The sequence below is a fragment of the uncultured Sphingomonas sp. genome, from assembly GCF_964237335.1.
GTDB lineage: Bacteria > Pseudomonadota > Alphaproteobacteria > Sphingomonadales > Sphingomonadaceae > Sphingomonas.
Map to the genome: position 1 here is coordinate 1 of NZ_CAXSHM010000002.1, position 53,743 is coordinate 53,743.

At 71.0% G+C, this 53,743-nt stretch carries 59 protein-coding genes, 2 tRNA genes, 1 pseudogene and 1 riboswitch (1 of these 63 cut by a window edge); of the genes and pseudogenes, 22 read left to right on the forward strand and 40 right to left on the reverse strand.

Annotation, left to right across the window (positions count from 1 at the left end; genetic code table 11):
* Nucleotides 1-53: 53 nt before the first annotated feature.
* From ACFE65_RS01390 to hisG, 6 genes and pseudogenes are all read right to left on the reverse strand, one after another.
* Nucleotides 54-458 (reverse strand): annotated as a pseudogene (locus tag ACFE65_RS01390) (TSUP family transporter); the annotation flags it as partial.
* Nucleotides 459-576: 118 nt separating this feature from the next.
* Nucleotides 577-819 carry a hypothetical protein gene (locus ACFE65_RS01395; RefSeq protein ID WP_375380543.1) on the reverse strand — a complete coding sequence of 81 codons (243 nt, stop codon included), beginning with the start codon at nt 817-819 and terminating at the stop codon, nt 577-579.
* An 84-nt stretch (nt 820-903) separates the two neighbouring features.
* Nucleotides 904-1,881: a tricarballylate/proton symporter TcuC gene (gene tcuC, locus ACFE65_RS01400; protein WP_375380544.1), complete on the reverse strand. Its 978-nt coding sequence runs from the start codon at nt 1,879-1,881 to the stop codon at nt 904-906.
* Entirely contained in the window at nt 1,878-3,185 is a 1,308-nt protein-coding gene (guaD, locus tag ACFE65_RS01405) for a guanine deaminase (RefSeq protein ID WP_375380545.1), read from the reverse strand. Before guaD ends, tcuC begins: the two co-directional genes overlap by 4 nt.
* A gap of 57 nt (nt 3,186-3,242) precedes the next feature.
* Complete coding sequence (gene hisD / locus ACFE65_RS01410; protein ID WP_375380546.1) at nt 3,243-4,544, reverse strand: histidinol dehydrogenase; 1,302 nt, start codon at nt 4,542-4,544, stop codon at nt 3,243-3,245.
* Nucleotides 4,541-5,203, reverse strand: a complete 663-nt coding sequence (hisG, locus tag ACFE65_RS01415) for an ATP phosphoribosyltransferase (RefSeq protein WP_375380547.1) — start codon at nt 5,201-5,203, stop codon at nt 4,541-4,543. The genes hisD and hisG overlap by 4 nt, the downstream gene beginning before the upstream one ends.
* 96 nt (nt 5,204-5,299) lie before the next feature.
* Here hisG and ACFE65_RS01420 point away from each other — a divergent pair, with 96 nt between their 5' ends.
* Nucleotides 5,300-6,046: an energy transducer TonB gene (locus ACFE65_RS01420; RefSeq protein WP_375380548.1), complete on the forward strand. Its 747-nt coding sequence runs from the start codon at nt 5,300-5,302 to the stop codon at nt 6,044-6,046.
* 44 nt (nt 6,047-6,090) lie between these two features.
* On the opposite strand, the gene ACFE65_RS01425 is transcribed toward ACFE65_RS01420, so the two are convergent.
* The gene (locus ACFE65_RS01425; RefSeq protein ID WP_375380549.1) at nt 6,091-6,399 is read right to left on the reverse strand and encodes a glycine zipper 2TM domain-containing protein; all 309 of its coding nucleotides are present in this window, start codon (nt 6,397-6,399) and stop codon (nt 6,091-6,093) included.
* Between the two features lie 148 nt (nt 6,400-6,547).
* Nucleotides 6,548-8,908, reverse strand: a complete 2,361-nt coding sequence (locus ACFE65_RS01430; RefSeq protein WP_375380550.1) for a DNA translocase FtsK 4TM domain-containing protein — start codon at nt 8,906-8,908, stop codon at nt 6,548-6,550.
* Between the two features lie 185 nt (nt 8,909-9,093).
* Between ACFE65_RS01430 and ACFE65_RS01435 the strand changes: the two genes are divergently transcribed.
* The gene (locus ACFE65_RS01435) at nt 9,094-9,435 is read left to right on the forward strand and encodes a glycine zipper 2TM domain-containing protein (RefSeq protein WP_375380551.1); all 342 of its coding nucleotides are present in this window, start codon (nt 9,094-9,096) and stop codon (nt 9,433-9,435) included.
* Between the two features lie 121 nt (nt 9,436-9,556).
* Nucleotides 9,557-10,774, forward strand: a complete 1,218-nt coding sequence (locus ACFE65_RS01440; protein WP_375380552.1) for an FAD-dependent monooxygenase — start codon at nt 9,557-9,559, stop codon at nt 10,772-10,774.
* A 95-nt stretch (nt 10,775-10,869) separates the two neighbouring features.
* Here the strand turns inward: ACFE65_RS01440 and pyk are convergent, their stop codons facing one another.
* Nucleotides 10,870-12,369: a pyruvate kinase gene (pyk, locus tag ACFE65_RS01445; RefSeq protein ID WP_375380553.1), complete on the reverse strand. Its 1,500-nt coding sequence runs from the start codon at nt 12,367-12,369 to the stop codon at nt 10,870-10,872.
* Nucleotides 12,370-12,443: 74 nt separating this feature from the next.
* Between pyk and ACFE65_RS01450 the strand changes: the two genes are divergently transcribed.
* From ACFE65_RS01450 to ruvC, 5 genes are all read left to right on the forward strand, one after another.
* Nucleotides 12,444-12,734 (forward strand): DUF1244 domain-containing protein, encoded by a 291-nt coding sequence (locus ACFE65_RS01450; protein WP_375380554.1) that lies wholly within the window; start codon nt 12,444-12,446, stop codon nt 12,732-12,734.
* A 67-nt stretch (nt 12,735-12,801) separates the two neighbouring features.
* Nucleotides 12,802-13,041: a DUF2312 domain-containing protein gene (locus ACFE65_RS01455; protein ID WP_375380555.1), complete on the forward strand. Its 240-nt coding sequence runs from the start codon at nt 12,802-12,804 to the stop codon at nt 13,039-13,041.
* Nucleotides 13,041-13,586, forward strand: coding sequence for a DUF1003 domain-containing protein (locus ACFE65_RS01460; protein WP_375380556.1), 546 nt, complete (start codon nt 13,041-13,043; stop codon nt 13,584-13,586). The genes ACFE65_RS01455 and ACFE65_RS01460 overlap by 1 nt, the downstream gene beginning before the upstream one ends.
* Nucleotides 13,587-13,668: 82 nt before the next feature.
* On the forward strand, nt 13,669-14,412 hold the full coding sequence (locus tag ACFE65_RS01465) for a YebC/PmpR family DNA-binding transcriptional regulator (RefSeq protein WP_375380557.1): 744 nt from the start codon (nt 13,669-13,671) through the stop codon (nt 14,410-14,412).
* A gap of 7 nt (nt 14,413-14,419) precedes the next feature.
* A complete protein-coding gene (gene ruvC / locus ACFE65_RS01470; RefSeq protein WP_375380558.1) occupies nt 14,420-14,911 on the forward strand; it encodes a crossover junction endodeoxyribonuclease RuvC in 492 nt (163 codons plus the stop codon).
* A 147-nt stretch (nt 14,912-15,058) separates the two neighbouring features.
* Here the strand turns inward: ruvC and ACFE65_RS01475 are convergent, their stop codons facing one another.
* Complete coding sequence (locus ACFE65_RS01475) at nt 15,059-15,982, reverse strand: ABC transporter ATP-binding protein (protein ID WP_375380559.1); 924 nt, start codon at nt 15,980-15,982, stop codon at nt 15,059-15,061.
* A 104-nt stretch (nt 15,983-16,086) separates the two neighbouring features.
* Between ACFE65_RS01475 and ACFE65_RS01480 the strand changes: the two genes are divergently transcribed.
* The 4 genes from ACFE65_RS01480 to ACFE65_RS01495 all read left to right on the forward strand — a co-directional run bounded on the left by ACFE65_RS01480 (nt 16,087) and on the right by ACFE65_RS01495 (nt 17,847).
* The gene (locus ACFE65_RS01480; protein WP_375380560.1) at nt 16,087-16,320 is read left to right on the forward strand and encodes a zinc-finger domain-containing protein; all 234 of its coding nucleotides are present in this window, start codon (nt 16,087-16,089) and stop codon (nt 16,318-16,320) included.
* A gap of 62 nt (nt 16,321-16,382) precedes the next feature.
* A complete protein-coding gene (locus tag ACFE65_RS01485; RefSeq protein ID WP_375380561.1) occupies nt 16,383-16,793 on the forward strand; it encodes a DUF3224 domain-containing protein in 411 nt (136 codons plus the stop codon).
* 21 nt (nt 16,794-16,814) lie between these two features.
* Entirely contained in the window at nt 16,815-17,510 is a 696-nt protein-coding gene (locus ACFE65_RS01490) for a hypothetical protein (protein WP_375380562.1), read from the forward strand.
* Nucleotides 17,511-17,610: 100 nt separating this feature from the next.
* Nucleotides 17,611-17,847, forward strand: a complete 237-nt coding sequence (locus ACFE65_RS01495) for a hypothetical protein (protein ID WP_375380563.1) — start codon at nt 17,611-17,613, stop codon at nt 17,845-17,847.
* 118 nt (nt 17,848-17,965) lie between these two features.
* Here ACFE65_RS01495 and ACFE65_RS01500 read toward each other — a convergent pair whose 3' ends face one another.
* The 6 genes from ACFE65_RS01500 to ACFE65_RS01525 form a co-directional block, all read right to left on the reverse strand.
* Entirely contained in the window at nt 17,966-18,730 is a 765-nt protein-coding gene (locus ACFE65_RS01500) for a molybdopterin-dependent oxidoreductase (RefSeq protein WP_375380564.1), read from the reverse strand.
* 10 nt (nt 18,731-18,740) lie between these two features.
* Complete coding sequence (locus ACFE65_RS01505; RefSeq protein ID WP_375380565.1) at nt 18,741-19,580, reverse strand: cytochrome b/b6 domain-containing protein; 840 nt, start codon at nt 19,578-19,580, stop codon at nt 18,741-18,743.
* A gap of 112 nt (nt 19,581-19,692) precedes the next feature.
* Entirely contained in the window at nt 19,693-21,063 is a 1,371-nt protein-coding gene (locus ACFE65_RS01510; RefSeq protein ID WP_375380566.1) for a dihydrolipoyl dehydrogenase, read from the reverse strand.
* Entirely contained in the window at nt 21,060-21,530 is a 471-nt protein-coding gene (locus ACFE65_RS01515) for a hypothetical protein (RefSeq protein WP_375380567.1), read from the reverse strand. The genes ACFE65_RS01510 and ACFE65_RS01515 overlap by 4 nt, the downstream gene beginning before the upstream one ends.
* Nucleotides 21,531-21,611: 81 nt before the next feature.
* Nucleotides 21,612-22,367, reverse strand: coding sequence for a 23S rRNA (guanosine(2251)-2'-O)-methyltransferase RlmB (gene rlmB / locus ACFE65_RS01520; protein ID WP_375380568.1), 756 nt, complete (start codon nt 22,365-22,367; stop codon nt 21,612-21,614).
* A gap of 82 nt (nt 22,368-22,449) precedes the next feature.
* Nucleotides 22,450-22,536, reverse strand: a tRNA-Tyr gene (locus ACFE65_RS01525).
* A 159-nt stretch (nt 22,537-22,695) separates the two neighbouring features.
* Here ACFE65_RS01525 and ACFE65_RS01530 point away from each other — a divergent pair.
* Nucleotides 22,696-23,286 (forward strand): hypothetical protein, encoded by a 591-nt coding sequence (locus ACFE65_RS01530; protein ID WP_375380569.1) that lies wholly within the window; start codon nt 22,696-22,698, stop codon nt 23,284-23,286.
* The gene (locus ACFE65_RS01535; RefSeq protein ID WP_375380570.1) at nt 23,286-23,669 is read left to right on the forward strand and encodes a hypothetical protein; all 384 of its coding nucleotides are present in this window, start codon (nt 23,286-23,288) and stop codon (nt 23,667-23,669) included. The genes ACFE65_RS01530 and ACFE65_RS01535 overlap by 1 nt, the downstream gene beginning before the upstream one ends.
* Before the next feature lie 23 nt (nt 23,670-23,692).
* Here ACFE65_RS01535 and ACFE65_RS01540 read toward each other — a convergent pair whose 3' ends face one another.
* The 3 genes from ACFE65_RS01540 to ACFE65_RS01550 form a co-directional block, all read right to left on the reverse strand.
* The gene (locus ACFE65_RS01540) at nt 23,693-23,905 is read right to left on the reverse strand and encodes a hypothetical protein (RefSeq protein ID WP_375380571.1); all 213 of its coding nucleotides are present in this window, start codon (nt 23,903-23,905) and stop codon (nt 23,693-23,695) included.
* Between the two features lie 74 nt (nt 23,906-23,979).
* Nucleotides 23,980-24,462: a group 1 truncated hemoglobin gene (locus tag ACFE65_RS01545; protein ID WP_375380572.1), complete on the reverse strand. Its 483-nt coding sequence runs from the start codon at nt 24,460-24,462 to the stop codon at nt 23,980-23,982.
* A 12-nt stretch (nt 24,463-24,474) separates the two neighbouring features.
* Nucleotides 24,475-25,353, reverse strand: coding sequence for a DUF3034 family protein (locus ACFE65_RS01550; RefSeq protein ID WP_375380573.1), 879 nt, complete (start codon nt 25,351-25,353; stop codon nt 24,475-24,477).
* 105 nt (nt 25,354-25,458) lie between these two features.
* On the opposite strand from ACFE65_RS01550, the gene ACFE65_RS01555 reads away from it, so the two are divergent.
* Together ACFE65_RS01555 and ACFE65_RS01560 are read left to right on the forward strand one after the other, a co-directional pair.
* Nucleotides 25,459-26,055, forward strand: coding sequence for a methylamine utilization protein (locus ACFE65_RS01555; protein ID WP_375380574.1), 597 nt, complete (start codon nt 25,459-25,461; stop codon nt 26,053-26,055).
* Nucleotides 26,056-28,428 (forward strand): putative bifunctional diguanylate cyclase/phosphodiesterase, encoded by a 2,373-nt coding sequence (locus ACFE65_RS01560; protein WP_375380575.1) that lies wholly within the window; start codon nt 26,056-26,058, stop codon nt 28,426-28,428.
* A gap of 4 nt (nt 28,429-28,432) precedes the next feature.
* On the opposite strand, the gene ACFE65_RS01565 is transcribed toward ACFE65_RS01560, so the two are convergent.
* From ACFE65_RS01565 to ACFE65_RS01575, 3 genes are all read right to left on the reverse strand, one after another.
* Nucleotides 28,433-28,506, reverse strand: a tRNA-Gly gene (locus ACFE65_RS01565).
* 124 nt (nt 28,507-28,630) lie between these two features.
* On the reverse strand, nt 28,631-28,900 hold the full coding sequence (locus ACFE65_RS01570) for a DnaJ domain-containing protein (RefSeq protein ID WP_375380576.1): 270 nt from the start codon (nt 28,898-28,900) through the stop codon (nt 28,631-28,633).
* A gap of 7 nt (nt 28,901-28,907) precedes the next feature.
* Nucleotides 28,908-29,735, reverse strand: a complete 828-nt coding sequence (locus ACFE65_RS01575) for a division plane positioning ATPase MipZ (RefSeq protein WP_375380577.1) — start codon at nt 29,733-29,735, stop codon at nt 28,908-28,910.
* Nucleotides 29,736-29,832: 97 nt separating this feature from the next.
* Between ACFE65_RS01575 and panC the strand changes: the two genes are divergently transcribed.
* Both panC and ACFE65_RS01585 read left to right on the forward strand, forming a co-directional pair.
* Nucleotides 29,833-30,669, forward strand: a complete 837-nt coding sequence (gene panC, locus ACFE65_RS01580) for a pantoate--beta-alanine ligase (protein WP_375380578.1) — start codon at nt 29,833-29,835, stop codon at nt 30,667-30,669.
* A 91-nt stretch (nt 30,670-30,760) separates the two neighbouring features.
* Complete coding sequence (locus tag ACFE65_RS01585) at nt 30,761-31,057, forward strand: hypothetical protein (protein ID WP_375380579.1); 297 nt, start codon at nt 30,761-30,763, stop codon at nt 31,055-31,057.
* 147 nt (nt 31,058-31,204) lie between these two features.
* Here the strand turns inward: ACFE65_RS01585 and topA are convergent, their stop codons facing one another.
* The 10 genes from topA to ACFE65_RS01635 form a co-directional block, all read right to left on the reverse strand.
* Entirely contained in the window at nt 31,205-33,835 is a 2,631-nt protein-coding gene (gene topA, locus ACFE65_RS01590) for a type I DNA topoisomerase (RefSeq protein WP_375380580.1), read from the reverse strand.
* 108 nt (nt 33,836-33,943) lie between these two features.
* On the reverse strand, nt 33,944-35,023 hold the full coding sequence (locus ACFE65_RS01595) for an NAD(P)/FAD-dependent oxidoreductase (protein WP_375380762.1): 1,080 nt from the start codon (nt 35,021-35,023) through the stop codon (nt 33,944-33,946).
* 5 nt (nt 35,024-35,028) lie between these two features.
* Nucleotides 35,029-35,721, reverse strand: coding sequence for a methyltransferase domain-containing protein (locus tag ACFE65_RS01600; protein ID WP_375380581.1), 693 nt, complete (start codon nt 35,719-35,721; stop codon nt 35,029-35,031).
* Nucleotides 35,722-35,731: 10 nt separating this feature from the next.
* Nucleotides 35,732-36,802 (reverse strand): type III polyketide synthase, encoded by a 1,071-nt coding sequence (locus ACFE65_RS01605; RefSeq protein WP_375380582.1) that lies wholly within the window; start codon nt 36,800-36,802, stop codon nt 35,732-35,734.
* Nucleotides 36,803-36,880: 78 nt separating this feature from the next.
* Nucleotides 36,881-37,582: a head GIN domain-containing protein gene (locus ACFE65_RS01610; RefSeq protein WP_375380583.1), complete on the reverse strand. Its 702-nt coding sequence runs from the start codon at nt 37,580-37,582 to the stop codon at nt 36,881-36,883.
* Nucleotides 37,583-37,627: 45 nt separating this feature from the next.
* Nucleotides 37,628-38,338 carry a head GIN domain-containing protein gene (locus tag ACFE65_RS01615; RefSeq protein ID WP_375380584.1) on the reverse strand — a complete coding sequence of 237 codons (711 nt, stop codon included), beginning with the start codon at nt 38,336-38,338 and terminating at the stop codon, nt 37,628-37,630.
* Nucleotides 38,339-38,451: 113 nt separating this feature from the next.
* On the reverse strand, nt 38,452-38,985 hold the full coding sequence (locus ACFE65_RS01620) for a CarD family transcriptional regulator (RefSeq protein WP_375380585.1): 534 nt from the start codon (nt 38,983-38,985) through the stop codon (nt 38,452-38,454).
* Between the two features lie 258 nt (nt 38,986-39,243).
* On the reverse strand, nt 39,244-39,585 hold the full coding sequence (gene fdxA, locus ACFE65_RS01625; protein ID WP_375380586.1) for a ferredoxin FdxA: 342 nt from the start codon (nt 39,583-39,585) through the stop codon (nt 39,244-39,246).
* 65 nt (nt 39,586-39,650) lie between these two features.
* The gene (locus ACFE65_RS01630; protein WP_375380587.1) at nt 39,651-39,974 is read right to left on the reverse strand and encodes an RNA-binding S4 domain-containing protein; all 324 of its coding nucleotides are present in this window, start codon (nt 39,972-39,974) and stop codon (nt 39,651-39,653) included.
* 7 nt (nt 39,975-39,981) lie between these two features.
* Complete coding sequence (locus tag ACFE65_RS01635) at nt 39,982-42,480, reverse strand: helicase-related protein (protein WP_375380588.1); 2,499 nt, start codon at nt 42,478-42,480, stop codon at nt 39,982-39,984.
* 148 nt (nt 42,481-42,628) lie between these two features.
* Between ACFE65_RS01635 and ACFE65_RS01640 the strand changes: the two genes are divergently transcribed.
* Both ACFE65_RS01640 and ACFE65_RS01645 read left to right on the forward strand, forming a co-directional pair.
* Nucleotides 42,629-44,107: a M23 family metallopeptidase gene (locus ACFE65_RS01640; protein WP_375380589.1), complete on the forward strand. Its 1,479-nt coding sequence runs from the start codon at nt 42,629-42,631 to the stop codon at nt 44,105-44,107.
* A gap of 56 nt (nt 44,108-44,163) precedes the next feature.
* Nucleotides 44,164-44,490 carry a hypothetical protein gene (locus ACFE65_RS01645; protein ID WP_375380590.1) on the forward strand — a complete coding sequence of 109 codons (327 nt, stop codon included), beginning with the start codon at nt 44,164-44,166 and terminating at the stop codon, nt 44,488-44,490.
* A gap of 148 nt (nt 44,491-44,638) precedes the next feature.
* On the opposite strand, the gene ACFE65_RS01650 is transcribed toward ACFE65_RS01645, so the two are convergent.
* From ACFE65_RS01650 to ACFE65_RS01675, 6 genes are all read right to left on the reverse strand, one after another.
* On the reverse strand, nt 44,639-46,288 hold the full coding sequence (locus tag ACFE65_RS01650; RefSeq protein WP_375380591.1) for an ATP-binding protein: 1,650 nt from the start codon (nt 46,286-46,288) through the stop codon (nt 44,639-44,641).
* Between the two features lie 111 nt (nt 46,289-46,399).
* Nucleotides 46,400-47,209 (reverse strand): TIGR02186 family protein, encoded by an 810-nt coding sequence (locus tag ACFE65_RS01655; RefSeq protein WP_375380592.1) that lies wholly within the window; start codon nt 47,207-47,209, stop codon nt 46,400-46,402.
* The gene (locus ACFE65_RS01660; RefSeq protein WP_375380593.1) at nt 47,206-48,120 is read right to left on the reverse strand and encodes a sulfite exporter TauE/SafE family protein; all 915 of its coding nucleotides are present in this window, start codon (nt 48,118-48,120) and stop codon (nt 47,206-47,208) included. Before ACFE65_RS01660 ends, ACFE65_RS01655 begins: the two co-directional genes overlap by 4 nt.
* 69 nt (nt 48,121-48,189) lie before the next feature.
* Nucleotides 48,190-48,837, reverse strand: a complete 648-nt coding sequence (locus tag ACFE65_RS01665; RefSeq protein ID WP_375380594.1) for a hypothetical protein — start codon at nt 48,835-48,837, stop codon at nt 48,190-48,192.
* A 399-nt stretch (nt 48,838-49,236) separates the two neighbouring features.
* Nucleotides 49,237-50,643, reverse strand: a complete 1,407-nt coding sequence (locus ACFE65_RS01670; RefSeq protein ID WP_375380595.1) for a glycosyl transferase family protein — start codon at nt 50,641-50,643, stop codon at nt 49,237-49,239.
* Between the two features lie 112 nt (nt 50,644-50,755).
* A complete protein-coding gene (locus ACFE65_RS01675; protein ID WP_375380596.1) occupies nt 50,756-51,247 on the reverse strand; it encodes an outer membrane protein assembly factor BamE in 492 nt (163 codons plus the stop codon).
* Between the two features lie 151 nt (nt 51,248-51,398).
* Here ACFE65_RS01675 and ACFE65_RS01680 point away from each other — a divergent pair, with 151 nt between their 5' ends.
* Both ACFE65_RS01680 and ACFE65_RS01685 read left to right on the forward strand, forming a co-directional pair.
* Nucleotides 51,399-51,944: a ubiquinol-cytochrome C chaperone family protein gene (locus ACFE65_RS01680; RefSeq protein ID WP_375380597.1), complete on the forward strand. Its 546-nt coding sequence runs from the start codon at nt 51,399-51,401 to the stop codon at nt 51,942-51,944.
* The gene (locus tag ACFE65_RS01685) at nt 51,941-52,486 is read left to right on the forward strand and encodes a DUF177 domain-containing protein (RefSeq protein ID WP_375380598.1); all 546 of its coding nucleotides are present in this window, start codon (nt 51,941-51,943) and stop codon (nt 52,484-52,486) included. The genes ACFE65_RS01680 and ACFE65_RS01685 overlap by 4 nt, the downstream gene beginning before the upstream one ends.
* On the opposite strand, the gene bluB is transcribed toward ACFE65_RS01685, so the two are convergent.
* Nucleotides 52,469-53,104 (reverse strand): 5,6-dimethylbenzimidazole synthase, encoded by a 636-nt coding sequence (gene bluB, locus ACFE65_RS01690; protein WP_375380599.1) that lies wholly within the window; start codon nt 53,102-53,104, stop codon nt 52,469-52,471. The genes ACFE65_RS01685 and bluB overlap by 18 nt on opposite strands.
* A complete protein-coding gene (cobU, locus tag ACFE65_RS01695; RefSeq protein ID WP_375380600.1) occupies nt 53,101-53,637 on the reverse strand; it encodes a bifunctional adenosylcobinamide kinase/adenosylcobinamide-phosphate guanylyltransferase in 537 nt (178 codons plus the stop codon). Before cobU ends, bluB begins: the two co-directional genes overlap by 4 nt.
* A 12-nt stretch (nt 53,638-53,649) precedes the next feature.
* Nucleotides 53,650-53,743: riboswitch (cobalamin riboswitch) on the forward strand (it continues 115 nt past the right edge of the window).

Here is a 53,743-nt window from a genome sequence, read left to right on the forward strand (position 1 = left end):
TGTCAGATCGGCAATCCACTTATCCCCGCTGTGCAGATTCCCCGAACCACCTCTAAGCGCGCGACGATCGCCCGGCGGAACAGCATCGCGACCGCCGTGGCGATCAGCGCCACCCCCAGCATCGTGGTGATGACATGGCCGCCGCCGTCGAAGCGGCTGCCCGCATAGGCAAGCGCGACGAAGGTGAGGGTGGTCGCGGGCACGCTGCCGACCGCCAGCCGCCGCACGACCCGCCAGTCCACCGAGCCGCCAGCGCCATGGACGCCGGTGCCCACCGTCTTGGTCGCCGATGCGTAGAGCAGGTCGGTCCCGACCGCGGTCGCCGGGTGGAAGCCGAAGACGAGCACCAGCAGCGGCGTCATCAGCGATCCACCGCCGACGCCGGTCAGCCCGACCAGCAGGCCGACGGCCAGCCCGGCCAGCGAATAGAGCGGCTCGATCCCGTGCCAGACCATCATCGCGCGACTTCTCCGACGTGTCCGGCCATCATCTGCGCGGTGCCGTCATCGGTGGCGAGGTAGTTTGTCTTGTGGGCGGCATGGTCCGGAACCACCCGCCGGCGCGATCGCAATCCGGTCAGACCGCGCGATCGGCGTCACGGTCCGCCTCCGGCCGGTGCGCGAGCAGGACGGCGGCGAGGCTGATCGCCGCCGCCGCCGACAGCCAGACGCCGGGGATGGCACGGTCGCCCGTCCGTGTGATCAGCCAGGTGACGATGAAGGGCGTGAACCCGCCGACCGCGCTCGCCAGGCTGTAGGCGAGGCTGAACCCGGACGCGCGCACCGCCGCCGGCACGATCTCGGTCAGATAGACGACCATCGCCGAATTGTAGCTGGCATAGAGCGCCGACAGCCACAGCTCGACCGCGACGAGCTTGCCGACCGACGGCGCCCCCGCCAGCCATCACATCGCCGGATAGGCGGTAAGGATGGTCAACGCAGTGCAGGCGATCAGGATCGGCCGCCGCCCGATCCGGTCCGAAAGCGATCCCATGATCGGCAGCCAGACGAGGTTGGATGCGCCGACGCCCGCCGTCACCCACAGGTTGTCGCGCTCGGGCAGATGGAGGAGCGCGCCGAACGTCGGGGTATAGGCGGTTATCATGTAGAAACTGACGGTGGTCATCAGCACCATCGCCACGCCGCCCAGCACGGCCGCCCGGCCGTGCCAGAGCACGCGCGCGATCTCGCGGATCGTCGCGGGAGCAGGCTGGCTCTCGAACTCGTCGCTTTCGCGCAGGTCGCGGCGGAGCAGGAACAGGAACGGGATCACCGAGCAGCCCAGCGCCAGCGGCACCCGCCAGCCCCAGGCCGCGAGCTGCGCCGGGCCAAGCAGCGACGACAGCGCGATCCCGACCAGCGCGGCGACGACCACCGCGACCTGCTGCGACGCGGACTGCCACGAGACGTAGAAGCCCTTACGCCCCGGCGGCGCGATCTCGGCAAGATAGACCGACACGTTGCCGAGTTCCGCCCCCGCCGAGAAGCCCTGGATCAGCCGGCCCATCAGGACGAGCACGGGCGCGAGCACGCCGATCGTCGCATAGGCGGGCGTGACGGTGAGCGTCAGGATGCCGACGCTCATCAGCGCCAGTGTCAGCAGCAACCCGGCGCGGCGTCCGTACCGATCGGTGAAACCACCCAGCACGATCGCGCCCAATGGCCGCATCAGGAAGCCGGCGCCGAAGGTGGCGAGCGATTTGAGCAACGTGCCCGTTTCGCTGCTGCCCGGGAAATACGCCGCCCCGATCGCGCCGGCGAAATAGCCGAACACCATGAAGTCGTACATCTCGAGGAAGTTGCCGCTCGCCACCCGCGCGATGTCGCCGGCGCGGCTGCGTGCGCCCGCGCGATCCGATAAGTCGGCTTGGGGTGATCTCATGTCGGCGTCCTCGGTCGGTCGCGGTCGTGCGCCAGCCTTCCCGCGACCCATGTGGACCGCACCGTGCGGTCGTCGCTCAGCACCTGCAGCGCGAACAGCCGCTCGGCAAGAGGCAGCCCGGCGGTGCGGCGCGCGAGCAGAGGCGTCGCGGCCGCGTCGAGCTGGACGAAATCGGCTTCCTGCCCCGGCTCCAGCGCGCCGATCCGGTCGGCGAGGCCCAGCAGTGCGGCGCCGCCCGCGGTCGCGAGGTGCAGCGCGCGGAACGGGTCGAGGCTGGCCCCGCGCATCTGCCCGACCTTGTACGCCTCGCCCATCGTCGCCAGCAGCGACAGGCTGGTCCCCGCGCCGACATCGCTGCCCAGCCCCACGCGGACGCCGTGCCCCGCGACCCGCTCCAGGTCGAACAGGCCCGAGCCCAGGAACAGGTTGGAACTGGGGCAGAAGGCGATCCCCGATCCGCAGGCCGTCATCCGGGCAAGCTCCCTCGTCCCGAGGTGGATGCCGTGCGCGAACACGGAGCGGGACCCGACGAGGCCGAACCGATCGTAGACGTCGAGGTAATCCGCCGCGTGCCGAAACCGCGCCGCCACCGCCGCCAGCTCGCCGTCGTTCTCCGCCAGATGCGTGTGGAGCAGCACATTTGGATGATCGGCGAGTATGTTCCCCGCATCCCGCAATTGCGCGTCGCTGGACGTCAGCGCGAAGCGCGGGCTGACGGCGTAGCCCAGCCGACCGCGCCCCCGCCACCGTGCGATCAGCGCCTCCGTGTCGGTCCGGCCCGACGCCACGTCGTCGCGCAACGTGTCGGGGCCCTGGTCCATCAGCACCTTGCCCGACACGATCCGCATGTTCCGCGCGAGCGCCGCCTCGAACAGCGCATCGACGGAGGCGGCGTGGACGGTCGCGAACGCCAGCGCGCTCGTGGTGCCGTGCCGGAGCAGCTCATCAAGGAAGAAGGCGGCGACCGCATCGGCATGGCCGCGGTCGGCGAAGGCGGCCTCGGCAGGGAAGATGTGGCGGGTCAGCCATTCGAGCAGCTGCTCGCCATGCGCGGCGATCCGGTCGATCTGCGGGTAGTGGACGTGCGCGTCGACGAAGCCGGGCACCAGCAGCCCGGGCAGGCGAGTGACGGCCATGTCGCGCGCCAACGTCGGCGCGAGCACCTCGTACGGCCCGCGCGCCACCACGATGCCGTCCTCCACCAGCACCAGCCCGTCCGGCTCGTGCCGGATCGCCGCGGCCCCCGCCACCGCGGGGTCGAGCGGCACGCTCAGCCACTCGCCGCGATAGCCGGTCACCGCCATGGCGGGCGTCTCCGCGCGCGCGCGATGCTCATCACGCGCACCCTGGCCGCATCGCCGTCACTCGTCCGCGTTGAGCCGCAACCGCAGCGCCACCGAGCGCGCATGCGCGGGCAGGCCCTCCGCCCGCGCCAGCGCCACCGTCGCCGGCCCGAGCGTCGCCAGGCTCGCTTCCGTCATTTGCAGGAAGCTGGTGCGCTTCATGAAGTCGAGCACCGAGAGGCCGGAAGAGAAGCGCGCGCGCCGTCCGGTGGGCAGGACGTGGTTGGGGCCGGCGACGTAATCGCCGATCGCCTCGGGCGTGTGCCGCCCCAGGAACACGGACCCTGCGTGGCGGACCTGGTCGAACAGCGACTGCGGATCGTCGGTCGCGATCTGGATATGCTCGGGTGCGAGCCGGTCGACCAGCGGCACCGCCTCGGCAAGCGACGCCACGACGATGATCGCACCGTTCGCGTCCCATGCCGTGCGCGCCACTTTCGCGGTGGCGAGCGTGCCGATCTGGCGGTCCACCGCCGCCGCCACCCGGTCCGCGAAGCCCGCGTCTTCGGTGAACAGGATCGATTGGGTGACAATGTCGTGCTCGGCCTGGCTCAGCAGGTCGGCGGCGATCCACTCGGGATCGTTGGCGCCGTCCGCCAGCACGACGATCTCGCTCGGCCCTGCGACCATATCGATGCCGACGACGCCGTAGAGCTGGCGCTTGGCCTCCGCGACCCAGGCGTTGCCCGGGCCGGTGACGACGTCGACGGGTCGGATACGGTCGGTGCCATAGGCGAGCGCGGCGATCGCCTGCGCGCCGCCAACGCGCCACACCTCGTCGACGCCCGCGACCAGCGCGGCGGCGAGCACCAGCGGGTTGATCGCGCCATGCGGCGTCGGCGTCACCATCGCCAGCCGTCCGACGCCGGCGACGCGCGCGGGGATCGCGTTCATCAGCACCGACGAGGGATAGGCGGCGCGCCCGCCGGGCACGTAGATGCCGGCCGCGTCCACGGCGTTCCACCGCGCGCCGAGCCGAACGCCCGCGTCGTCGGTGAACGCGCTGTCCGCGGGCCGCTGGCGCTCGTGATAGGCGCGGATGCGGTCAGCCGCGAGGTGGAGCGCGTCGCGCAAGGGCCGATCGAGCGCGTCGTACGCCGCCTGCCAGTCCGCCCGTTCGATCCGCCATCCGGTGTCCGCTAGATCGTGGCCGTCGAACTTGCGCGTACAGGCGGCGAGCGCGGCATCGCCTTCGTCGCGCACGCTGGCGAGGATCGTGCGCACGTCGCGCGACACGTCCGCGTCCGGCTCACGGCGCGCGTCGACCAGCGCGGCGAAGGCGGCGGCGAAGCCGGGCTCGGTGGTGGAAAGGCGGATCATGCCGCGATCTTCCCGGCCACCGCACGCCGGAACGCGTCGACCAGCGGCACCACGGCCGCGCGTGTCTTCATCGCCGCACGGTTGACGACGAGGCGCGACGACACCTCCATGATCCGCTCGACCTCGACCAGCCCGTTCTCGGCCAGAGTCCTGCCTGACGAGACGAGGTCGACGATCCGCGGCGCGAGGCCCAGGGTCGGCGCGAGCTCCATCGCGCCGTTCAGCTTCACGCACTCGGCCTGGATGCCGCGGGTGGCGAAATGCTCGGCGGTCAGGTGCGGATATTTGGTCGCGACGCGCACATGGCTCCAGCCACGCGGATCATCGTGCGCCGCCATCTCGGCGGGCTCGGCGATCGACAGCCGGCAATGGCCGATGCCGAGGTCCACCGGCGCGTATAGCTCCTCATAGGCGAACTCGCCCAGCACGTCCGACCCGACGATGCCGAGCTGCGCCGCGCCGTGCGCCACGAACGTCGCCACGTCGAACGCGCGGACACGAATGAGCTCGATGCCCGGATCGCTGGTGGCGAAGCGCAGCGCGCGGCTGTTCTCGTCGCCGAACGCGGGCTCGGGATGGATTCCCGCGCGCGCCAGCAGCGGCAGCGCCTCGGCGAGGATGCGCCCCTTGGGCACGGCGATGACGATGGGAGGAGGCATGGGAGGAGCAGACATGGCTGGCGGCGCTGTACGGTGTGCGCCGTACCCCCGCAACCGCGGCGGATGCCATTGCGCCGCTCGTGCGTTGGCGCGTCCGTGACCGAACGTATGAGGATAGGTCCGAGCCCCCGCGAGCGGGCAGGCTCGGCGGTGGCGGTGGCGGTCGTGATGGCCGGGATCGGCTGGCTGCTGTCGACCGCGCTGGCATTGCACGTGCCGCATGTGGTGTCGGGCGCGCTGGCGGCGTTCGACGTCGCGCCACCGCCGCCACCGCCGCCGCCCGTCGAGAAACCGCGCCCGCAGCGCGTCGCCCGCCGCGCGCGCCTGGCCCCCGCGCCGGCGGGCAAGCGCGCAACGCCTACCCCGGTCGTGCTGCCGCCGCCGGTGGTGACGCTTCCCGTGCCGCCCGTCGTTGCCGCGCCCATCGCCGGGGTGGGCGCGGCGCGGGACGCAGGCGCGTCCGATCACGGCAGCGGCACGGGCGCCGGCGGGCAGGGGAACGGCCGCGGTGGTGGCGGCGATGGCGAGGGGGGGCAGGACGAGCGGCTGATCCGCGACAAGCGACCGGGCGAACTGCCGCCGGCGGCGCGCCGCCTGAACGGGGTGCGGATCGTCGGCATGCACTGGATCGTGGGCGTCGACGGCCGCATCCACGATTGCCGCATCACCAGCTCGAGCGGCGATGCCGAGCTCGATGCGGAGACCTGCGACATCCTGACGAGGGAGCTGCGCTATGCTCCGGCGCTCGACGCGGCCGGGCGCAAGGTGCCGGTGACGATCGACGATGCGCAACAGCGCTGGGACGTCACCCACGCTCCGGGAAGCGATCGGGACGACGACTGAACCCGGCGCCCGCGATGTCGTGCGGGCGCCGGGTCATCATCCGATCAGCAGCCGTTGCGGCGGTTCTGCGCGGCGTCGTGCTTCTTGTCGAGATGACGGCCGAGCAGCGCGCCGCCGCCCGCGCCCGCCAGCGTCCCGAGCGTGCCGCCGCCCAGCACGTTGCCGAGCACGCCGCCGCCGACCGCGCCCGCGATCGTGCCCGTGGTGCCGCTCGACCGGCGGCAGCGGTAACGGTGATAGGTCCGGCCGCGATAATGGTGATAGGTCTGTGCCGAGGCGGCCGAGACCGGCAGGACGGTCGCTGCGGGAATGGCGAGGCCGAGCGCGGCGGCGGCCATCATCAGGTTCTTCATGAGTTACTCCCTGTGTTTATCGGACGGTCCGAAACGTCGACCCGTTCCTGGAGGTTGCATGGCAAGGGGTTGAGAGGGTCTGAACCGCCCCGACAGCCACTGTTCAGGCGATGGTTCAGGCAGCGATCGATCGACGTCGGGAATCCGCTCACGCGGGCCTCCCCTCCGTGTCCATCAGCACCTCGCGCCGGCCGACATGGTCGGGACGTCCGACGAGGCCGTCCTTCTCCATCCGCTCGATCAGCCGCGCGGCGGAGTTGTAGCCGATGCGCAACTGGCGTTGGAGCCACGAGGTGGACGCCTTCTGGCTTTCCGCCACCAATTGGCGGGCGGCGCGATATTGCTGGTCCTCCGCCGAGTCCTCGCCGTCGGGCGCGCCTTCGAGCTCGTAGCTTTCCAGCGGCTCCTCGGTGACGGACGAGATGTAGTCGGGCTGACCCTGCGCGCGCCAGTGATCGGCGACCGCATGCACCTCGTCGTCGCTGACGAACGGGCCATGGACGCGCGCGATGCCCTTGCCGCCCGGCATGTAGAGCATGTCGCCCTTGCCCAGCAGCTGCTCGGCGCCCTGTTCGCCCAGGATGGTGCGCGAATCGATCTTGCTGGTGACGTGGAAGCTGATCCGGGTCGGCAGGTTCGCCTTGATGACGCCGGTGATGACGTCCACCGACGGGCGCTGCGTGGCCATGATGAGGTGGATGCCCGCCGCGCGCGCCTTCTGCGCCAGCCGCTGGATCAGGAACTCCACCTCCTTGCCCGCCGTCATCATGAGGTCGGCGAGCTCGTCGACGATCACCACGATCTGCGGCAGCACGTCGTATTCGAGCTTCTCCTCCTCGTACACCGGCTGGCCGGTGTCGGGGTGGTAACCGGTCTGCACGCGCCGGCCGAGCGGCTGGCCCTTGTCGCGCGCGCCGCGCACCTTGTCGTTGAAGCTGGCGAGACTGCGCACGCCGACCGACGACATCTGGCGGTAGCGGTCCTCCATCTGCTCGACCGCCCATTTGAGCGCGCGCACCGCCTTGGCTGGATCGGTGACGACCGGGGACAGCAGGTGGGGGATGTCCTCGTACATGCTCAGCTCGAGCATCTTGGGATCGATCATGATCATCCGGCACTCCGCCGGCGTCCGCCGATAGAGGAGCGACAGGATCATGCAGTTGAGCCCGACCGACTTGCCGGATCCGGTGGTGCCCGCGACGAGCAGGTGCGGCATCGGCGCCAGATCGGTGATGACGGGATCGCCGGCGATGTTCTTGCCCAGGATGATCGGCAGGCTGGCCGCCATGTCCTGGAACGTCGCCGAGCCGACCAGCTCGTGCAGGTTCACCTGCTCGCGCCGCGCGTTGGGCAGCTCGATGCCGATGACGTTGCGCCCCGGGATGACGGCGACGCGCGCGGAGATCGCGCTCATGTTGCGGGCGATGTCGTCGGCCAGTGCGATCACCCGGCTCGCCTTGATGCCGGGCGCGGGCTCCAGCTCGTACATCGTCACCACCGGCCCAGGGCGGACGGTGGTGATGGCCCCCTGCACCTTGAAGTCGTCCAGCACGTTCTCGAGCAGCCGCGCGCTTCGATCGAGCGCCGCCTTGTCGATCGTGCCGCGCACCGGCGGCGGACCCTGCGCCAGCAGCTCCAGCGGAGGGAGCTCATAATCGTCCTTGAGCCCGCCCGTCCGCTGTGGCGTGCCCGGCGGCTTTGCCTTGACGATCGCGGGCGCGAGCGAGCGGTCGGCGATCACAGGACCCGGGCGCTGCTCCGCCGCCGGCACGCCGCGCCCACGGGCGGGCGGGCGGGCGGATGGCTCGTCCTCCGCATCCTCCGGACCGGCGAAGCGGTCGACCGGGGCCGTGTCGTCACCCTCGTCGTCAAGATACTCCTCTTGGTCGTCGTCCGGCTCGGACCCGCGGGAGCGCCGCAGCGTCGGCATCCGGCGCAGCCGCTCGCGCCAGTCGACCTCCAGCGCATGGCCCCACAGCAGCGCGCCCGATCCGCCCGCGATCAGCCCCAGCGCGCGCGCGCCCCATAGCTGCACCTGATGATTGTCGACGAACGACAGTCCCCAATGCGCGATCTCGGCGACCCCGAGCCCGACGAGCCCGCCCCAGCCCGCCGGCAACGCCAGCACCGCCGCGTCGGAGACGAAGGCGAGCGCCGCCGCCATCAGCGCGACGCCGATCACCGCGATCCGCGCCATCCGGCCCCAGCGCCCGACCGGCTGGCCGCGCCACAGCCGCGCCGCGACGATCGGCGGCACCGGCAGCATCAGCGCGACCGCGGGCCCGAGCAGCGTCAGCGCGGCGTCCGCGAACCACGCCCCGCCCCAGCCGGCGAGGTTGCGCGTCGCGGCACCCGAGGCGGTGTTGAGCGCCGCGTCGCCGGGGTGGTAGCTCGCCAGCGCCAGCGCCGCGAGCAGCGTCAGCGCGATCGCGCCGCCCCGCGCCGCGCCCTGCCGCACCGACGTGCGCCACACCGTCGGCTGCCCCCCAAGCTGCGCCCGGCTCGCCATCGCCCCATTCCCCATCCGTTCCGGCGACGATGTCTTGCCGAGGCGCCCGATGGCGTCAAGCCGCCGCCGCGCTGACGATCAGCCTGAACGCCGACCTTCGGCCTGCTTCAGGGTCCGGCAATGTCGATACGGATATGAAACCTCCAGGCCATTGCCTAGTTACGACGATCAGAAGGAGACGCGCGATGAAGAAGACGATGTTGGCCGCGATGGCCGTGATGACGATGGCGCCGGCTATGCTGCCGGGCGCGGCCGTGGCGCAGAGCGACAACGGGTATCGCCAGGGCGACAACGGCTATCGCCAGGGCCCTAACACCTACCGCGGCGACGACGGACGCTATTATCCGTGCAAGAAGTCCAGCGGCACCACGGGCACCGTGGCGGGCGCGGTCGGCGGCGGCGTTCTTGGCCATGTCCTGGGCGGCGGCACGCTAGGCACGCTGGCCGGTGCGGGCGGCGGCGCGCTCCTTGGCCGTCACCTCGACAAGAAGCATGACGCGGCACAGAACCGCAAGAACGGCTGCTGAACTCGTCGCGCCGCATAACGCGGCAACTTACGATATCCGACCCGCTCGCCATTCGGCGGGCGGGTCGTTTCCTATAGCGGACCCGCTGGCACGCGTCGCCGCAGGGGCGTAGGGCGCGAACATGATCCAGACGGACGTTCTCATCCTCGGCGGCGGCCTGGTCGGCGCCTGCCTTGCGACCGCGCTCGATGCGCATGGCCTCTCGTGCGTCGTCGTCGATCCCGCCGATCCGGCGGTGACGCTGGCGCCGGGGTTCGACGGCCGCGCGTCCGCGGTGGCGAGCGCGAGCGGGCGGATGCTCGACGCGATCGGCGTCGGCGCGGCGCTGGCCGGCCGTGGCTGCGCGATCCGCTCGATCCGCGTCAGCGATGGCCTGGCGCCGGGCAAGCTCGACTTCGTCTCGGGCGAAGGCGACGGCCCGTTGGGCACGATGTACGAGAACAAGCTGCTGCGCCGCGTGCTGCACGACGCCGCGTTGAGGGCGACGCTGGTCGATCTGAAGATGCAGACGCGCGCGACGGACGTGACCCGCGACGGCGCGGGTGTCCACGCGACGCTGTCGACCGGCGAGGACGTGCGCGCCGAGCTTCTGGTGGCGGCGGAAGGACGCAACTCGCCGACGCGGGCGGCGGCCGGGATCGCCGTCGCGCGCTGGTCCTACGCTCACCGCGCGATCATCGCCGCCTTCCACCACGAGCGCGCGCACGACGCGACGGCATATGAGATCTTCTATCCCGCCGGGCCGTTCGCGATCCTGCCGCTCCCCGACGACGAGCAGGGCCATCGCTCGGCGCTGGTCTGGACGGTGGCGGAGCGCGACGCGGCCGGCATGCTGAAGCTCGGGAACCGGGGCTTCCTGGCGGAGGCGGAAGCGCGGATGGGCGGGTTCCTCGGCCGGTTGTCCGCGGCGGCGCCGCGCTCGTCCTATCCGCTCGGCTTCCACCACACCGTGCGCGTTACCGCCGAGCGGCTGGCGCTGGTGGGCGATGCGGGCCACGGCATCCATCCGATCGCGGGACAGGGCCTCAACCTCGGCCTGCGCGATGTCGCCGCGCTCGTCGAGGTGCTGGCGGAGGGGCGGCGGCTGGGGCTGGACCTGGGCGATGCGCAGCTCCTCGCCCGCTACGAGCGGTGGCGCTCGCTCGACACCACGATGGTCGCGGTGGCGACCGACACGCTGACCCGGCTGTTCGGCGTGCCCGGCACGACCGCCAGCGCGGTGCGGCGGTTCGGCATCGCGGCGGTCGATCGGATCGCCCCGCTCAAGGACCGCTTCATGGCCGAGGCGCGCGGCGAGAGCGGCGATGTGCCCAGGCTTCTGCAAGGCGTTATGGCATAGACCACCGTCACCCCGGCCTTGAGCCGGGTCCCGCTTCTTCTACATAGTCGCGAGCCGCAGGAGCGGGACCTCGGGTCAAGCCCGGGGTGACGAGACTACTCCCCATACCCCTTCAGCTCATCGCCGGCCACCCGCACGACGTGCAGCACGTTGGTCGATCCCGGCGTCTTGAACGGCACGCCCGCCATGACGATGATCCGGTCGCCCGCGCGCGCGATGCCGTGACGCAGCGCCATGCGCTTCGATTTCGCCACCATCTCCTCGAACGACGACACGTCGCGCGTGTGGACGGCGTAGGTGCCCCACAGCAGCCCCAGCCGCCGCGCCGTCTCCTCCTTCGGCGTCAGCACCAGTATCGGCACGCTCGGCCGCTCGCGCGCGACGCGGCGTGCGGTGGAGCCCGACGAGGTGAAGCACACGATCGCCTTCGCCGACACGGTGCGCGCGATCGTCGCCGCCGCCTCCGCCAGCGCGTCCGCGGTCGTGGGATCGGGCTTGGTGACGGTGAAGTGGATGCGATCACCGTGGCCGGGATCGAGTTCCACCGCCTCGCCGATCGCGTTCATCATCGCGACCGACTGCACCGGCCAGTCGCCCGCCGCGCTCTCCGCCGACAGCATGATCGCGTCCGCGCCGTCGTAGATCGCGGTCGCGACGTCCGACACCTCGGCGCGGGTGGGCGAGGGCGACTTTATCATCGATTCCAGCATCTGAGTCGCGACCACGACCGGTCGCCCCATCCGGCGCGACACCTCGACGATCCGCTTCTGCAGCGGCGGCACCTGCTGCGGCGGCATCTCGACGCCCAAATCGCCGCGCGCGACCATCACGCCGTCGCATGCCTCGATGATCTCCTCCAGCCGCTCGATCGCCGCCGGCTTCTCGATCTTGGCGAGCAGCGCCGCGCGGCCGCCGATCAGCAGCCTCGCCTCGGCCAGGTCCTCGGGCCGCTGCACGAACGACAGCGCGATCCAGTCGACGTTCCGGTCGACCGCGAAGGCGAGGTCCGACCGGTCCTTGTCGGTCAGCGCCGCCATCGGCAGCACCACGTCGGGCACGTTCAGCCCCTTGTTGTCGCTGAGCGCGCCGCCGATCTCGACCAGCGTTTCGATCCGGTCGGGGCCGTGGTCGGTAACGCGCAGCACCAGCTTGCCGTCGTCGAGCAACAATCGCGCGCCCGGCTCGATCGCCGCGAAGATCTCGCGATGCGGCAGTTCGACACGCGTCGCGTCGCCCGGCTCCCCCGAGCGGTCGAGCATGAACGTCGATCCGGTGACGAGCTCGATCCGCCCGCCCGCGAACCGCCCGACGCGCAGCTTGGGTCCCTGGAGGTCGGCGAGGATCGTCGTCGGGCGGCCGAACCGTTTCTCCAGCGACCGGATCGCCTCGATCACGGCCACTTTCCCGGCCTGGTCGCCATGGCTCATGTTGATCCGGAACGCGTCCGCGCCCGCCTGGAACAGCGTCGCGATCATCTCGGGCGTGCTGGACGCGGGGCCGAGCGTCGCCAGCACGCGCACTTTGCGTGCTCGCGGAGCGGGGCGCGCACGCGGCTCGGCTCCGGGACCGGTCCGCTCGCTCGGGGCCTTGGTCATGGCGCGTCTTCCTCGGCTTGTGCGGAGGCCGGTCTAGGGAATAACGCGGGGCGATCAACGAGGGATCGTACATCGTGGGAATCGACGACATCGACGATGCGACGGCGGCCGCCGCGTTCCGCCGGCTGGTGACGCACCTGCAGCACCGGTCGGATGCGCAGAACATCGACCTGATGGGACTCGCCGGCTTCTGCCGCAACTGCCTGGGCGACTGGGTGGCGGAGGCGAGCGGCGACGCGATCGACAAGGCGGCGGCGCGCGAGGCGGTCCACGGAATGTCGGCGCCCGACTGGAAGGCGAGCCAGCCGCCCGCGACGCCCGAACAGATGGCGCGCATGGCCGACAGCCTGGCGAAGAACGCGTGACGCGCCGGCCCCGCGTGGTTAAGGCGCGCGGCCCTTCCCGGAACGCCATAACAGGATACCATCGCCCATGACCGACAACGTCTCCGCCGAACAACTCCGCCAGTTCATCGAGCGCATCGAGCGGCTGGAGGAGGAGAAGCGCGGCCTCCAGGATGACATCAAGGACACCTATACCGAGGCGAAATCGACCGGCTTCGACGCCAAGACGATGCGTACCATCGTCCGCCTGCGCCGCATGGAGAAGCACCACCGCGACGAGGCGGACGCGTTGCTAGAGACCTATCGCCAGGCGCTCGGCCTGCACTGATGCCGCTTCGCCCCTCCTCGCTCGCCGACCTCGCGCAGCGGCTGCTCGGCAAGCAGCTCGCGGAGCTCGATCCCGAGCAGCGGCGGGTGCTGGAGGGGATCGAGACCGGCAAGGCGGTCAGCCGCGACGCCGCCGACGTGTCCGACGAGCGCGCCGATTTCGGGGCTCGCCTGTCCGACCGGGTGGCGGCGGTCGGCGGTTCGTGGAGCTTCATCATCGCGTTCAGCGTGGTGCTGGTCGGCTGGATGATCCTCAACTCCGACGTGCTCGGCCATTTCGGCCTGGCGTTCGATCCCTATCCTTACATCTTCCTCAACCTGATGCTCTCGACGGTCGCGGCGATCCAGGCGCCGGTCATCATGATGAGCCAGAACCGCCAGTCGGAGAAGGACCGGCTCGCCGCCAGCCTGGATTACGAGACCAACCTGCGCGCGGAGCTCGACATCCTGCGGCTGCACGAGAAGATGGACCACCTCGTGATCGACCGGCTGGCGGCGCTGGAAGCCAAGATCGACCGGCTGGCGCAGACGCCGCAGGAGCCCTAAGAAGCCGGTTCAACATCGATATTTGCGGGTTTTGTCATCCCTGCCGGGGTCCCCGCAAAGTACCACTTTGCGGGGTTTATTCATGGCCGGCCATTCCAAGTACAAGAACATCATGTACCGCAAGGGCGCGCAGGACAAGAAGCGCTCCGCGTCGTTCAGCAAGCTGTCGCGCGAGATCACGGTGGCGGCGAAGTCCGGCCTGCCCGATCCCGATTCCAACGCCCGCCTGCGCGCCGCGATCAACGCCGCCAAGGCCGCGTCGATGCCCAAGGACAATATCCAGCGCTCGATCGACAAGGCGAGCCGCGCCGATGCCGAGAATTACGAGGAGATCCGCTACGAGGGGTTCGGCCCCGGCGGCGTGTCGCTCATCATCGAGGCGCTGACCGACAACCGCAACCGCACCGCGACCAACGTGCGCACCGCCGTGTCCAAGAACGGTGGCAATCTGGGCTCGGCGGGGTCCGTCAGCCACGGGTTCGATCGGGTGGGCCTCATCAATTATCCGGCCGCCGCCGGCGGCGGCGAGACGGTGTTCGAGGCCGCGCTGGAAGCGGGCGCCGAGGACGTGACGTCGGGCGAGGACGGCCACGAGATCTGGACGAGCGTCGCCGACCTGCACGAGGTGACCAAGGCGCTGACCCCGGTGCTCGGCGAGCCCGAAGGCGCGAAGCTCGCCTGGCGCGCGCAGACGACCGTCGCGGTGGGCGAGGGCGAGGCGGAACAGCTGTTCCGCCTGATCGACACGCTCGACGACGACGACGACGTGCAGACCGTCTGGGGCAATTACGAGGTCAGCGACGAGGTGCTGGAGCGGCTGGGTTAGGGCGGAGGTGATCGTCCTCGGCCTCGATCCCGGGCTCGGCACCACCGGCTGGGGCGTCATCCGCACCGAGGGCAACCGGCTGATCCATGTCGCCAACGGGCAGGTGAAGACGGAGGTGTCGATGACGCTGCCGCGGCGGCTCGCTAACCTGTATGCCGCGCTGAGCGACGTGATCCGCACCGAGCGGCCCGACGAGGCGGCGGCGGAGGAGGTGCTGGGCAACAGCAATGCGCAGTCGACGCTGAAGCTCGGCCAGGCGCGCGGCGCGGTGTTGCTCGCCGCCGCCAACGCGGGGCTGCTGATCGGCGAATATCACCCGAGCACCGTCAAGAAGGCGGTGGTGGGAACGGGCGGCGCGGAGAAGGGCCAGATCCAGGCGATGATCGGCCGCCTGCTGCCTGGCGTAAAGCTCACCGGCCCCGACGCGGCCGACGCGCTGGCGGTGGCGATCTGCCACGCGCACCACCAGGCGAGCCGGCGGGCGATGGGGATGCGGTGACCTATCATAATCCTCCCCCGCCAGGGGGAGGTGGCAGCTCGCAAGAGATGACGGAGGGGGCGGACTGCCGAACGTCGGCCCTGTCCTCCCCCTCCGACCGGCTTTGCCGGCCACCTCCCCCTGGCGGGGGAGGACTGAAAGGCGGGTTCAGGTGGCCGGCTGGCGCGTCAGGCTCAGGAACACGTCCTCCAGGTCCGCCTCGCGCGTCGAGACATCGACGATGCCGAGGCCGTCGCGCGTCACCGCCGCCAGCACCTCGCCCGCGTTGACCCGGTCCTTGGCATAGGTGATCTCCAGCACGCGGCTGCCCTTCAGCACCACCTTGTCGAAACAGATCGCATCGGGTGCGGCGTCAAGGTCGCGGTCGACCGTCACCGCCACCACCTTCTCCTGCGCCCGTCCGACCAGATCGCGCGTCGGCTCGTTGGCGACGACGCGGCCGTGGTTGATGATCGCGATCCGGTCGCAGAGCTGCTCGGCCTCCTCGAGGTAATGCGTCGTCAGCACCACCGTCACGCCGCCATCATTGAGCTCGCGCACGTACGTCCACAATTGCTGGCGCAACTCGATGTCGACGCCCGCGGTCGGCTCGTCGAGCACCAGCACCGGCGGGCGGTGGACCAGCGCCTTGGCGACCATCAGCCGCCGCTTCATGCCGCCCGACAGCGTGCGGGCATAGGCGGTCGCCTTGTCCTCCAGGTGGACGGCGCGCAGCAATTCCATCGATCGGCGCTCCGCGCGGGGGACGCCGTACAGCCCGGCCTGGATGTCCAGCGTCTCGATCGGCGTGAAGAACGGGTCGAACAGGATCTCCTGGTTGACGATCCCGATCGCCGCCTTGGCGTTGCGGGGGTGCGTATCGATGTCGAAGCCCCAGATCGACGCGGTGCCGCTCGTCTTGTTCACCAGACCCGCGAGGATGTTGATGAGCGTCGACTTGCCCGCGCCATTGGGGCCGAGCAGCCCGAAGATCTGCCCGCGCGGCACGTCCAACGTCACCCCGTCCAGCGCACGCTTGCCGCCCGCATAGGTCTTGCAGAGGTTCTGGATCGTGATCGCGGCTTCGGTCATGCGCGGCCACTAACCGAGTTGTGGGAGCGGAAACAGCATCCACGTCATGGGATTGAAGGCGCGCTGCCATTGAAGGAGAGGGGCGCGCTTGCTATCCCCTCGCCATGGTCCCGCCGCTCCAAACCTCCCGTGTCACCTCCCGCCGCGTCGCCTGCGACGGGGCGAGCGACATCCCCGGCGGCGCCGCGCTCGGCCACCCGCGCGTGTTCCTGGAGATCGACGACACCGGCACCGTCGACTGCGGCTATTGCGACCGGCGCTTCATCCTGATCGGCGGGCCGGCGGACGGCATCGATCAGGCGACGATCCCCGATCATGGGGACGGCGCCGGGCGATGATCCGGACGGCCGCGGCCCTGATGTTGGTTACCGCGACGGCCGCCTCGGCAAGGGAGAACGCCATGCACCATGCGACCGGCAGTTTCGTGGTGACGATCACGCCGGAGGCGCAGGCACCCGCTCCGGAGGGCGGCATGCCGACGAACCGGATGGCGATCCACAAGATATTCTCGGGCGGGCTGGTGGGCGAGGCGACCGGCACGATGCTGGCGGCGGGCACGCCGGGACCGGGAAAGGCAGCGGCCTATGTCGCGCTCGATCAGGTCACCGGCACGCTGGACGGCCATGCCGGGGGCTTTGTGCTGATCCATCGCGGCACGATCACCAGGGCGGGGGTCGCGGAGCTGCAGGTGACGATCGCGCCGGACAGCGGCACCGGCGCGCTGGCGGGGATCGCCGGAACGCTGGCCATCGACCAGAGCCATGGCGGCCACCGCTACGATCTCGCCTACACGCTGCCGGCCACCGCCTGAGCGCCGGCGAAACCGCTCGCGATGATCGCCGTCCTGTTCGTCTTCGCCGTCCTTGGCCTGATGGGACTGGGCATGGTGGCGCTGGCGGTCGGCGGCCTCGTGCGGCTCGTTCGGCGCCGGCCGTTGGCGGTGATGGTGGCGGGCGGCGGCATCGGGCTTGCATTGGGTGCCGCCGGCGATGGTGGCGCTGCGGCCGGCGGACTCACGGGGGCGGCGCTGGCTGGCGTGCTGGTGCTGCTGCTGCGGCCGGCACGGGTGCCCGCCCGGATGGCCGTCGTGCAGGCGCGCGCATCGGCGCCCATCGCCGCGGCCGGAAAGGTGGAGGCATCCACCCCGCTCGATCTCGCCTGGGCACAGGCGGCGGCGCTTGCGGCGACCGGCTCCCGCCTCAAGCCGCGACTGGCCGAAGCACACGCGCGGTGCGCGGCGTTGCTGGCCGAAGCACAGGCTGCTCCCGCCGACCTTCACCTGCACGAATGGGCCGCGGTAATCCGCGGGCGTATCCCCGAACTCGTCGAGGCGGCTGCCGCCGCGATGGTCGAAGCGCCCAAGCCGGAGCGGGCAGCGCTGGCGGCCGACCTGGTGATATCGCTCGAACAGATCGCCGCGGAGGCAGAGGAGCGTGCCGGTGGCACCCGCCGCGCCGCACGCGACCGTTTCGCGACGATGCGCGCCTATGTCACGAGCCGGACGGCGAGGGCGCGGGACTGGACGTGAAGCGTCGGCGGCGGATCGGGGCGGGTGCCTTGGGCCTGAGGCGCAGGGACCTCGGCGTCGTCGGCGTGGTTCATGTCACTCGCTTCCGGGCGGATGGTTCGTGACCGGCGAGACCGCGCCCTATTCGGCGCGCAACGGCGATTTCGAACATCCGCACGTCCGCTCTCCGCACGTCCGCGCATCGGTGTCCGACGGCGCTCCGGGCGCGATCTCGCTGGTCGGCCGCTACGAGAACGTCGATTTCACCAGCGCGCCCTTGGGCGGCAAGGGCGATGCCGATACGTTGGGCGCCAACCGGTATCTGACCGAGAATGTTCGCCTGCTGGCATACCGATAACAAGGTCGGCGTGGTCCTGGGACCGGATTTGGGCGAGACGCTGATCCTGCGGGGCGCCGTGATCTTCTAACGACCGGTCGCGTCGCTTCGCGCAGGCCGACCGGCACGCGCACGACGGTCAGATGCCGGCATACCATTGATAGTTGCCGACATCCTCCCAGTATCCGCCCTTGCCGCCACCGATGTCGGCGAGGCTCGCGACCGCTTCGACGCGCATCACGTATTTCGCCTGTTTGTAGCCAAGCTGCCGCTCGACGCGCAGCCGGACGGGCGCGCCATGGCCGATCCCCAGCGCGCGGCCGTTCATGCCCCAGGCGAGGATCGTCTGCGGGTGGAAGGCGTCCACCAGATCGATCGACTCGTAATAAGGCGTGGTCCCGAACGTGTCGGCGCAGTGGAACACGATGTAGCGCGCGTCGCGCCGCAGCCCCGCCTCGCGCAGCAGCAGGTTCAGCGGCGTGCCGGTCCATTGCCCGATCGCGCTCCACCCCTCGACGCAGTCGTGACGGGTGATCTGCGTGCGGTGCGGCATCGCGTGCAGGCGGTCGAGCGACACCGACAACGGCCGCGCGACCAGCCCGTCGACGCGCAGCCGCCAGTCGGCGAACCGCCCCGCCGCCAGCCGCGCATAGTCGGGCGAGGCGACCGTGGCATTGCCGTTGGTGCGGAACACCGGGCTCATCTCCGCGCGCGTGAACTCCGGGGCGAGCGCCGCCCGGTCGGTGACGAGCCGCTGGACCGAGAAGCTCGCGTCCTGACCGAGCGACAGCACGCGCCTGACGGCGGGCGCGTGGGCGATCCGGTCGCAGCCCGACAGCAGTATCCCGCCGGCGCCGACGCCCAGGGCGCCGATCAGCCGCCGCCGCGTCAGGAGGTCGGTCATCGCGGGCGCCTCATCGTGCTCTGGGCCCCTGACGCTCGGCCGGGAGCCGGAACCGGCCCGTTACGATCGAGCGGACCTCGTTGATCGGTCCCGCCAGCACCACCATCGCGAGGTGGACGACGATGAACGCCGCCAGTGCCATCGCGCAGATGAAGTGGATCGACCGCGCGGACTGGCGTCCGCCCAGCACGTCGAGCAGCCACGGCATCGCCGCGTTCATGCCCGGCGACATCGTCAGCCCCGTCAGGATCGCGCCGGGGGTGGCGAGGAAGATCACGCCGCAATAGGCGAGCTTCTGCAGGATGTTGTAGTGCGTCGCCTCCGCCCCGCTGGGAAAGCGCAGTCGGGCGTGGTCCTTGACGTCGGCCCACAGGTTGCGCGGCGCGAGCTCCGCGGGGGTCGGCGCGAGATCGCGGCGGAAATGGCGGCGTGCGACGCCCCAGATCAGATAGCCGATGCCCGGCACCACGAGCAGCCACGCGAAGAAGAAATGCCACTGGCGCGCCGCCGCCAGATCGTAGCTCGACGGGATCGTCACCAGCGGCGGGAAGGCGACGGGGAAGCCGCCGTGCGGCGACACGCCGAGCAATCCGAAGGTCGGCAGCGTCACCGGCCCGATCCGCAGCCGTCCGGGCGTGATGTCGAGCCAGCTCGCGTCGAAATTGGCGCCGTAGCGACCCCAGTAGAGATGCGGGTGCGCGTTGAAGATCATCAGCCCGCTCATCAGCAGGATGACGACGGCGATCGCGTTCGCCCAATGCCACAGCCGGACGGGCAGGCGATGGCGATAGACGGTCTCGCCCGCAACCGGCTCGCCTCCGTCCGACCGCGTCGCGCGGGCGTCGGTCATCGCGGCGCGGCGATCGGCGGAAGGACTTGGGCAGCCATGGTTCGGATATAGCGTGGCATGGGCAGCGCCGCCATGACCAGCCCGCCATGGCCGGTCATGGCAGAGCCAACGATCAGTCCGGCAGTCCCGCGCCGTCCCGCGCGGCGGTCTGCAGCAGTTCCTCGACGGTCGGGTGGTACCAGGACTGATCAGCGAACTCGGCGAGCGTCATGCCCCGATCGATCGCGAGCGCGACCGATTGCCCCAGGTGCTCGCCGTCCGCCGCGACGATCGTGGCACCGAGCATCAGGCCGTCGCGATCCGCGTACAGGCGGACGACGCCTGCCGTCTCGCCGTCGACCTTGGTGCGGCCGTTCTCGCTCGCCATCGCGCAGCCGACGATCGCGCCATCCGGCAGATCGGTGAACGGCATCCCGACCTCCACCAGATTGGGCTCGCAAAAGGCGATCGCGAGGGCTGGTCGCTGGGGCGGGGCATCCCTGCCCGCCGTGCCGTTGCCGGCGATCCGGCCGCCCCGCGCCGCCTCGTGCAGCACCGGCCGCCAGACGCCCGCGTCGCCGGCGATGAAGATGCCGCTATCCCCGCACCGGCGGGTGACGTGGTCGAAACACGGCGTCCCGTGATCGTCGAGCGCGAGCCCGGTCGCGTTCAGGTTGAGCGCATCTAGCTGCGGCTTCTGGCCGGCGGAAACGAGAATCAGGTCGACCGTCACCTCACCGGCGCTGTCGCCGGTCCAGCGCACCACCGCCCCATCTGACTTATCCGCCCCGGCAAGCTCGGCCGATACTTCGACGCCCAGGTGCAGGTCGAACACACCGGCGAAGGCCTCCTGCGCTATCCTGGCGGCGTCCGGGTCCTTCAGATGGCCGATCGCCGTCGCATGGTCGAGCAGCGTCACCGCCACGCCCAGCCGCGCGAACGCCTGCGCCAGCTCCAGGCCCTGCGGCCCCGCGCCCACCACCGCTAGCCGGCGCGGCAGGTCCGCGATCTCGAAGATCGTCTCGTGCGTGTGGATCAGCGCGCGCGCCGGATCGAGCGGCGGCGGCACGGACGGGGTCGCGCCGACCGCGATCACGATCTCCCGGGCGGTGACACGCGTGTCGCCGACCGTCAGCGTGTCGACGCCCGCGAACCGCGCTTCGCCGTGGATGCGGCGCTCGTCAGGGATGGCCTGGTACGAGTCGAGCACCGACTGCACGAACCCGTCACGCATCCGCCGCATCCGCGCGAGCACCGCCGGACCGTCGACGGTGACGCCCGTCACGCCGATCCCGAACACGCCCGCGCCGCGCGCGACGTGCGCCGTCCGGCCCGCGGCGATCAGCAGCTTGGACGGCATGCATCCATGGCGCGTGCAGGTGGAGCCGCCCGGCCCTTTCTCGATCAGCAGCACGTCCGAGCCGGCCGCGAGTGCCGCCTTGTACGCCTTCAGCCCTGCCGTCCCGGCACCGACGATCGCGACGTCACACGTCCGCTCGATCACGTCAGCCGGTCTTCGATCAGCGCGCGGGCGGTGCGGTAGCAATCCTCGACATGCGCGTCGCCAGCGAGCTTCATCGCGCCGAAGCCGATCGACGCGGCGATCGCGGAGCCCAGCACCGGCACGTATTTGGCGACGGACGCCACCGCCACGCGCTTGCCGACGCGGCGCAGGATCGCCTTGGCGATCGTGCGCGTCATCATCCGGCCGATCAGGTTGTTGCCCATCCCGGCGGCCAGCACGAACACACGCTGCGCGGCGTCCGCCGGCAGCTTGTCGACCGCCTCATGATCGAGCTCGAACCGCTTGCTGATCGCCGGCAGCATGGTCGCGAGCAGACCGATGTCGGCGGCGATGTCGACCCCGGGGATCGGTACTACCGACGCACCGGCGGCGGTCAGCGCGCGTTTGGTGACGAGCTGGCGACATTCGCCACGCAGGCGATCGAGTTCGGCGAGGGTCTGTATCATCCCCGCCCAACTCACGACTTAAGCGATTTGGTCCCGGTGGAGGAGCGGACCGACGCCATATCCGCGTGAGCGGATCAGATATCAGCCGCGCGTTGCGGCCGCGTAGAGCGCGATCGCGGCGGCGTTGGAGACGTTGAGGCTCTCGACCTTGGCGGAGATCGGCAGCCGGGCGAGCTGGTCGCAATGCACCTCGGTATTCGCGCGCATGCCCTCGCCCTCCGCGCCCAGCACCAGCGCGACGCGCTGTCCGCCCATCGCCTCGGCGAGCGTCATCGGCGCCTCGCCGGTCAGGCCGACGCGCCAGAACCCCGCCTCGGCGATCTCCTCCAGCGCGCGGGCGAGGTTGACGACGCGGATCCACGGCACGCTTTCGAGCGCGCCCGACGCCGCCCGCGCGATCACGCCGCCCTCGGGCGGGGCGTGACGATCCTGCGTCACCAGCCCCAGCGCATCGAACGCGGCGGCCGAGCGCAGGATCGCGCCGACATTGTGCGGATCGGTCACCTGATCGAGCACCACCAGCGGGCGGCGGTCGTCGGGATCGGTCCTGCCCTGCGCCAGGAGGTCGCCCAGCCAGGTATCCTCCAGCGGATCGACTTCGGCGACCATGCCCTGGTGCGGCGCATCGGCGGGGACCAGCCGGGCAAGATCGGTGACCTCGGCGAAGACGACCGGGATGGTCGAGGGGATGGCGAACGGCGCGAGCGCCTCGCGCGTGCCCCAGATCTTGCGCACCACCCGCTCAGGGTTGGCGAGCGCGGCGGCGACGGCGTGGCGTCCCCAGAAACGCGGGCGACCGGCGGCGGCCTGCGATGGGCGATGGCCGCGCTTAGCCACGGTGGCGGACGTCGGGATTGAGGATCATGCGGGCGGTGTCCGACTGCGAACGCGAGGGCCAGGCGCTGACCAGGTGCACGCCTGGTGGAAGGGGCTGGATTCGAACCAGCGTACGGGAAACCCGGGCAGATTTACAGTCTGCTGCCTTTAACCACTCGGCCACCCTTCCGCGGGGCCACTCCGGCGGTCGGGCCGCGAAGCGAAGCGGCCCAATGCCCGCGCCCGCCCCGGCTGTCAACGCGGGGCGAGGCCCGGCACGCCGGCGCGCCAGCTGGACTTGTAGGACTTGCGATGAGAACGGACCAGGAACATTTTCGGGAGTCGACGCATGACGATGCTTCTCGCCACCACAATCCTGCGCATCGGCGCCCGATCGGAGCCGGGCGGGGGCGCGGGCGCCAGCCTGGCCGCGCGCATGGTCCGTCAGGCGGGAACGGCGCTGCCGACCAGTTTCGACGGCGACGGGCGGCTGTACGGGTTCAACCTGTTCCTGATGACGGCGTTCATGTGCCTGGGGCTGATGCTGGCCGGGTCGATGGCGCGCGGCATCCTCGTCAATCGCCGGGCCGATCGCCCGCGCCACCCGGTGACGATCTGGCGAGCGGCGTGGATGCTCGCGGGCCTCGCGGCATTCCTGCGCTGCGGTGCAGAGGCGATGACGCTGTGGGCGTGGAGCCCGGCGGACCCGGTGACGACCGCGCGCGTGCTGATGGCCAAGCGGTGGGTCGATCCCGCGTCGCTCGGGATGGCGGCGGGCTGGATGACGTTGGTCATCTTGTCCAACGCCGCGATGCAGGAACAGCTTCGTAAGCAGCCGTTCCCCATCAACATGTGGGCGAGCCTGCCCTCGCTCGGCCGGCCCGCGGCGGTGGTGGCGTTGAGCCTCGTCGCCGCGGTCGGCGTGGCCTGCACCCGGTGATGGGCAAGGGAGCCATGCTGGCAAGCGCGGCGGCCCAGCCGGTGCTCTGGTCCGCGCTCGGCTATCGGTTCGAGGCGGCGTCGATGATCGCCGGGCTGTCGGCGTGCCTGATGGTGCGCATCTGGGTGTCGCTCAACGCGGGCCGGGCGAGCGCATGGGCCTGGGCGGTGGACCTGACCGTCACGGGGCTGTCGATGCTGTTCACCGCCGGCTGGATCGTGCTCCAGCGGCCCGAGCCCTTCTATGCGCTGTTGAGCGGCACGGGGTTCGGTGCGCTGGGCGCGGGGATCATCGCCGCCGCGCTCGCCTGGGTGAAGCGGATCGAGCCGTTGGCGGGCATCGACGCCGCGGCGCTTCACCCGGACGATCCGCCGCACCGGTAGTAAGCTGGTTCAGATCGGCCCATTCAGATCGGCTTGGCGCCCGGCGTACCGCATTTGGCGAACTTGCCGTTGGCCTTGCAGCGCGTCACCACCGGCTTGGCGGGCGGGCATTTGATGAACTTGCCCTTCGCGTCCTTGCACGGTGCGGCAAGCGCGGGCGTGGCGGCGGCGAAGGCGAGCGTGGCCGCGCCGACCAGGACCGGAGCCAGCAGGCGGGCGAACGGGGCAGGGGACATCGGCGACTCTCCGGCCGGGGATCGGCCACCGGCATCTTCCTCCGGGTAGCGGGCAAGCGCAAGCGCCTCGCGCATCAGCCCGCCGGGTGGACGCCGCGCTGCTTCACCACGTCGCGTCGCATCGGTGCCAGCTTGGCGAGGAAACGGTTCTGCGCCGCGAAGCCGACATGCTCGCGCCGCATCGCCGCCTGGAGGTTCTCGACGAGCGCGCCCATGTCGGCGTCCTGGATGCCCATGTCGGCATGCGCGTCGTGCATCGTGCGACCGCTGTAGTGGCAGCCGCCGTTCAGGATGTAGCAGAACTGCTCGTCGAGCGTGCGCCGCAGCCGCACCATGTCCTGGCCCTTGAAGATGTCCGCTATCCGTGGGTCGACGATGCTGCGGTCGACGAGATCGTCGACGATCCGCGCGACGCCCGCGCGGCCATGGAATGCCGCCCACATGCCGGGGCCGCGGAACGGCCGCGCGCCGGCATTGGCGTCGTCGTGCCGATAAGGCGCCACCGGCGTCTCGGCGGGTGCGGCGACCTGTAGAAGGAGGGCGAGAAGGATGGGCATCGCGATATCCTATCAGAACCCGCCCTGCAGCGACACGAACAGCCCGTGCTGCCCCGGGCGCGTCGCGATCGGGCCCAGATCGGCATAGGCGGCGGTGATCGACACGTGCCGCTGCACGGCCCAGGCGGCGAACAGGTCATAGGCGTCCCGCTCGTGCGCGAAGCCCAGATTGTCGGGCCGCGTGCGATATTCCGCGCCGACGAGCAGGTTGGGCGCGAGCAGCTTGCCGACCGACGCCTCCACCTGCGCGGTGCGCGCGTTGTCCCGGTCGCCGCCGAAACCCAATAGCCCGAACTGGTTGGCCCGCGTCAGCCGGACCGTCGCGTCGAACACCATGCCCTGCGCCAGCCACAGTTTGGTCGCCGCGACGAAGAAGTCCGCGTCGCGCGTCTCGCGCGCGCCGACGGCCCGGACGGTCGCGCGCTGATCGGCCAGTTTGTACTGAACGCCCGCGGCGATCTGCGGCAACCACCTGTCCTGGTCCCACACCGCGTCGCCCGCCAGCCGGACCTTGGCGCCGACGACATGCTGCCCGAACGCGAAACCGCGGCCTAGGCCCAGCGTCGCGCCTGCGGCCTGCGTGTCGAACCGCTGATAGGCATAGGAAAACTCGACCCGGTCGGAGATGCCGATCGCCGCGCCCGCGGAGGCGAGCGAGAAGTCGGGCAGCGCGACGTAAGTGGCATGCGCGGTGCCGCCGGTGCCGTCCTGCGTCTCACTGCCCGCGATCACCGCCCAGCTCGCGAGCCCGCCGCCCGCGGCGCCCTCGACACTGGAGACGCCGCCGGTCAGCAGCAGCTTGCCGCCGTCGCGCCGTTCGGACGCGGTGGCGGGCAGGGCCTGCACAGCGGCGATGCCGAGCAGCAGAGCGGAGGCGAGGCGGGGGCGCATGGACGGCTCTCGATCGGGTCGCCAATCGCTTAGCCCCGGATGGTAACCATCGCGTGAAGACGGCATTAAACGGGTCGCAACCGTCCGGGCGCAAGGGTCCACACGGTGACCATACGCTCGACCCTCCTCCTGGCCCTGATCGCGCTTGCGGCTTCGCAGGGGGCATCGGCAGCGACCGTCACGCTCGACGTGCGCGGACCCGACGGGCGGCCGCTCGCCGACGCCGTGGTGATGATCGACGTGCCCGGTCATGCGTCGGCCGTCCCGCAAGGGCCCTATGTGATGGAGCAGAAGGCGATCGCCTTCCAGCCGCACGTGCTGGTGGTGCCGGTCGGCGCGAGCGTGTCGTTCCCCAACCGCGACACGGTGCGTCACCACGTCTACTCTTTCTCCAAGGCCAAGCGCTTCGACCTGAAGCTCTATGGCCGCGAGGATCAGCGCAGCGTCGTGTTCGACAAGCCTGGCGTGGTCGCGCTCGGCTGCAACATCCATGACACGATGAGCGGGTTCATCATCGTGTCCGCGTCGCCGTTCACGGGCAGGACCAACGCCGCGGGCCATCTTGTCGTGGCGGACGTTCCGCCCGGGCCTGCGCGGCTGACCGTCTGGTCGCCCGCGATCCGCCAGCCGGACAACATGGCCGCGCAGATGATCGTGGTGCCCGCGGGCGGTGTCGCCAAGACGATCGCGATCGGCCGCTAGATGCGCCCGCTTGCCCTTCCGGCTCCGCGCGGGCTTCGCTGGCCGCGGCCGCGGTTCCGCACGGTCGGCGCGAAGCTGGCGGTGCTTTACGCGACCCTGTTCACCGCCGCGCTCGGCATCCTGGGGATCGCGACGGATCTGATGATCCGAGCGACCGCGCGCACGTCGGTCCAGGCGGAGCTGTCGGCGAGCGGCAGCGTGTACGACGGGCTGTGGGCGCTCAGGGCCAAGACGCTGGGCGACACCGCCGGCGTGCTGGCACGCGACTTCGGCTTCCGCGCGGCGGTCGCGAGCGGGGACCGGGCGACGATCGAGTCCGCGCTGGCGACGCTGCGCGAGCGGGCCGGTGTCGCGCGCGCGATGGTGGTGGAGCCGGACGGCGCGGTGATCGGTGCGAGCGGCGCGCTGGCCCGGATTGTCGGCGCTCTTCCCGCGACCCTGCCGACGGGTCGCCGCGACGCCGTGATCGCATCGGGCGACGCGCTGTTCCGAGTCGTCGTGTCGCCGATCCTGGCGCCTACCGAGATCGGCTCGGTCGTCTTCGCGCTGCCGCTCGACGCGACCGAGATGCGATCGCTGGAACGGTTGTCCGCCATCCCGCTCGCGGCGACGATGCTGCACCGCGACGCGATGGGCCACTGGGTGGCGACGGATGGGTCGGTGCCTGCCGATCCGGCGCTGGACGCGCTCGTGCTCGCCTCGCATGGGCAGCGCCGGCTGGAGATGCTGAGCTTGCCGGCCGGGCAGGCGTTCGCGCTCGTCAAGCCGCTGGCGGGTGCCGATGGGCGGACGCGTGCGGCGCTGCTGGTCAGCTATCCGCTCGCTGCCGCGCTTGCGCCCTATCGCCCGCTGCTGATCGGCATCGGCGTCGCGGGGCTGATCGGCGTCCTGGCCGTACTCCTCGCGAGCATCCGCCTCGCGCGTGGCATCGCCCGGCCGATCGCGGCGCTCGACCACGCCGCCCGTGCGCTGGAGGAGGGTTCGCGCACCGAAGTGGCGGTGGAAGGCGATGACGAGATCGGTCGGCTGGCGACAAGCTTCAACCGCATGTCCGCGGGCATCGTCGAGCGTGAGCATCGCATCGCGCACCTCGCCTACCACGACTCGCTCACCGGTCTGCCCAACCGCAGCTACTTCCGCCAGTCGCTCGATCAGGCGCTCGGCAAGCTAGCGCGGTCGGGCGGCACGGTCGCGGTCCTGTGCCTCGATCTCGACGGCTTCAAGGCCGTGAACGATACGCTGGGCCATCCGGTGGGCGACGCGCTGCTGCGCCGGATCGCGCAGACGCTGGTCCAGCTCGCGCCCGATGCGCTGGTGTCGCGACAAGGCGGCGACGAGTTCGCCATCATCCTGGCGGGCGACCATGAAGCGGACCGGCCGCGCGCGTTGGCGCAGTCGATCCTCGATCAGATCGACCGGCCGTTGGAGGTGGATGGGCACCGCCTCGTCACGGGTACGAGCATCGGCATCGCGATCGGCCCGGGTGACGGCGGGGACCCTGATCAGCTGCTCAAGAACGCCGACCTCGCGCTGTATCGTGCCAAGAACGACGGGCGTGGGCGGTTCCGCTTCTTCGAGGCTGCGCTCGACGCTGCCGCGCGCCGCCGTCGCCAGCTCGAGCTCGATCTGCACGCCGCGCTGCACGACGGGCAGTTCCGGCTCAACTTCCAACCGATCTTCGATCTCAAGACCAACCGGATCGGCGGCTTCGAGGCGCTTTTGCGCTGGGCGCACCCATTGCGCGGCGAGGTCGGGCCGGCGGAGTTCGTGCCGGTCGCCGAGGAAACGGGACTGATCGTGGCGATCGGCGAGTGGGTGATGCAGGAGGCCTGTCGTCAAGCCTCCGCCTGGCCCGAGGACGTCCGGGTCGCCGTCAACGTGTCGCCGCTCCAGTTCCGCAATCCGGGGTTCAAGGCGGTCGTGCTACAGGCACTGGCGCGCGGCAGCCTCTCGCCCGATCGGCTCGAGATCGAGATCACCGAGACGGTCTTCCTGGACGGAGAGGCGAACGTGCTCGCGCTGCTGCATGGGCTGCGCGATATGGGCGTGCGCGTCGCGCTCGACGATTTCGGCACCGGCTATTCGTCGCTCAGCTACCTACGCAGCTTTCCGTTCGACAAGATCAAGATCGACCGCTCGTTCATCACCAGCGTCGCGAGCGATGCCAGCAGCGCCGCGATCGTCCGCGCGATCGTCGACCTGGCCGGTGCGCTACACATGGACATCACCGCCGAGGGCGTGGAGGACGGCGACCAGCTCGCCGAGCTGCGCGGCCAGGGCTGCGGCAGCATCCAAGGCTTCTTCTTCAGCCGCCCGGTCGAAAGCGGCGCGGTGGCGGGCATGTTGAGCAGTCCGATGGCGGCGGCGGCCTGAGGGCTGGAGCGGGTAGCGGGAATCGAACCCGCGTATTCAGCTTGGAAGGCTGCTGTACTACCATTGTACTATACCCGCCGGCCCTGCGCCCAGCCTTCGGCGTCTGCTTAGTGCCACGGCCACGCGCATCCGGTCAACATGGCGGTGCCGCTCGTCACATCGCGTTTGGGACCGGCCCGCGCATCGCGACGCCAGCGGCGCTTCAGCGCGGGTCGCGCAGCAGCACGTCGCGCGCAGCGTTGACGCGGCGGGTGAGGTCTGCGGAGCCGCCGCGATCGGGATGGACACCCAGCACCAGCCGGCGGTGCGCCGCGCGGATGGTCGCCGCGTCCGCCCCTGCCGGAACACCTAGGATCGCACGCGCCTCCGCCGCATCCGCCACCAGCCGGGCGAGCGGCCTGACCTTGGGTTTCGGCTTCAGCCAGCGCCATGCGAGCCAGATCAGCGCGGCAAGGAGGACGATCTTCAGCAAGGCTGCGTCACGCGACGAGCGGCTGTATTTCGGTTGGCTGCGCTTCGGGTGGCGCCGTGGCCGGCACGCCGGGTTCGGGCAAGGCGAGCGCGGCCATCATCTCGCGCAGTTCCTGACGCGCGGCGACGTGGCTGAGCCCCATCGAGCCGAATTCCTTGCTGTCGATCATCGTCAGCCCGGCCGGGAACAGCTCGCGATAGATCACGCGCTCGGACAGGCCCGGGATGATCCGGAAGCCGACCCGCTTCGATAGCTGGTCAAGCGCGGAGGACACGCGCTTCATGTTACGCGCCTCGACATATTGCAGCCGGTTGCGCAGCACGACCCAGTCGATCGTCGCCCCGTCGGCGCGCGCGCGCTGCTTGCGGGCGTCCCAGATCAGCTCGGAGTAGAAGGACGGACGGGTGACCTTGAAGGTCTCCGGATCGACCTGGCCGATCAGGTCGAAATCGACGAAGCTGTCGTTCATCGGCGTGACGAGCGTGTCCGCCTGCGTCGCGGCGCAGCGGGCGAAGGGATCGTCGCGGCCCGGCGTGTCGATCACCAGATAGTCGCTGCCGTTGGTCAGCTCGGCGAACAGGTCGGCGTAGCGATCGTCGCTGACGCCGTCGTGGGTGGCGTGGCGCGGCATGGGCAGCTTGGCGCCGGTGCGGGCGATGGTGGCGGCGCGGTTGTCGAGGTATCGCCCCGTCGTGCGCTGGCGGTGGTCGAGGTCGAGCGCCGCGACCCGCGCGCCCTTCGCGGCGAGCGCGATCGCGACATGGACCGCCGTCGTTGACTTGCCCGTGCCGCCCTTCTCGTTGGCGAACACGATGACGTGGCATCGCTCTGGCATGGGGTCGGGACCGCTCGGCAAGGTTCGGCGTTCCTTGGTTGATCGTAAGGTTACCGCTTCATAGAAGCCCGGAGCGGTTTGGGCGAGGGGGAACGTGGTGCGGACGGTGCGCGAGGTTGCGGCGTTGCGGGAGGCGGTCGCGGCGCTGCGCGCGGACGGCGCCCCAGTGGGTCTGGTGCCGACGATGGGCGCGCTGCACGCGGGCCACTTGGCACTGATGGCCGCCGCGCGGGCGGGTGGCGCGAAGGTGGTCGCCTCGATCTTCGTCAACCCCAAGCAGTTCGGCCCGAGCGAGGACCTCGCCCGCTATCCCCGCCGTGAGATCGCCGACGCGCGGATGCTCGCGGAGGCGGGATGCGACCTGTTGTGGGCGCCGTCGGTGGAGGCGATGTATCCGGACGGCTTCGCGACCACGGTCGGCGTCGCAGGGATCGCCGACACGCTCGACGGCGCAGCGCGGCCCGGCCATTTCGACGGCGTCGCGACCGTGGTGCTCAAGCTCCTGAACCAGGTCCGTCCCGACCGCGCGCTGTTCGGCGAAAAGGACTGGCAGCAGCTGCAGGTCGTGCGCCGCATGGCCGTCGACCTCGACCTCGGCATCGAGATCGCCTGCGTGCCGACGCAGCGCGAGGACGACGGGCTCGCGCTGTCGTCGCGCAACATCTATCTGACTGCGGAAGAGCGCACTTATGCCGTCGCGCTACCGCGTGCGCTGGGCGTGGCGGCTCGCCGGATCGCGCGGGGCGACGAACCGGCGGACGTGCTGGCGGAGGCGCACGAGACGTTGGTGGGGGCCGGGTTCCAGGTCGACTACGTCGCGCTGGTGAATGCCGAGACGCTCGCGTCGCCGCCAGAGCCAGGCCGTCCCCGCCGCCTGCTCGCCGCCGCCCGGCTCGGGTCGACGCGGCTGATCGACAACATCGGCATCCAGTAACGCCGTGATCTGCGATCATCCCGATCGCGTTAACCATTTGGTGATCCGAATCGGGTGACACTCCCCTCAAGAGAACAAGAGGGGCAAGACGATGGGCAGCAGCCTGAAGAATGGGAAGTTCCTGGTCGAGAGCCGGTTGCAGGAAGCGGCACGCGGCAATCACAATGCCTGCTACGATCTGGGCATCTGCTACCAGACCGGCACGTCCGGCGTCAGCGTCGACCTGATCGAGGCGCACAAATGGTTCAACCTAGCGGCCGTCCACGGCATCGTCGCCGCGCAGCAGGCGCGGATCGAGGTGGCGGAGGACATGACGGCGCGCGAGATCGCCGCCGCCCAGCGCGCCGCCCGCGACTGGATCGCGCTGACGCAGCGGCGTGCGGCGTAGGTCGGTTCTGAACCAGACGCTTCACGAGTATGCGATCCCGGCGAAGGCCGGGACCCAGTAGCGGAACATTCGCGATGAAGCGGACTGCGCTACGACGACCGTCCCGCGGCTGGGCTTCGGCCTTCGCCGGGGTGGATGAAGGTGGGGTTAGCCTCTCTTGGCGGCTGGCTTGCGGGCCGTCGGTTTCTTCGCTGCCGGCTTCTTGGCAAGCGGCTTGGCGACGGCTTCGGCTTCGGCCTTGGCGGGTGCTGCTTTCTTTGCCGGAGCCTTCTTCGCGGGCGCCTTCTTTGCCTTTGCCGGTGGCGCCGCCGCGGCGCGCGCATCGAGCAACTGCGCGGCCTCCTCCGCCGTCAGCGCGGCGGGCTCGACCGATTTGGGCAATGTCGCATTGGTCGTGCCGTCGGTGACATAGGCGCCATAGCGTCCCTCCATCAGCTTCATCTCGGCGCCCGTCCGAGGATGCGCGCCCAATTCCTTCAGCGGCGGCCGCGCCGCGCCGCGCTGCGGTCGCCCGCCACCCGCCGCCGCCTCGGCAAGCTTCACCACCGCCGCGTTCATGCCGGTCTCGAACACCTCCTCGGTCGAGCCCAGCCGCGCATATTTGCCCGCGTGCTGCAGGTAGGGTCCATAGCGGCCGATCGCGGCGACGATCGGCTCGCCCGTCTCGGGGTGCGTGCCGATCGTGCGCGGCAGGCTCAGCAGCTTGAGCGCTAGTTCCATCGTCAGTTCGCCCGCATCCTTGGGGATCGACGCACGCTTAGCGCCTTCGCCCTCGCCAATCTGGATGTACGGGCCGAAACGTCCGGACTTGCGCTCCACCTCCAGCCCCGTCGCCGGATCCTTGCCCAGCTGCTCGGGGCCGGTATCGGCTTCGGCCTCGCCTCCCGCTTGCGCGAAGCGGCGCGTGTATTTGCACTCGGGATAATCGGAGCAGGCGATGAACGCCCCGAACCGACCGCCGCGCAGCGCGAGCTTGCCCTTCTGGCAATTGGGACATAGCCGCGGGTCGGCGCCGTCCGCGCGCTCGGGGAAAAGATAGGGAGCGAGGAAGACGTCCAGCTCGGCGGTGATCGCGCTCGGCTGCTGCTCCATCACCTCGGCGGTGCGCGGCTTGAAGTCGCGCCAGAACGCCTCGAGCACCGCCTGCCACTCGGCGCGGCCCCCCGACACGTCGTCCAGCTCCTCCTCGAGCCCGGCGGTGTAATCATAGCCGACATACCGCTCGAAATACCGCTCCAGGAACGCCGTCACCAGCCGGCCGCTCTCCTCCGCGAAAAAGCGGTTCTTCTCGATTCGCACATAGGCGCGATCCTTCAGCGTCTTGATGATCGAGGCGTAGGTGGAGGGGCGGCCGATGCCGAGCTCCTCCATCCGCTTGACCAGCGAGGCTTCGGAGAAGCGCGGCGGCGGCTGGGTGAAATGCTGTTCGGCGTCGACGCCCTTCTTCGCCGGCGCGTCGCCCTCGCGCATCCGCGGCAGGCGCTTGGCGTCGTCGTCGCCCTCGGCGCCGGTTCCTGAAGGGGCGCGATCATCCGCGCCCTCCTCGTACAGCACGAGATAGCCGGGGAAGAGCACGACCTGGCCGGTCGCGCGCAGCACGGTGCGGCCGGTGCCGTCGGCCAGTTCGACGGTGGTGCGCTCCAGCCGCGCCGATGCCATCTGGCTGGCCATCGCGCGTTTCCAGACCAGATCGTACAGCCGCGCATGATCGCCCGAGCCCGCACGATCGCGGCCGAAGTCGGTCGGCCGGATCGCCTCGTGCGCCTCCTGCGCGTTCTTGGCCTTGGCGGTGTACTGGCGCGGCTTGTCGGGGACGTACCCGCCGTCATACCGTTGAGCGATCGCGGCGCGCGCGGCGGAGATGGCGCTGCCGTCCATCTGCACGCCGTCCGTCCGCATGTAGGTGATCGCGCCGTCCTCGTAGAGCCCCTGCGCGATCCGCATCGTGTGGTCGGCCGAGAAGCCGAGCTTGCGCGCCGCTTCCTGCTGGAGCGTGGAGGTCGTGAACGGCGGCGGCGGGTTGCGCGTCGCGGGCTTGGTCTCGACCGACTGGACGGAAAAGAGTCCCGCCTCCACGTCGGCCTTGGCGCGCAACGCGTCGCCTTCGTTGCCGATGCTCAGCCGGTCGAGCTTGCGGCCTTCCCACTGCACCAGCCGCGCCATGAACGGCGTGCCGTCCTGCTCCATCCGCGCGGCGACCGACCAATATTCCTGCGCCCGGAACGCCTCGATCTCGCGCTCGCGCTCGACGATCAGCCGCAGCGACACCGACTGGACGCGTCCCGCCGACTTGGCGCCCGGCAGCTTGCGCCACAGGACCGGCGACAGGGTGAAGCCAACCAGATAGTCGAGCGCACGCCGGGCGCGATACGCGTCGATCAGGTCGGCATCGAGCTCGCGCGGCGCCTTCATCGCCGCCAGGACCGCGGACTTGGTGATCGCGTTGAACGTGACCCGCTCGACGGCCTTAGGCAGTGCCTTGCGCCCGCGCAGCACCTCCTGGACGTGCCAGCTGATCGCCTCGCCTTCACGATCCGGATCGGTCGCCAGGATCAGGCGATCCGCCTTCTTCGCCTCGTCGGTGATCGCCTTCAGCTGCTTGGCCTTGTCCGCGTAATTCTCCCAGTCCATCGCGAAGCCGTCGTCGGGATGCACCGAGCCGTCCTTGGGCGGCAGGTCGCGGACATGGCCGTAGCTGGCGAGGACGCGGTAATCCGGGCCCAGGTATTTTTCGATGGTCTTCGCCTTGGCGGGCGATTCGACGATGACGAGCTGCATGAGGGGAATGCGTGTCCTTACGTGTACGCGCGAGGGTGGCGGTGGCGGCGCCCCGGCGTCAAGCGGCCGCTAGGTGGAGGCGCAGGCGTTCGCTTTCCAGTGCGGCGGCTATGCTTCCCGGCCGTGGTCGATCCTGGTCGCGCGGGCGAGGACGTCGATCAGCCGGGCGGGCAGGATCGCGAGCGCCACGCGCGCCAGCGCCGGGCGCTCGGCCAGCCGCCACACAGCGCCTGCGACCCCGAGCGGGCGGGCGGCGTCGTGGGCCAGGCCGCGCTGATAGCCTGCCGCCGCCGCCGGGCCGCCGCCAAGGTAGGCTGCCGCCGCGCGGGTGCCGCTGGCGATCGCGATCCCCATGCCCTCGCCCGCAAGGCTAGGGATCACCGCCGCCTGGTCGCCGAGTCGGAACAGCCCAGCCTCGCCGCCGCGCTCGCGCCAGCCGTAGGGGACGTTGGCGATCGCATCGACAGTGCCGCGCGCGTGCGCCAACCGCTCGCCCAGCGCCGGCACCTCACGACCCATCGCGGCCAGCAGCGCCTCGGGCGACCCGGCCTCCGTCAGCCTCGAGCGGTGGACGGCGCAGCACAGATTGCCGCTGCCGTCCTCCTGCAGCACCAGCCCGGCGTAGCCGCGATCGACGAGGTGGAGCTCGATCGTGTTGTCGACCAGCCGGGTCAGCGACGGCGACGGCGCGAGCCGGACGCGCAGCCCGATCGTCGGATCAGCGCCGCGCGCCTCTGCCGGCCGGGCGAGCCCGCGCACGTCGTGCTTGCCGCTGGCGAGGAACAGCGCGTCGGCGGTGATCGCGCTGCCGTCGGCGAAGCGCACGCTGCGCCCGTCCACCTCGCGCGCGGTCATCCCCCGCTCGATCCGCACGCCGACCGCCTCCGCCCGGGCAAGCAGTAGCGTGTCGAGCCGCCGCCGCGAGACCGCGCGGGCAGGGGCGGGCAGGCGCGCCTCGCGGTGGCGGGTGCCCGCGAACAGCCGCACGCGCGTGACGGGCGCCGGGTTGAGGTCGTCGGCGGCGATCCCCAGCGCGTCGAGCGCGGCGGTGGTCCGCCAGCTCAGGAACCCGCCGCACAAGGCGTCGCCCGTCTCGCGCGTCCGCTCCACCAGCAGCGGCGCCGCACCGCCGCGAGCGAGCGCGATCGCCGCCGCCGCGCCTGCGGGCCCACCGCCCAGGATTAGCATTGGCGTCACGACAGGAGCTTCTCCACGCAGAGCCGAAACGGAAAGGCGCGATACACTCGCGCACCGCTCACGCCGGCCGCGTCGAGGATCGGCGGCCACTCGGCCGGCCGATAGCTGCGCGCGATCGACAGCGTGCCATCGTGCCGCACCATCGGATGCCAGCGCGCGACTGTCGCCAGCAGCGGGAAGCCGACGTGCGCGAAGCGGTGGCGATGGAGGTCGTTGACCAGCCACCCGCGTGCCGCCTCGGCGTCCATGAAGCGCAGGAAGGCGATGAGCTGCGCGCGGCGCATGTGGTGCGCGACGAGGCTGGAGATCACCACATCCCAGCCACCGCCCGTCAGATCGGCATAGTCGCCGGTGATCCACTCGATTCCGCTGCCGGGCTGCGTGTGCGCCCGCGCCGCCGCCTCGCTGCGCGGGTTGAGGTCGACGCCGACCAGTTCCACCGCCAGCGTCCGCAGCGCCGCCCAGCGCGCGATCCGGCGCAGCATGTCGCCGTCGCCGAAGCCGACGTCGAGGATACGCAGCCTGCTCGCGCCTCGTGCCGCCCGCGCCAGGAACGCGAGCGTCGGCCGGGCGGCAAGCGTCAGCGTGTTGACGCGGGCGAGGTCGCCGACGACCGCGGCATAGGTGCCGGCGTCGAGGTCGGCCGCGTCCATCTGCTCCTCGGCCTCCGAGCGGACCATGAGGCTCATGTAAACCCCATCATGGCGCGCTGGAAAAGGCGAACCCCTCGGCGGCGAGGCCGGGTCCGAAGGCGAGCGCGACGCCTTGTTCCACATGGCCCTCCATCAGCCGGGAAAGCACGAACATCAGCGTGGCCGACGACATGTTGCCGTTCGCCGCCAGCACGCCACGCGACGCGTCGAGCGCTGTCGGCGCCAGGTGCAGCGCGCCCTCCACCGCGTCGAGGATCGACCGGCCGCCGGCATGCACCGCCCAGCCGTCTATCGCGTCCGGCGCGACGCCACCGGTTGCCGCCCGCGCGAAATCTGGATCGGCGAGGCCCGCGGCGATCCGTCCCGGCACCTCGCCCGACAGGTGCATCACGAAGCCCGAGTCGGAGATGTCCCACCGGATCAGGCCATGCGAATCGGGCAGCGTCGTCGCGAACGGCTGGCCGATGGCGAGCCCCACGGGCTCCGCCGCGACCAGCGCCGCGCCTGCGCCGTCGCCGAACTGGAGCTGGCCGAGCAGCGGCTCCAGCGTGTCGTTCGCCTGCATGTGCAGCGTCGGCAGCTCGACGCAGACCACCAGCACCCGCGCGACGGGCTCCGAGCGGACGATGTGGCGCGCGGCCCGCAGCGCGGCGACCGCGGCGTAACAGCCCATGAACCCGATCAGCAGCCGCTCGACGGACGGCGCGAGGCCCAGCCGGCGCGCGACGATCTGGTCGATGCCGGGAGCGACGAAGCCGGTGCAGCTCGCCACGACGAGGTGGGTAATCCCGTCGAGCGACAGTTGGGCAGCCAGCGCCGCGATCGCGTTCAGCGCCAGTTCGGGGGCTTCCGCGGCATAGATCGCCATCCGCGCGGCGGTGCCGGGCAGCAACGCGGCGTCGTAGAAGCCCCCCGGTCCGATCGGCGAACCGCCATCGTCGCTGGTGGGCAGCACCGTCCAGCGGTGGCCGATGCCCGACCGCGCCGCCATCCGGTCGAACACCTTGGCCTGCCGCTCGTCGGGCAACTGCCCTCGTGCCCAGCCGAGAAAGGCGGCGTGGACATCGTGGCTGGGCACGGCAGTGCCGATGGCATGGATATGGGCGATGGAGGTCAAGTTGGGTCAACGCATGGCAAGCCATTGATCTACCGACGGGAAAGTAATTCAAGTTGCCAGGCGCGCTCGCCCTGTCGCCTACTGGCCCCGGCCGCAGGCGATCGGGCCGACGGTGCCCGGTGCGATGATGCAGGTCGCGTCCCCCAACACGGTCACCCGGCCGACGCCCGTGTCCGTCACTCGCGCGGTATAGCGTGCCCGCGCTCGCGTCTCGCCGGTGCCGTCCAGCCGCACCGACAGGTCGCTCGCATCGAGGTCGCCCGCATCGATCGTGCCGGGCCCGTTGGTCATCAGTCGCGCCCGCAACGCCTTGCCGGCGACGGTGAGCGAGCCGGCACCGATGACGGTCGCCAGCAGGTCCTCCGTCTGGGCATCGGCGACCTCGACCTTGCCCGAGCCGTTGACGGCCAGGTTGACGCGGTCGCCCGTGACGCGTCCGGCGGCGACATGCGCGCCCGCGCTGACCGCGATCGATCGCAGGACCGGCGTCGATAGGGTCACGACCGGCACCTGGCCGGCGCGGACCGCCGGCGTCTCGCCCCAGCCCTCATGCCCCATGCGGACGACCAGCGTGTCGCCCTCCACGCTGACATCGATCCCGTCGATCATCGCGTCGTCCGCCTCGATCCGCGCGCTCGGGGCCCGGCCCGCCTCGATCCGCACCTCGAACGGCCCGGCGACCCGCAGCCGATCGAAGCTGCCGATCGATCGCTCCCGCGTCGCCGCTCCGGCCGTGGCGGAAAGCAGGAGCAGCGCGAGCGTTAGGAAGCGGAGGATCATGCGGCGGTGGTCGCACCCTTGCCGACCCGCGCGCAAGAGGCCGCGTCAGCCACCGCAGGTGACTGAGCCGGAGCCCATCTTGGTGACGGAACACCGCGCCTTGCCGCCGAGGTCGACGCTGCCCGACCCCATCATCGCGACGCTGGCGGCGCCTTCGACGCGTGCACGCACGCTCCCCGATCCCAGGACGTTGATGCTGGCCGTCCGCGCGGCCAGACCGGCGCCGTCGACGCCGCCCGATCCCGCGACCGACACGTCGAGGCTGCGGGCGTGACCGGTCATCGCCATGTCGCCCGATCCCGCGATCGAAAGCCCAAGCGAGTCGACCGCGAGCGCATGGACGGTCAGGTCGCCCGACCCGGCGCTGTTGCCTTTGAACCCGCCGCCCGTCACCTTGTCGATGACGATATTGCCCGATCCCGCGACGGCCGCGGCCGCGATGCGCGGCATCGTCACGAACACTGTCGCTGGCTTCACGTTGTGGACCCACCTGCTACCATCGTTGCCAATCCGCAGCGTGTTTCTCTCGCGCCAGATACGCAGGTGATCGAGCGCCACTGGATCGCCCTCCGCACGCACGGAAAAGCCGCCGCCGGTGCGAACGTCGACATCGTCAGACCCGGTCGCGGCGACGGCGGTGAAGTCGGCGACGGCAAACTGGCGCGCGGGACCGGACCCGGTTCCCGGCACACCTGCGCCTGCCTCACCGCAGGCGGCGAGCGGGAGCAGCAGGGCGGCGAACGCAGCAAGGCGCATGGCAGGTCTCCTATAGTGTGCCACCATGGTAACACACATGGATCTGCCGACAAACCCCAAACGAAAAGGGCGGTCCCTCGCGGAACCGCCCCTCCTTTTTGCAAGGAACCCGATCAGGCGGGCGTCTTGTCCTTGTTGTAGATCGCGGCGGACGCGCGAAGGATGTCGAGGATCTTCAACTGCGCGGCGGGCTCGTCCACCTGCTCCATCGCGGCGAGCTCGCGCGCGAGACGGCTGCACGCACCCTCGAAGATCTGGCGTTCGGAGTAGCTCTGCTCTGGCTGGTCCTCGGCGCGGAACAGGTCGCGGACCACCTCGGCGATCGAGACGAGGTCGCCCGAGTTGATCTTCGCCTCATATTCCTGCGCGCGCCTCGACCACATGGTGCGCTTGACCTTGGGCTTGCCCTTCAGCGTCTCCATCGCCTCGCGCATCGTCTTGTCGGACGACAGCTTGCGCATGCCGACGGACTCGGCCTTGTTGGTCGGCACGCGGAGAGTCATCTTCTCCTTCTCGAAGCGCAGCACGTAGAGTTCGAGGCTCATGCCCGCGATCTCCTGCTTCAACAGCTCGATCACCCGGCCGACGCCGTGCTTGGGATAGACGACGTAATCGCCAACGTCGAAGGACAACGCCTTGGCAGCCATGTCTTGCCTTTCACTGGGCCCGACCCGACCCCGACACGTCCACCCGGCGGAAAACCGGTGACATGGGGCGGTGTGAGCGAAGATGCACCAGCGGGGCGGCAGGACTGCCGCGCCCGTTCCTGCATCTTCTAACAGTTCCGCAACAAAATTACCAGTGTGATCACTCAGACGTGCTGCCTTGACCCATGCTAAAGCTCTGGCGAGGCATGAGGCCTATTTCGCGCGCCCGTTGTCCGAGCGGACAAGCGTGGCAGGGGGTCAGTCGCCGGCGCCCGCCTCCGGCGTGAAGTACTTGTCGTACTTGCCGTCCTCGCCCTTGTGCGCATCGGCGTCCGCCGGCGTCTGGTCTGCCTTGCGCGTGACGTTGGGCCATTGCGACGAGAAGGTGGTGTTGAGCTCCAGCCACTTCTCCAGCCCGTTCTCGGTATCGGGCAGGATCGCTTCCGCCGGGCATTCAGGCTCGCACACGCCGCAGTCGATGCACTCGGACGGGTTGATCACCAGCATCGTCTCGCCTTCGTAGAAACAGTCCACCGGGCATACCTCGACGCAGTCCATGTACTTGCAGCGGATGCAGGCGTCGGTGACGACGTAGGTCATGGTCGGGTCCTCGAGCGACGATGGCGGTAACGGGCCGAGCCTCTAGGCCGTGCCCGCGGCGGGGGTCAATCTTGCGGCGCTTGATGCGAGACGTTCGCACCCGGCGCGGATCGGGGCGGGCGCGGCTCGATCGCGATCGGCTCGCCGAGTTCGGCATAGCAGGCGCGCGCCTCGGTCGCCGGGCCGCGACGCGGCGGCAGCGCCTCGATCCGCACGACGCGGACGTGGCCAAAAGCGGCGAAGGTCAGCACGTTGCCGATCCGCACCGCGACATGCGCGCGTTCCACGGGACGGCCATCAATGCGAAGGCGGCCGTCGGCGACGATCCCCTGGGCGGCGGCGCGCGTCGGCGCGAGCCGGGCGAACCACAGGAACCGGTCGAGCCGCATGCCGCCCTCAGGCACGCGCAGACCCCAGACCGGCGAGCGCCGCGAACGCGCCGGTGGGAGCGACGGGCAGCTCGCGCGCCGGACGCCGGCCATGCCATACCCATCCTTCCGGCTTGGCAGGGCGGAAGCCGAGCTCGGCCATCAGCCGTTCCAGCGTCGCGGGCTGCAACCCCATCGAGGTCGCGAGGCCGGCGTCGGGCACGAACGGCCGCCGGCCGGTACGGGCCTCGTGCGCCGCCTTGGCGATCCGCTCGACCAGATCGACGCGGACGGCCTGCAGCGCGAGCGGGCGAAATCCGGTTGTCGCGCCCTCCTGCACGACGGACCCGCGTGGGAGGACGGTCGCGCTCTCGGGCGCGGCGGGCGCGACGGGCTCGCCATTGCGCGCGGCGAGGAGCGCGCGCCGCCATAGGCCGGGCGCGGGGCGCAGCAGCCGAGGGTCGAACAGGTCGAGCGCGCCGACGCTCACGCCCGCGGTCCGCAACCGCCGACGCTCGGCCCCGTCGAGCCGCGACACCGGCGCGGCGATGGTCGCGCGCGCGATCAGGCCGCCGCTCGCCTCGCACACCGCCGCCACCGCACGCAGCGCCGGGCTCGCGGCCGGGTCGCGCGCGAGGTCGGCGAGCCGGGCGAAGCCCGGGACATGACGCGCGGCCTGCGTCGCCAGCCATGCTTCCAGCCGGGCGCGCACCCGGTCGGCGAGCGGCTTGTCGAGGCAGTCGAGCGCGCGGTCGAGGACGATGCGCGGGGTCGCTAGCGCGCGCCCGGGCCCGAGGCTCGCCACTTCATGTCCGCGCCACACCAGCAATGGGGGCGCGCCGGGATCGGCGGCGAGCAGGATGTCGGCGTCGGGAGCCTCGGCTAGCGCGCGGCCGCGAGCGGCGCGCTCCGCGCCCAGCCGGCGCTCGGCGGCCGCGAGCAGCAGGCGCTTGTCGGCCGCGCGCGTCTCGGCATCGACCACGAAGCGGAAGCCTTCGAGCGTGCCGAGCCGATGCTCCTCGACCGTCACCTCGCCTTCGGGGCCGATGACCACGGGCAGCGCGCTCGCGTCCGCGCCGATCTGCCTCATCAGTACGCTGGTGCGCTTGTCGACGAACCGCTGCGTCAGGCTGGCGTGGAGCGCATCCGACAATCGGTCCTCCACCTCGCGCGTGCGGCCGGCCCAATGTTTGGGGTCGGCGAGCCAGTCGGGCCGCTGCGCGATATAGGCCCAGCTGCGCGCGGCGGCGATCCGGCCGGCGAGCGTGTCGACGTCGCCGTCCGCGCGGTCGAGCCGCGCGACCTCGTCCGCGAACCATTGGTGCGGCAGGTGGCCGTTGCCTTCGGACAGATAACCGAACAGCCGCGAGACGAACCGCTGGTGGTGGTCCGCGCCCAGCTTGCGAAAGTCCGGCACGCCGCATGCCGCCCACAGCCGCCGGACCATCGCGGGTGAGCGGACGCGCGCCCGAACCCAGTCCTCGCTCGCCAGCCGCTTGAGGACGCCGAGATCGATCGCCTCTGGCGCGGCGCGTAGCCGGTCGAGAGTTGGCCGCGCCTCCAGGCTGGCGATCAGCGCGGGCAGGCTCGACAGGTCCGGCTCTCCGTCGCGCCAATACAGGTAATCGAGCGCGGGGAAGCGGTGCTCCTCGATGGCCAACACCTCCTCCGGTCCGAACGCGCCGGGGCCCTCGTCGACCAGCCCGCCGAACGTCCCGTCGCGCTGATGCCGCCCGGCGCGGCCGGCGATCTGCGCCATCTCCGCGACGGTCAGCCGGCGCTGGCGATGGCCGTCGAACTTGTGGAGCGAGGCGAAGGCCACGTGCGCCACGTCCATGTTGAGGCCCATGCCGATCGCGTCGGTGGCGACGAGGTAATCGACCTCGCCTGCCTGGAACATCGCGACCTGCGCGTTGCGGGTGCGCGGGCTCAGCGCACCCATCACCACCGCCGCGCCGCCGCGCAGGCGCCGCAGCATCTCGGCGGTGGCATACACCTCCTCGGCACTGAACGCGACGATCGCGGAGCGCCGCGGGAGCCGGCTGATCTTCTTCGCGCCGGCATAGCTGAGCGTCGAGAAGCGCGGCCGCCCGACGATCTCCGCCTCGGGCACCAGCGCGCGCAGCACGGCGCGCAAGCTCTCCGACCCCAGGATCATCGTCTCCTCGCGGCCCCGCGCGCGCAGCAGCCGATCGGTGAAGACGTGCCCGCGCTCGGCATCCGCGCCTAATTGCGCCTCGTCCACCGCCAGGAACGCGAAGTCCCGATCCGTCGGCATCGATTCGGCGGTGCAGAGGAAATAGCGAGCGTCCGGCGGACGGATCTTCTCCTCGCCGGTGATGAGCGCGACCTGCGCCTCGCCCTTCAGCCGTACCACCCGGTCGTACACTTCGCGCGCCAGCAGCCGTAGCGGAAAGCCGATCGCGCCGGACGAGTGACCGCACATTCGCTCGACGGCCAGATGCGTCTTGCCGGTGTTGGTCGGCCCCAGCACCGCGGTTACGGTACGGCGGGCGGGTGCGTTCATATGACGGAACATCGGAGCTTGAAGCCGCGCGCGCAAGCGGTTCGACGCGCATGACGATCGTTCCGCCGGAGGTCCGTTTGACTTGCGCGCGCCCCGCCCGCACCGGCATGTCCGCGCCGATCGGGACGGCGGGGAGTGACGACCGACGATGTTCCTGCGCGAGCCACAAGGACTGGAACTGGCGGGCGGCGGCGCCGGCCGTGCGCTGGCGCCGCTTCGCACGTCGGCTGCGCGTGCGCCGGCCGCGCTCGATCGGCTGCGGCTGCTCGACTGGACGCCCGACCTCGGCGCCGCGATCGGCACGCGGGGCTGGTGGCACGGCGTGTTCTCCTGCGCCGGGTTGTGCGGCCTAGCTTGGCTGCTCGCGCCAGGGCTGCACGCGCTCGCCGGGCCGGTGACGGCGCCGCTGGCCGGGGAGTTGCTGGAGGACGCGCGCGCGCAAGCCGTGTCGCCGCTGGGGCTGGGTGCCGACACCGGCCGGCGGATGGCGGCGACCGATCTCGTGCGCCCGCTGTCGGAGGCACCAGAGCGGCCGCGCGTCGAACTCAGTGCCACCTTGGGTGAGGGAGACCGGCTCGCCGGCGTGCTGGCGCGCGCAGGCCTCGCCCGGCCGGACGTGGAAGCGGCGACACGGCTGGTGGCGCAGGCGGTGCCACTGGATCAGTTGCGCCCCGGCACGCACATCGCGCTGACGCTCGGGCGGCGGCCCAGCCGGCGCGTCGCTCGGCCGCTGGAGGCGCTGGCGATGCGCGCGCGGTTCGACCTCGACGTGACGGTCTCGCGTGTGGGGTCGCGCGCGCGCGCCGGTCTGGCGATGATCGAGCGGCCGATCGCGGTTGACCACAGGCCGCTGCGCCTCCAGGGCCTGGTCGGGTCGAGCCTCTACCGGTCGGTGCGCGCGGCGGGCGTGCCGGCGGACGCGGTAGCCGACTATATGAAGGCGGCCGCCGGCCGCCTGTCGATCGGCCGCGACATCGCCGCCGCCGATCGGTTCGACGTGGTGCTGGAACAGGATCGCGCCGCGACCGGCGAGGTGCGGATCGGCCGGCTGCTGCTCGCCGCCGTCGACCGCGAGGCGGGGCGAACGCAACTGGTGCGCTGGTCCGACGGCGGCCGGGAGGACTGGTTCGACCCGCAGGGGCAGGGCGCTCGCGCCGAGGGAATGGGAATGCCGGTGGAGGGCCACATCACCTCCGGCTTCGGCCCGCGCTTCCACCCGATCCTGGGCTTCACCCGCATGCACAAGGGGATCGACATCGGCGCCCCCATCGGCACGCCGGTGATGGCGGCGGCGGCGGGCATCGTGCGCTCGGCGGGGTGGAGCGGCGGCTATGGCCGGTTCATCCGCCTCGATCACGCGGGGACGCTTGCCACCGGCTATGGCCATCTCAGCCGGCTGGCGGTGCGCGCCGGACAGGCGGTGAGCGCGGGGCAGGTGATCGGCTATGTCGGATCAAGCGGGATGTCGACCGGGCCGCATCTCCATTGGGAGGTCTGGCGCGACGGCGTGGCGATCGATCCCAAGCGCGTGTCGTTCGCGCGCGTGGCGCGGCTGTCGGGCGATGCGCTGGCGCGGTTCCATGACACGGTCGCGGCGCTGGTGGCGGTGCGGCCGGGAAGTCGATGACTGGACGAGGCGTGGAGGGTGTCCTATTTAGGTAGGACACTCAGAAAGGCCTGATCGTGAGCAAGTCCACCAAGCTGCCCAAGCGCATCGCCGGCGTGAAGATTCCCAAGCCGCTGCGTCAGGCCGCCGCCGCAGTGCTGGAGCAGGCCGCAACGCCCGCCGGCCGCCAGCTGATCGCGGCCGCGCTGACCGCATCGGCGGCCGCCTTAACGCGTGGGATGCCCGCGGCGGCAGAAAGCGAGAAGGCGGAGGGCACGAAGCCCAAGCCGCCGATCGACATGGGCGCGCTGCTGGGCTTCGCCGCGACCAGCGTGATCGGCGGGCTGAAGGCGGCGGGGGAACGGCGGAACGAGGGTGCACCGGCCAAGCCGGGCGAGGCGTGAGGACGAAGAACGCCCAACAAAAACCGTTCATGCTGAGCTTGTCGAAGCACTGTCCTTCTCCTTCGAAGAAGAAGCAGCCCTTCGACAAGCTCAGGGTGGACGGAAGAGGATAGGAGGTTCACTCACTCACCCGCGCGCCAGCGTTGGCCTAGCGCCCTTGGGCCCGCCAGCGTTGGATCGTCCGGGTGATGATCTGGTCCTCGCCGCCGGTCTGCGTCCACAGTTGCGAGAACAGCGGGTCGCCCGAGGCGGGGCGCTTGGACTCCTCCAACGGATCGAACGCGACCCGGATCGGGATGCCGACGCCCTCGCCGCAGATGATACACTCGCGGTTGCGCAACGCTGGGATCGCGTCGAGGAACCCGCGCGCGCCCTCGGGCATCGCCGCGCGGACATAGGCCTGGTCGCGCTCGTTGTTGAGCCGCATCGCGATGATCGTGCCGCATTGCGACAGCACGCCCTCAGCCAGATCCGACGGACGCTGCGTGATGAGGCCGAGCGACACGCCGTATTTGCGCCCCTCCTTCGCGATCCGGCCCAGGATGCGGCCGACCGACGATCCGTCGGCGTTGCGGTCCGACGGGATGTACCGATGCGCCTCCTCGCAGACGAGCAGGATCGGCCGCTGCGGCTCGTTGCGTGACCAGATCGCATAGTCGAACACCATCCGCGACAGCATCGCCACCACCACCGAGGTGATCTCGCTGGGAACGCCCGACACGTCGATGATCGAGATAGGACGCCCGTCGCCCGGCAGGCGGAAGATGCGGGCGATGAAGCCCGCCATCGTGTCCGCGACCAGCATGCCTGAGAACATGAAGCCGTAGCGCGGATCGGCCTTCACCTCCTCGATCTTGGTCTTGAGGCGCAGATAGGGCGCGGTGTCGCCCGCCCGGTCCATCTTACCCATTTCGAGCTGGATCAGGTTGGTCAGGTCGGACAGCAGATAGGGCACCGGCGCGTCGACGGTCAGCTTGGGGATCTCGGCGCCGATCCGGTTCTTGGCGCGCGCGGCGAGCAGGCATTTGGCGAGGATGTCGGCGTCGATCTGCCGCTCGGAACCCGAGGTCGAGACGAAGACCTCGCAATGTTCCTCGAAGTTCATCAGCCAATACGGCATCTGGAGGTTGGACACGTCGAAGATCGCGCCGTTGCCCTTGAACGCCTGCGCATATTCGCCGTGCGGATCGACCATCACGATGTGCCCCTGCGGCGCGAGCTCGCAGATGCGATGGAGGATCAGCGCCGCGCTGGTCGACTTGCCGGTGCCGGTGCTGCCGAGCAGCGCGAAATGCTTGCCCAGCATCGCATCGACGTACAGCGCGCCGCGGATCTCGCGCGTGGGATAGACGGTGCCGATCTCGATATGCGCTCGGTCGTCGGCGGCGTAGATCTGTTTGAGGTCCTTGGTCGAGATCGGATGCACCTCGCACCCCGGCGTCGGATAGCGGGTGACGCCGCGGCGGAAGTTGTAGAGCTTGCCGGTCAGCCGCTCCTCGTCGCCCTCGCCCAGAAAATCGACCTGCGCGATCGCCTGGCCAGGCTGGCCGGGGGCGATGCGCAGCGATCGGATGTTGGCGACGAGCCAGGCGGCGCCAAGCCGCATCTTCACCTGGCTGCCGACTTGGCCGGCCTGCGCGATCACCGGATCGGCGTCCTCGGCCAGCGCCGCCAGGACGGCGAGGTCGACCAGTATCTCGCTGCCCGCGCCGCCGATCGCCAGCACGATCCCGATGCCGACCGTTTCCGCCGTGGGTGTCGCGATGGCAAAGGCTTCACGGCCGGTTAGATCGGACATGCGGACGCTCACTCCTGTTCCCGCCGGCTATGAACGGGAAAGAGTGAAGAATGCGTTTACCTTGTGATGGGTCGGACGCCGCCGGCACCGCATCCGCGCAAGCGGATCAAATCAACGCCGTCCCGCCACCCAGCCCGCGAACCAGCCCAGGAAAACCGACAGCGCGACCGCGGTCAGGCCATAGGCGATCGACGAGCGCGCGGCGGCGCGGGCGACCAGCCGCTCGGCGGTGGACTTGCGCACGTCGATGTCGCGCACCGCCGCCGCCAGCACATGGCCATCGCGGATCAGGAACGTCTCGGCGGTGAAGCGCCCTACCGGCACGCGGGCCGGGATGCGCAAGCGTGCGCGATAGAGGACGCCGGCGGTGATCTCGACCGCACGCGGCGCCTCGTAATAGAGGCCGGCGCGCGCGTCGAGCGCGACCAGCCCGCGCTGGAAGCGGTCCTGCACGTCCGCCGGCGCGTTGGAGGCGGGCGATAGTTGCAGACTGTCGACGCCCAATTCGTAGATCGCGCGGGTCCGCGCGTCGAGCAGTCGCTCGATCGGACGCGACGAGGCGATGGCATAGAAGGACGGCGCCGAGCGGAAGCGCAGCCGGGCGGCGTTGATCCAGATGCCGGCCACCTTCTTCTTCTCGCGCACCAATATCGACTGCGACGGGCCCTTCACCACCACCGCCACGTCGGGCGCGTCGTGTGCACCCGGAACATGGCCGCCGGGGTACAGGATCGCGCCGAACAGCAGCAGGTCCGCGCCCGTGAAGCTGTACGCGATCTCGATGTCGCGTTGCGACACGTCGGGTACCAGCACGGGTTTCGGCACGGGTCTGGTCGCGGCGCGACCGACGGCCGGAGTGGGAGGCGAGCCTTGCGCGAGCAGCAGCGGTGCGGTGGCCGCTACCAGCCAGGCTCGCGTCAAGACAGTTCGACCGAATAGAGGTCGTCGGGTCGCGCGCCCAACCCGATGGCGATCCGCACCGCCACCAGCAGCACGATGATGGCGAGCGCGAGGCGCAGATATTCTGGTCGCGCCCGCGTCGCGAACCGCGCGCCGATCTGCGCGCCCGTCACCGATCCGACCAGCAACAGCGCGGCCAGCACGATGTCCACCGCCTTTGTGGTGGTCGCGTGAACCATGGTGGCGGCCGCGGTGACGAACAGCGTCTGGAACAGGCTGGTGCCCACCACCACCTGCGCGCCCATGCCGAAGACGTACAGCATCACCGGCACCAGCACGAACCCGCCGCCCACCCCGAGCAGGATCGTCAGGATGCCGACGAAGAAGCCCAGCAGCAGCGGCGCGAGCGGCGAGATGTACAGGCCCGAGCGGCGGAAGCGCGTGCGCCACGGCAGTGCGGCGACGAGCGGGTGGTGGCGGTGCTTGGGCCGGCGGCGCGCGCGGTGGCCGCGGGCCACGCCGATCGCGCCGACCGACTCGCGCAGCATCGTCACGCCGATCGTGCCGAGCAGCACGACATAGACGATCGCGATGACGGTATCGATCTGGCCGGTGCCCTGCAGCAGCCGGAACAGCCAGCCGCCCGCCAGCGACCCGATCGCGCCGCCCGCCACCAGCACGCCGCCCATCTTCACGTCGACGCCGCCGCGCCGGAAATGCGCGAACACGCCAGAGACGCTGGCGCCCGTCACCTGGCTGGCCGACGAGGCGGCGGCGACGGTGGGCGGGATGCCATAGACGATCAGCATCGGCGTCGTCAGGAACCCGCCGCCGATCCCGAACATGCCCGACAGCAGTCCGACGACCAGCCCCAGCGCGACGATCACCAGCGCGTTGACCGACAGGTCGGCGATCGGGAGGTAAACGTCCATCGGTGCCGCAGGGTTACCGCGATCGCGCGCGCGGCGGAACCCCGCCGTGCCCGGCGTCGCGCGCTCTGGTCAGAAATCCGTCCCCAGCGATAGCGCCGGCCCCGACCCGGGCGCCGCGTCGCCCGCGATTCGCTCGCGCCAGTCGACGGTCAGCCGCAGCGCATGGCGCGCCACGGGAAGCGCTACGCCGATGGTCGGCCCGACGTCCAGCCGCGCCGCGCCGCGTTGCGCGCCGCCCCAGGTTCCGGCGCCCACGTCGAGATGGATCGGTCCCAGCGTCACCGGCCGCGTCAGCCGCGCCGCGCCGTCGCCGAACCCCTCTACAGAGTTACCGGCGCCGGACCGCGCGATCGCACCCGCCTGGCCATAAGCCTCCAGTCGGAAGCCGGCGGCGATCGGCGTCGGCGGCAGGCCGGCGATGACGCCGATCGTCGGCCCACCATGCCCGCCGCGCTCGAACACGAACCGCTGCTCCGCCACCACCGTTACCGGCAGGCGGGTGGGCCGCCACGCGAGGCCGATCGCGCCTTCGCGATCCGACAGGGCGCCGCTGCTTGCCGATCCGCCGATCGCGGTGGACAGCCGGCCGGCGATCGCGAGGCGCCGCGCATGGTCCAGGGCGTAGGCGAGCCGTATGCCTGCCTGCGAACCCGCCGAGCTGCGCGCCGGCAAGCCCGCCCGCCAGCGCCGGCCCGCCTCGCGCCAGCAGCCAGGCACTGCCCGACAGGCGCGACGGCATCCGGGTTCGGGTCGGATCGCGCGCCGCGGGCAGCGCCGCCGGCACCGGATCGCCGAAGCGCAGCTGCGATGCCTCGGCGAGGGCGACGATGCCGGTACCTAGCGGTGGTGACCCGACCTTCGCCCCTGCCGCTTCGGGCGACCGAGCCGTTGGTCGGGATGGTGGCGACATCGCCTGCGCCCGGATCGGAGCGATGACGCCGGTCGTCGGGCGCGGCTCGGGGCGCATCGGGCGCAGGCCGGCGAACCGGTCGAGCGGCACTACCGTGCGGATCAGCGCCGGCAGGGTCGGCAGGGCGGGCCAGCAGCACCACAGCCGTGCGCCCGTCCACCCGCCGATCACCAGCAGCAGGAACCGCAGCGGCCGGCCCGCGCCGGTCACGCAGCGTCCACCGCCACCGGGCCCGCACCACCGAACTCGGCCGGGAATGCGTGGACCGTCTTGTCCCAGCACGTCTTTCCGCCGGCCAGCAGCAACAGGTAGCACCAGAAGGCGCGCCGGGCGGCCAGGAGCGCGATCAGGTTGCCGACCAGCAGTCGCGGGATCGATCGCCAGGCCTCGCGCCGGCCATAGGCGCGGCCGGTGAACAACGCGCGCATCGCCATGCGCCAGCAGAGCAGCATCGCGTTGACCCGCACCAGCAGCACCGTCCAGCCCGGCAGCGCCGCCACCGAGGTGCCCATGATCCGGTGCAGCCCCGCGCTCGCGCCCCAGGCCAGCAGCGCGAGGTAGCAGGCGCACAGCACCAGCATCGCCAGCGGCGCGCGCCGATCCCGGGCGCGCATCCAGTGGTCGCCGATCGCCAGTGGCCCGGCCCAGCCGGTGCGGTCCCAACCTGCCAGCGCGATGCCTGTCATCCACCGCGCCTTCTGGCGGACGGCGGCGGGCAGGGTGGCGGGAAAATATTCCCGGATCGCCACCGCCGGTCCGCCTGGGAACTCCGCCACCCGAGCGAAACAGGCGGACCCGCCGTGCGCGGTCGCACGCAGGCCGATCTCGTAATCCTCGCACAGGCTGTCCGCGTCGAACGGCATGCCGTCCGGCCCGGCGAGCGCGTGCAGCAGCGGCGTCGCGATCGCGCAGCCGACGCCGGCCAGCGGCAATCCGGCGCCGACCAGCTCGCGCACCACCATGATCTTGGCATGGCTCTCGGCGAACTCGTCGGCGACGACGCCCGATACCAGCGGCCGCTCGGGATCGATCAGCGGCAGCACGGGTAGTTGCACGATGTCGTTCCGACCGATCAACGCGTCGAAGATCGCGAGCTCGCCCGCGTGCACCACATCCTCCGCATCGTGGAGGATCACCGCGCGCGTCTCGCCGCCAGGATCGGCGTTCAGCAGCGCGCGCCACAGCGTGTTGAGGCAATCGGCCTTGGTGGTGGGCCCGTCCCGCTCGCCGACGACCGGGCGGACGCGCGGATCGTCGCGGGCGACCGTCGTCACCGCGTCGATCGTCGCACGGTCGTTGGGGTAGCAGCCGACGAAGAAGGTGCAGCCCGGATGGTCGAGCCGCGCGATCGCCAGCCGCAGCATCGGCGCGATCACCCCCGCCTCGTCCCAGGCGGGGACGAACACAGCGAACCGGCTGTCGGCGGCGGCCGGGTGGAAGTCCGCGAGCAGCGGCGTCGCCGGGCCTTGGCGCCGCAGCCACCGCCAGCCGACCCGGCCCCAGTAGATCGCGTCCACCGCCAGATCGTCGATCCCGCCCAGCAGAACGCCGGCCGCCGCGAACAGCAGCAGCTCGCGGAAACCCGCGTCGACGATCCCCAGCAATCCGGTCATGCCCCCCAGCATTCCCCCCCGATTCGGGTGCATCTTGTCGCAACGCAGCACGCCGTTCGCAAGGGGGTCGTCCGATGGCGCCGTTGCTACCCTCCGGCCGGGGGGAGCAGCGTTACGGCCGGGTGCGACCGCCGCCGGTGTTGCTGGTGTCGGGATTGCTGCCGACGCCCGCGGCGCCGACCGTGCCGATGTTGCCGAACAGGTCCTGGAAGAAGCTGCGCGTGCGGCCGAGCGTCGGCGTCGTCTTGCCATACGGGCCGATCGCGGCGATCTGCTCGGCGCCCGAGCGGCGGATCGCCGACACGGTGCCGGCGCGATCGAAGCTGATCTCCAGCGTCAGCTGGTTGGTCGGATGCGGTTGGGTGAAGGCGTAATTGCGCGAGTCACGCGACAGATAATACCAGTTCTGCTCGCCGAACTGGCTCTTGAAGCTCGGCTGGCCCAGCACCTTGGCGACCGAGTCGCGGTTATCGACGCCCGGCTGCACCGAGTTCACCAGATCGGCATCGACGATATAGCCCTGGTGAGAGCGCAGGCGGGTACAGCCGCCGGCGAGCGTCGTAGCCGCCGCGAGCGCGAGGACGAGGGGGAAACGGACGCGCATGCTACTCTCCGGGCCAAAGGCGTGCCAAGGACATGGGGCGCAGCGCGATTGCATCGCCCGTGCCGTGCCTCGATATGCAGGCCCTCACTATGCGGGGACGCGGGGCGCAGCAAGCCGCCTGCGCGGAACCGATCGATCGGAAGGAGCGCGCGTGGGCTGGCTGGGGGCATGGATCGCGGGGCTGACCGGCCGCCACGGCAGCGAGACGCTGCCGCTGTACAACGCGGTGGTGCTGCGCGCGCGCGAGCCGCACTGGTATCTGGCGGGCGCGGTGCCGGACACGGTGGACGGGCGATTCGACATGGTCGCGGCCGTGCTGTCGGCCGTTCTGCTACGGATGGAGGAGGACCCGGCAGCGGCCATACCCTCCGCACGGCTGACCGAGCGGTTCGTCGAGGACATGGACGGCCAGTTGCGCCAGCTCGGCATCGGCGACATCGTCGTGGGCAAGCACATCGGCAAGATGATGAGCATGCTGGGCGGGCGGCTGGGCGCGTATCGCGACGGGTTCGCCGCCGGCCAAGGAGAGAAGGGCGACGGCGGCGCGGCGCTGGGCGAGGCGGTTGTGCGCAACGTGTATCGCGGGCAGGCGCCGGCACCCGCGGCTCTGGAGCATGTGCGCGACGGGCTGGCCGGGCTGCGCGACCGGCTGGCCGGCGTGTCGTTGCCGGTGCTGCTCGCGGGCGAACTGCCGTGACGCCGGAGTTCTCGCGCCCCGAGCGGCTGGACGCGATCGGCGCGGGCGAGCGCACGGTGGCGATCGAGGCCGATGCGGCGGAGCGGGCCGCCCTCGCCACGCGGTTTGGGCTCGTGTCGATCGAGCGGCTCGTCGCCACCTATCGCGTGCGCAAGATGACAGGGGGCAGGGGGGCGGGCATCGCAGCGGAGGGCCGGGTGCAGGCGCAGGTGACGCAGGCCTGCTCGATCACCGACGAGCCGTGGCGGGCGGTGGTGGACGAGGCGGTGTCGCTGCTGTTCGCCGAGGAGGGCGCGCCGGCCGAGGAGGTGGAGCTCGACGCGGACGTGCTCGACACGCTACCGATCGAGGACGGCGCGATCGATCTGGGCGAAGCGGCGGCGGAGACGATGGTGCTGGCGCTCGACCCGTTCCCGCGCGGGCCGAATGCCGCGGCGGTGCTGCGCGAGGCGGGTGTGCTGAGCGAAGACGAGGTGCGGCCGGTCACCGGCCTTGCGGGCCTTGGACAATTGTTCGCCGCGAAGTCAGCGCCGGACGACTGACGCCGGTCGGCGATGCTCCCAGCCCGCCGTCTCCAGCTCCGGCGTGACGGTCTCCGCCGCCGGCCAGCCCAGGCATAGATAGCCGACGAGCCGCCAGTCGGCGGGCACGTCGAGGATCGCGCAGACCCGCTCGGGCTCGAGGATCGACACCCACCCCAGCCCCAGCCCGGCGGCCCGCGCGGCAAGCCAGAGCGTGTGGATCGCCAGCACCGCGGAATAGCCGACCGTCTCGGGCATCGTCGTGCGGCCCAGGCCGTGGCCCTGCGCGGGATCGGGTTCGACCAGCACCGCGATGTGGACGGGCGCGGCGTCCAGCCCGGCGAGCTTGAGCGCGGCATAGGCGGCGGCGCGCGCGTCGGGCTGGGCGGCGAGCGCGGCGGCGTTGCTGTCCGCGAACGCCGCCCGGATCGCGGCCCGGCGCGCGGGCGTGTCCACCGTCACGAAGCGCCACGGCTGGCTCAGGCCCACCGACGGGGCGAGCGAGGCCGTCTCGATCAGCGTGTCGACGAGCGCGGGGTCGACCGGATCGGTCCGGAACCGGCGCACGTCGCGTCGCCACGCGAACAGCTCGGCCAGCCGCTCGCGGAAGCCTGCATCGAAGGCGGGCGCATCGCTCATTTGAGCGTCAGCGGCAGGCCGGCGGCGACGAACACCACGCGGGTCGCCGCCGCCGCCACGGCCTGGTTCAATCGCCCCGCCGCGTCGCGGAACGCACGACCGAGCGGCGTCTCGGGCACCAAGCCCAACCCGACCTCGTTGCTGACCAGCAGCAACGGCCCGCGCGCGTCAGCCATCGCGGCAATTAGCGCCGCCCCCGCCGCCTCGATGTCGTGGCCGCCCAGCATCAGGTTCGACAGCCACAGCGTCAGGCAGTCGACCAGCACCACGCCGTCCGCGTCGCCGATCGCATCGCCGATCGCACGGGGCAGGTCGATCGGGCATTCCACCGTGCGCCAGCGCTCGCCCCGGTCGGCGCGGTGGCGCGCGATCCGATCCGCCATCTCGTCGTCGCCGGCCTCGGCGGTCGCGAGATAGGTCAGGGACCCCGGCAATGCCTCAGCCGCGGCTTGCGCGAGCCGGCTCTTGCCCGAGCGGGCGCCGCCCAAGAACAGGGTCGTGTGGCCCGTCATGCTCGCGTCTTGCTCCGCCATCGCGCCGCGCCTATGGCCCGGAACGCGACAGGTTCCCAGAGATGGGATGAAAAGGGAACCCGGAAGCACCTCCTCATGGGGGTGCGAGCCGGGGCTGCCCCCGCAA

What these genes read in the sequence shown, in the direction of transcription:
- ACFE65_RS01395 (WP_375380543.1), bottom strand. Translation starts at nt 819, where the DNA reads ATGGTCGTCTATCTGACCGAGATCGTGCCGGCGGCGGTGCGCGCGTCC.
- tcuC (WP_375380544.1), bottom strand. Translation starts at nt 1,881, where the DNA reads ATGAGATCACCCCAAGCCGACTTATCGGATCGCGCGGGCGCACGCAGC.
- guaD (WP_375380545.1), bottom strand. Translation starts at nt 3,185, where the DNA reads ATGGCGGTGACCGGCTATCGCGGCGAGTGGCTGAGCGTGCCGCTCGAC.
- hisD (WP_375380546.1), bottom strand. Translation starts at nt 4,544, where the DNA reads ATGATCCGCCTTTCCACCACCGAGCCCGGCTTCGCCGCCGCCTTCGCC.
- hisG (WP_375380547.1), bottom strand. Translation starts at nt 5,203, where the DNA reads ATGCCTCCTCCCATCGTCATCGCCGTGCCCAAGGGGCGCATCCTCGCC.
- ACFE65_RS01425 (WP_375380549.1), bottom strand. Translation starts at nt 6,399, where the DNA reads ATGAAGAACCTGATGATGGCCGCCGCCGCGCTCGGCCTCGCCATTCCC.
- ACFE65_RS01430 (WP_375380550.1), bottom strand. Translation starts at nt 8,908, where the DNA reads ATGGCGAGCCGGGCGCAGCTTGGGGGGCAGCCGACGGTGTGGCGCACG.
- ACFE65_RS01435 (WP_375380551.1), top strand. Translation starts at nt 9,094, where the DNA reads ATGAAGAAGACGATGTTGGCCGCGATGGCCGTGATGACGATGGCGCCG.
- ACFE65_RS01440 (WP_375380552.1), top strand. Translation starts at nt 9,557, where the DNA reads ATGATCCAGACGGACGTTCTCATCCTCGGCGGCGGCCTGGTCGGCGCC.
- pyk (WP_375380553.1), bottom strand. Translation starts at nt 12,369, where the DNA reads ATGACCAAGGCCCCGAGCGAGCGGACCGGTCCCGGAGCCGAGCCGCGT.
- ACFE65_RS01455 (WP_375380555.1), top strand. Translation starts at nt 12,802, where the DNA reads ATGACCGACAACGTCTCCGCCGAACAACTCCGCCAGTTCATCGAGCGC.
- ACFE65_RS01460 (WP_375380556.1), top strand. Translation starts at nt 13,041, where the DNA reads ATGCCGCTTCGCCCCTCCTCGCTCGCCGACCTCGCGCAGCGGCTGCTC.
- ACFE65_RS01465 (WP_375380557.1), top strand. Translation starts at nt 13,669, where the DNA reads ATGGCCGGCCATTCCAAGTACAAGAACATCATGTACCGCAAGGGCGCG.
- ACFE65_RS01475 (WP_375380559.1), bottom strand. Translation starts at nt 15,982, where the DNA reads ATGACCGAAGCCGCGATCACGATCCAGAACCTCTGCAAGACCTATGCG.
- ACFE65_RS01480 (WP_375380560.1), top strand. Translation starts at nt 16,087, where the DNA reads ATGGTCCCGCCGCTCCAAACCTCCCGTGTCACCTCCCGCCGCGTCGCC.
- ACFE65_RS01485 (WP_375380561.1), top strand. Translation starts at nt 16,383, where the DNA reads ATGCACCATGCGACCGGCAGTTTCGTGGTGACGATCACGCCGGAGGCG.
- ACFE65_RS01490 (WP_375380562.1), top strand. Translation starts at nt 16,815, where the DNA reads ATGATCGCCGTCCTGTTCGTCTTCGCCGTCCTTGGCCTGATGGGACTG.
- ACFE65_RS01500 (WP_375380564.1), bottom strand. Translation starts at nt 18,730, where the DNA reads ATGACCGACCTCCTGACGCGGCGGCGGCTGATCGGCGCCCTGGGCGTC.
- ACFE65_RS01505 (WP_375380565.1), bottom strand. Translation starts at nt 19,580, where the DNA reads ATGACCGACGCCCGCGCGACGCGGTCGGACGGAGGCGAGCCGGTTGCG.
- ACFE65_RS01515 (WP_375380567.1), bottom strand. Translation starts at nt 21,530, where the DNA reads ATGATACAGACCCTCGCCGAACTCGATCGCCTGCGTGGCGAATGTCGC.
- ACFE65_RS01530 (WP_375380569.1), top strand. Translation starts at nt 22,696, where the DNA reads ATGACGATGCTTCTCGCCACCACAATCCTGCGCATCGGCGCCCGATCG.
- ACFE65_RS01535 (WP_375380570.1), top strand. Translation starts at nt 23,286, where the DNA reads ATGGGCAAGGGAGCCATGCTGGCAAGCGCGGCGGCCCAGCCGGTGCTC.
- ACFE65_RS01540 (WP_375380571.1), bottom strand. Translation starts at nt 23,905, where the DNA reads ATGTCCCCTGCCCCGTTCGCCCGCCTGCTGGCTCCGGTCCTGGTCGGC.
- ACFE65_RS01545 (WP_375380572.1), bottom strand. Translation starts at nt 24,462, where the DNA reads ATGCCCATCCTTCTCGCCCTCCTTCTACAGGTCGCCGCACCCGCCGAG.
- ACFE65_RS01550 (WP_375380573.1), bottom strand. Translation starts at nt 25,353, where the DNA reads ATGCGCCCCCGCCTCGCCTCCGCTCTGCTGCTCGGCATCGCCGCTGTG.
- ACFE65_RS01560 (WP_375380575.1), top strand. Translation starts at nt 26,056, where the DNA reads ATGCGCCCGCTTGCCCTTCCGGCTCCGCGCGGGCTTCGCTGGCCGCGG.
- ACFE65_RS01575 (WP_375380577.1), bottom strand. Translation starts at nt 29,735, where the DNA reads ATGCCAGAGCGATGCCACGTCATCGTGTTCGCCAACGAGAAGGGCGGC.
- ACFE65_RS01585 (WP_375380579.1), top strand. Translation starts at nt 30,761, where the DNA reads ATGGGCAGCAGCCTGAAGAATGGGAAGTTCCTGGTCGAGAGCCGGTTG.
- topA (WP_375380580.1), bottom strand. Translation starts at nt 33,835, where the DNA reads ATGCAGCTCGTCATCGTCGAATCGCCCGCCAAGGCGAAGACCATCGAA.
- ACFE65_RS01595 (WP_375380762.1), bottom strand. Translation starts at nt 35,023, where the DNA reads ATGCTAATCCTGGGCGGTGGGCCCGCAGGCGCGGCGGCGGCGATCGCG.
- ACFE65_RS01600 (WP_375380581.1), bottom strand. Translation starts at nt 35,721, where the DNA reads ATGAGCCTCATGGTCCGCTCGGAGGCCGAGGAGCAGATGGACGCGGCC.
- ACFE65_RS01610 (WP_375380583.1), bottom strand. Translation starts at nt 37,582, where the DNA reads ATGATCCTCCGCTTCCTAACGCTCGCGCTGCTCCTGCTTTCCGCCACG.
- ACFE65_RS01615 (WP_375380584.1), bottom strand. Translation starts at nt 38,338, where the DNA reads ATGCGCCTTGCTGCGTTCGCCGCCCTGCTGCTCCCGCTCGCCGCCTGC.
- ACFE65_RS01620 (WP_375380585.1), bottom strand. Translation starts at nt 38,985, where the DNA reads ATGGCTGCCAAGGCGTTGTCCTTCGACGTTGGCGATTACGTCGTCTAT.
- fdxA (WP_375380586.1), bottom strand. Translation starts at nt 39,585, where the DNA reads ATGACCTACGTCGTCACCGACGCCTGCATCCGCTGCAAGTACATGGAC.
- ACFE65_RS01630 (WP_375380587.1), bottom strand. Translation starts at nt 39,974, where the DNA reads ATGCGGCTCGACCGGTTCCTGTGGTTCGCCCGGCTCGCGCCGACGCGC.
- ACFE65_RS01635 (WP_375380588.1), bottom strand. Translation starts at nt 42,480, where the DNA reads ATGAACGCACCCGCCCGCCGTACCGTAACCGCGGTGCTGGGGCCGACC.
- ACFE65_RS01640 (WP_375380589.1), top strand. Translation starts at nt 42,629, where the DNA reads ATGTTCCTGCGCGAGCCACAAGGACTGGAACTGGCGGGCGGCGGCGCC.
- ACFE65_RS01650 (WP_375380591.1), bottom strand. Translation starts at nt 46,288, where the DNA reads ATGTCCGATCTAACCGGCCGTGAAGCCTTTGCCATCGCGACACCCACG.
- ACFE65_RS01660 (WP_375380593.1), bottom strand. Translation starts at nt 48,120, where the DNA reads ATGGACGTTTACCTCCCGATCGCCGACCTGTCGGTCAACGCGCTGGTG.
- ACFE65_RS01670 (WP_375380595.1), bottom strand. Translation starts at nt 50,643, where the DNA reads ATGACCGGATTGCTGGGGATCGTCGACGCGGGTTTCCGCGAGCTGCTG.
- ACFE65_RS01675 (WP_375380596.1), bottom strand. Translation starts at nt 51,247, where the DNA reads ATGCGCGTCCGTTTCCCCCTCGTCCTCGCGCTCGCGGCGGCTACGACG.
- bluB (WP_375380599.1), bottom strand. Translation starts at nt 53,104, where the DNA reads ATGAGCGATGCGCCCGCCTTCGATGCAGGCTTCCGCGAGCGGCTGGCC.
- cobU (WP_375380600.1), bottom strand. Translation starts at nt 53,637, where the DNA reads ATGGCGGAGCAAGACGCGAGCATGACGGGCCACACGACCCTGTTCTTG.